Origin of the sequence: Gilliamella sp. ESL0232 (genome assembly GCF_013346885.1) — a bacterium.
Taxonomy (GTDB): Bacteria; Pseudomonadota; Gammaproteobacteria; order Enterobacterales; family Orbaceae; genus Gilliamella; species Gilliamella bombi.
The window spans coordinates 230,686-288,356 of sequence record NZ_JAAEDW010000001.1 but is presented as its reverse complement, the minus strand read 5'-3'; the positions used below and the strand labels follow the sequence as shown (position 1 = coordinate 288,356).

Here is a 57,671-nt window from a genome sequence, read left to right as displayed (position 1 = left end):
GCCTCCTTCGTTGCGTTTGCGCCTGTGCCAGCAATAATGGCAATGCGCCCATCAGCATAGTCAATTGTTCTTTTAATTACATCAATATGCTCATGGTGATCAAGTGTTGCTGATTCGCCTGTTGTACCAACCGAAACAATACCCGATGTTCCATTTGCAATATGATATTCGACCAATTTTTTTAAGCTTACGTGGTCAACGTTTCCTTTTGTATCCATGGGAGTAACAAGTGCGACCAGACTTCCTGTAAACATAAAATGACCTCTCATATAATTGGTTTATAACACAACGTAAAGAATAAAAATCTGCGGATAAGTATGCGATATTTCTAGACTAAATTCAACTTTTGTTATACAGGATTATCAATATCGACAAAAATAACCTCAACACCGTAACAGCTCGCTAACCATTCACCCAATTTTTTAATACCGTAACGTTCGGTAGCATGGTGTCCAGCGGCATAAAAATTAATACCATATTCACGTGCAATATGGATAGTGCGTTCAGACACTTCGCCAGTAAAAAAAGCATCCACTCCCATTAATGCTGCTTGTTCAATATAATCTTGCCCTCCACCACTACACCATGCAATACGATTAATAACTTGTGGAGCATTATCTCCACAAAATAGTACACGTTGTTGGTTATTGTGTAATACTTGCTCAAGTTGTTGTTTAAATTGTAAAGCAGTAAGTGACTTGTTTAATGTACCAGTAAAAAGCAGATCGGTAATGTCATTGCGTTTATCGACTGAAATACCCAATAAGTTAGCCAGTTCAATATTGTTGCCCAAAACAGCATGACCATCTAATGGCAAGTGATAACCATATAAATTAATATCGTTAGTTAACAGTGTTTTAATCCTTTGATATTTAATACCTGTAATGGTTTGTGGTTCACTCTTCCAAAAATAACCATGATGAACCAGAACTGCGTCAGCTTTTAATTCAACCGCCTTATCTAACAATAACTGGCAAGCGGTCACGCCTGTGACAATTTTATTCACTTGCTTGCGCCCCTGCACTTGCAATCCATTTGGCGCATAGTCACGATAACGACTAATTTGTAGTTCGTTATTAATAATCTGTTCTAATTCAAAGTTGTGCATTATTCGCTCAATTTTAATATTATTTAATAATAATTGATGATTATAATCACTTTAACCAATAATCGCACCTACTCATTGGTTTAATGTAATTTGAATAAAACTACTGTATTGGCTTTTTACAAAGATTAACAAATTGAATACAAACTCTTGTAGCCAATGCTAGGCGAACTGGTTAAAAGATGGCATAATAACACCTTTTTTGATAGATAAGAAAAATTAACGTGCCAAACGCCAAATTATGTGAACGCTTTCGTGGGTTTTATCCTGTTGTAATTGATATTGAAACGTCTGGATTCGATCCAAAACTCAACGCTATTTTAGAAATCGCCGCTATCACCTTAAAAATGACCCCAGATGGTTGGCTAGGGCCAGATCAATCCTTACAATTTAATGTCAATCCATTTAGTGGTGCAATTTTAGAACCAGCAGCCCTTGCTTTTAATGGCATTGATCCTGATAATCCACTTCGTGGCGGTGTTGACGAAAAGCTCGCCTTAGACGAAATTTTTAAAATGGTTAGATCTGGCATAAAAGCTAGTGAATGTACTCGAGCAGTGATTGTTGCTCATAACGCACACTTTGATCATAGTTTTTTAATGGCGGCTGCTGAACGCACAGGCATAAAACGCAACCCATTCCACCCATTTGCTACCTTTGACACTGCGTCGCTCAGTGGTTTGGTTTTTGGCCAAACAGTGCTCGCCAAAGCCTGTCAAGCAGCGCAAATCACATTCGATCATAAGCAAGCTCACAGTGCGCTATATGATACACAAAAAACGGCAATACTTTTTTGTAAAATTGTTAATCGACTTAAATCACTTGGAGGATGGCCTTTGGCTGTTACAGATTCCGATGTAGATACAAAAATCGAAAAAGATTTAGATAATAAACAACAATATGAACAGTAACAATTTCAAGAGTAAACAGTATTAATTTACAAAAATAAAAAAGCACGCCTATTTTGCGCGCTTAATTTACCATACTGCATTAAATTAGGATTTATACTTTTCCGCAGTTTGCTTAATAAGCGTTTGCAGTTCGCCTGTTTGAAACATCTCTAGCATAATATCACAACCACCTACTAATTCGCCTTCAACCCATAATTGTGGAAACGTTGGCCAATTAGCGAATTTAGGTAATTCGGCACGAATATCAGGGTTTTGTAAAATATCAACGTAAGCAAACGCTTCACCACATTGCGACAAAACCTGCACCGCCTGAGCCGAAAAGCCACAGCTTGGCAATTTTGGCGAACCTTTCATATATAAAATAATCGGGTTATCGGCAATTTGTTTTTTGATTTTGTCGAGTGTTGTCATTTCAGTCGTCATGCGATTTCCTTGGTAATTTATTGTAATAATGCGAGCTATTTTAACGTACAATTTTGCTTGTTCCTACTGGTATCTTATAACCAAGCTACTTAATGGGGATTTTTAGAGCAAATTATGGAGGCGTTATTTTTTAAAACAATTAAAATAGAAAATAATAAAACCAACCTAATCCCTGACGTTTTTTAGCTGGGATAAGTGGGTTTTACTGGATTTACCTTTGCACAAGGAGCCTCTTTGTCGACTCGTGGCCTTCTGCTTAAGCAGAAGGCGCTTTCTTTAATTAGCCTATCACTCAAGGATTAAGAATTAAATGCTAAGGAGTTGTACAAATCACATACGAGGAGAAACTTGGAAAAAGACCCATCACGCTACCATTTCCATTTACAACGAATGAATCATCACCTGTCCAGTACTCTCCGAAGCGGTTGAAGTTTGTACCAGAGTAACCGGCCAACAGCCCCCATTCCGTAAGAAATCCTGCCCCTATTCGGCGCTGATAATGATTACCTGTTGATGATGGCGTAGCACCGACAGCTCCATTACATCGCCTATCTGTATTCAAACCAAAACACACAGCATTAGTCAGATCCTTTACCTGTGGTATACGATATCCTAACCCCCTACACCAATCAGCTTGCTGAAAAGAATACGCTCCTTGATCTCCTCTGTGAACAAACCACTTTTGTAATACAAATGCATATCTTACTATCTCATTACCGCTTCTATCTCTCCCCACTAATACGAATTCCCACGGTAACCTTGGTACAGTAATTCGACTTGGATAAGGATTATACCATTGAAATCTAGCCTCTGGCCCCTTTAGAGTAACACGTGTTACCATTTCTTTAGTCCATCTATCGTTTGTCATTGTCCTTTTTACGGTGACGGTTATTCCATCATGCGTGACTGGTGTCCATGTCAATTGATCTGGATCAACGCCCTTTATCGCTAAGTCAAAAAATAATCCATCAGCCCCTGTGGTTGGAAAATTAGATTTTGGATCTGATTGAATGGGAAATCCCTCTTTTACATTCCATGCGTCAATAGGGCCTGCATATTGATCTGTACCCCAATCCTTATTTGGCCTTACATAACTAATAGCTGGTATAAAAGGTTCATCTGGTAATGGTTCTGATGGTAATATTATGGCATCACTACGATAATTATTCGCTCGACCACTTGTGCTAGCCAATGCCTCTAAACTCCATAAATAGGGCAATAATAACAGCCCCAACACCAACAAAATTTTTCGGAACAACTTCGATGATGAGTTGAGAGATAATTTGGAAAATATAAATGAGTTTCGTGCAAAAACTCGCCGGATAAAATTATTTGATAAATTTAAGGCATAGGTTTGCCAGTGCTTGTGCCTTGTGCCTTGTGCCTAAAATAATAATGCATTTTATTTCGCCTGTCAAGTAATTATTTGTTTTATTTAGATTTTTATAATTATTCGCTTATTTAATAAGCATGTTTTCCTATAGTGATAAAAGTATAACCATTAAAAAAATAGTTGGCTAGTTTTTTAGCGAATTTTTTGTAAAGAAATGTAAAGATGAAAACAATTCAGCCTTAGATAGGAATAAATTTTCAATAAAAATATAAAGTTATATTTATGGCCATTTAGCTTTTTGTGGAATTATTAATATTGGTGATAACGTTTGAGTTAGTAAATTTTTATGCTTTCTTCCTCTTTAATCATTTATCCATAATATTCTCCTCGTCCCAAATTGGACAGAAGTTGCCTCCAAAATATAAATAAAAATCATAAGAGAAAATACTAAAGTCAAAAATTTGAGTGTCAAATTCAAACAACAAACAGCAAATTATTCGTTATCTGATGCTCGTCTCTCTATCAGCAAACTTACTAACACCTAGGCAGGATAAATTAACAAAAAACTTAAAGACATTGAGTCTGCATCATAATGCAAAGGACATAAAATACTCAATAGTACATGGGTAACTGATACAACTTATATTAAAACAGATAAAGATGGTTATATTTGCCCATAATTATCGATTTATATAGACAAACAGTAATGACTAGTCAAACTAGTTATCACATATGTTATGTTTTTAGCAAAATTATATTATACAAAATTTTATGCCTTTCAATTGAAAGAAGCACCTACTTTATTTTCTTTAACTTAATGTAATAATGCGATTATTCCTACAATTAGCTAAATAAAGTGAATAATCGCAACCAATTACCACTAGTGATTTATGGACTTATTATTAATTTTTTGTGTTATGAATGTAGTAAAAAATTTCATCACTTTTAAAATAAGAAGAATAAAAAAATAAATGACGAAAGGGAATACAAATATATAACTCCACATAATAACAAAAACAAAGAAATCAGTTAGAAAATAATCTGTATCAATAAATAAATAGACAGCATTATCAAAATCTTCCATAGTTAAATAATTGATACGGAATAAAAATGTACCCAGTCCTAGAATCGATATAATGGCAAATACAAATAATAAAAATTTAATAATTAACGATTTAAATGAAGTTGATTTATTATCTTTAGGACCAAATAGGATCATTTTCGCTGATTTAATAAACATGGTAATAAAAAAAAATAAATAGCAAATTGATGCCAATATCATCACCATACCAGCACTACCAGCTTGTTCACAATTATCAGCTCGCATACAAAATATGTAAAATAACAAAAATACCCCATAACTAATTAATAACTCTTTAATCAATTTCCTATCTTTTACATAATCTTTAATTGTTTCAATCATTCCCTACACCATCTTCTAATTAAATAAACCTATATCAACCTAAGCAGAACTAATGCTAATAATAATTTTATTTTAAATTTAATAAGCTGAAGAATAATGCATTATGATCTGTTTAATTTCAATTATTATTTAATATAAATTTTTTATTGTTATTTTGACAAATTTACTAATTTGGAAACAAATTTTAGATGTTAATTGATATATTGATTCAGAATTGTGATCCTTGCTGAACTTAGACCAACGACCAATTGATTAAGAGTGACACGTATTATTTTAATTTATTATAAATTAATAAAAGAAGATGTTAGCTAATTCGATTACTGTATACTTATTCACTATTTTTTAGTTTACTTTACATTATTTACGGCACAAATATGTCACAACAACATAAGTTTCCTGTTTTTTGGAAACACCCTAAAACCAAAATCTAAGTCGCTGAAGCTCACCTAAATGAAAAATCATTTAATAACCTATTTCATAACCAAGGTGTGTCAATTACTTGGCGTCAGTACATCAGGTTATTATGTCTGGCTAAAATACCGCATTAAATCAGTAAAATTCGAGTATATCAAAAAGCAGTATTGGCACCATAAGGCAAGTTTGAGTAAGCAGAGTCGCCTCATGATGCCAGAGATATAGACTATCAAGTTTCATATTAGCCATGTTTTGCAACAATTTAGATTACGAAGTCAACCATGACATAAATACCAGCATCCATAATAATATCGTTCCCAATACGTTAGATTGACAATTTAACCTTATAAGCCTAATGCAATATAAATAACTGATATCGCTTATATTAAAATAAGTGAAGGTTGGTTATATTTGTTGGTGATTATCGATTTATACGGACAAAAATTGATTACTAGGCAAGCTAAGTTTAATTGTTAACAAGTGTAAACCACTATCATGCCAATAATCACTTAAGCTTAAGGGATTGATGGTATATTCGCTATATAAACCCTTAATTTACTAAAAATAGCCAAACAAAGAAATCAACAAAATCAATAAGTTTTCTGTCTGATTTTTATCACTATTAGTTTAAAAAACGAGCCACCTATAAATCTACCATAACATACTAAATATCTTTAAAAAACTGAGTAATATCTTCTTTTTTACACTTGACGTAATTGATAACATTGGCATAATTGCACAATCAACGCTTTATCTGGATCTATCCATGAAATATAAAATAATCAACCTTAGTATTTTCTTTTTAGCTTCGATTAGTGCTTTACCCTCTGCTCAAGCCAACGAAATAATTTGCCCAAGCTCAATAACAATTAAATCTGCTCATTTAGATATTGATAATCTACCTGACGATTGGATGGTTTCTGAAAAGAAAGATGCGTTATTATTGCTTGATGGCTTTGGCGTCTATTCTGACAACCCCGCTAAAAAAATCCAGCAAAAACCAGATGCTGGTATCATTGATGGCAAAGAACATCAAACAACCTGGAGCGTAAACACCACTTACGACCAAGGAGGTAGTTGGGTCAGTTGTGATTACAATTATGGTGAAGTAAATCTAATAAAAAAAATCGCTAAAACCATGAAAAGTTGCTGGGAAATTGATTCGATGGATCAATTCGATCGATTACACATCACGCTTAAGTATAGTACTAGTGAATTGCAAGAAGTTAAATAGGTTTTGAATTTTATTGAACGGTATAATTTCGACCCCAGCAGGAATCTAAATAAACAACCAATTACCTGAATAATAAATACATTTAAAAAAATATAGTTTAACCGTATAACATAACGTATAACATCAATCTATGTTAGTCGATTCCTACCTAAGGAATCATTTCAACATTACCAATTGAAGAGTTAAAAGAAAAACTTCTTTTTTGTGATTTTATGACACTAACAACACCAACAAAATTAATTAATAATAATCAATAAATTAACCTTGTGTTATTATAGTGTTGTATGTTGTTAATTAGTTGAATAGGGATCTATTTTTCTTTCTAATTGTTTTTCAGTATTAATTGATTTTATTTTATTTATCCTATTTTCGCGGTCATGTCTCACCATGTACCAATCTTCAATTAATGTTTCAATTAACCACACTAATTCTTCTGCTTCACCGGGTTCAACATCGACAATTATATTAATATCTTTCTCTGGATGAGCACCTATATTACCAATAGATTTAAGTGCCATAATAGCGTCATACATATTGGTATCTATTTTATCTTTAATTGCCTCAATTTCATGATGTAAAGATTTTTCACCTTTTATAGCCCAAAAATCTCTTATCATAGTTTGCAAACAACGTCTAGATATTGTTGCTGAAGCTTTTGGAGAAATATTGACAATTAATTTTGCCTCTTTATAATCCTGTAATATTGATTCAGGCACATAATTAGGAAAAACCTTAATATTCGCTTCTGGTTCAAGCTCCCATCTACGAATTAAACATTCAAAATTAATACGAGTATAATGAATATTTTCTGAATTGTTGGTGTCCCATTTTTGGACAAAAACTTCAGCTTTATTACATTCCGGTGATGGGCATGTTATAACATGAGTTTGTAGGCCATAAATAGTACCATCTGCAAAATCTCTATAGAAAAAATCCGAAGCACTTTGAATATCACTATCTGTTATTGTGGATAAAACATTACAAAAAGGACAAACTCTAGAAAAAGGCATAATTATTATCTCCTGCAAATATTAGGTTATTAATTATAGCTCAATCCCTTTAAATTCGTCTAACGCTTGTTTTTGTTCATCTGATAGGTTGATATCTATCTCACCATACTCAAGCAAGTAAGTACCGAATGACATTAGGAAAGCAACCGCAGGGTCAATCTTGTTGGCTGCTTTCTTTTTATTGGGTTTAATATTTGCATTCGCATCGGTTTCCATCACTACATTACTTACCGCCCAAGAAAGGACAGGATCGCCATTGTGATTAATGCGTTTACGGCTGATAAATACCTCAGCCGTTTTTGACGTTGGGCTATAACGTGCATAGGTTTGAGGAAATGGCTCAACGTCTAAGCCAATATTTTGTAATTGAGTGCGTAATTGTGTGGCGTTCCATACATCAAAGCCAATTAGCTTGATATTAAATTGCTCGCTATCTTTTAAAATATCATCCCGTATCTGGTCATAATCGATACAATCACCTTTAGTAACTCGTATCCATCCTTGATTAACCCATTTACGGTACATCTCACGGTTTTTATTGGCCACATTATTAAGCTGATATTCAGGAATGTAATGCCGTGTTAATAATCTTACCTCGGTTTCAAACGGAAACGAATAACAGACACTAGTAATATCACTAGTAGATGATAAATCTAATCCAGCATAGCAATCTAACCCTTTTAAATCATCTTCTGAGTAATCAGCCTTACACGCAATCCAGCTACCAGTATTTACCCAAGGCGTGGCACCATTACACCAAATATTAAAGCGTTTAGTTAGCATTTCGACCCATTGCGAGGGTATGCCTCTGGCTTTCTTAATTGTGTCCTCTAAGGCAACCCTATCGACGGAGATGTCAAGATTGGGATTGGCTTTTATCCATAAATCAGGGTTATCTATTTCTCTCTCATCGTCCAGTTCGTAAATAAGCACAAATTGTGATTCGTTAACCTCGTCACCTGCTAAAATCTGGCAACAATAATCATAATGCTGTTTACAGGCTGATATTGTGTTACTGCCTGCGGTAGTGATAGCAAATAAAATACCCTCAGGTCTTGCACCCATACCTAGCTCAAGGGCTGAATATACGCCATTATCAGGGTGTAGATGATATTCATCCACAATGGATAAGCTAGGGTTAGTCCCCTCAATCGTTGCTGCTTTTGACGCTAAAGGACGTAATAGACTATTTTGCTTAGGATTGATGATTTTATGCTGTTGAATGGTAACCCTTTTCTTTATTGGCTTGCTTAATATGGACATCTGTCTTGCATCATCAAACACGATTCGGGCTTGGTCACGGCTAACGGCTGCGGTATAGATATCTTGTTGTCCTTTTTCCATCACTAAGAACCAGTTAGCCAATATTGCCGCTGTTGTTGATTTGGCGTTTTTTCTCGGTACTTGTACATAGGCACTGCGATACTTGCGTAGCCCTGTGTTGATGTGCTTAAAACCCAGCAGATTAGCAAATAAAAATTGTTGCCACGGCTCTAAGTTAATAGGCTGACTTCTAAGGTGTCCTTTGACGTGAGGACAAACCTTTGAGAATGAGATAAATTTAGTGACTATCTCACTATCAAAGTAATAATTTGGATTATCTAAATCAATAAAATAGCGATTTACTGCTTGTTTTAAGCGTTTACAAGCAGAAATATCCCCATTTTTAACAGATAATGCGTAATTATGCCAAGCGGTCAAGCTCGTCTTCCTCTTCAACTTCTACAGGATTTTTGCGACGACTAACAGGGTCGAAGCCCAGTAATGAAGCCATTTTAATCATAATTTTTTCAGCTTCTGACTTTGCACTTAATGCAGGGTTACGGCTTTCTGTACCTTGTGAGTTAACGATTGAAAACCCACGTTTTGCAATATCTTCCATTGCTTTGCGATACATTGAATAATTAACGCAATATAGCTCTAAGTTAGTCCAGTCGGCTGGCTGAATATCATCACGCTGTGCTAAGTGGTCGGCTCTGAGTTTCCATTGCTCTTTAGCCAATTTATCTAAATATTTGGGTGCTTTCATCTTATTATTTTTCCTCTACTTTCTAAAAAATCACCGTGCGTAAAAATTTGAGGAGGGGGGCGGTCTTTTAGCGCTTTGAATTTCTTTAAATAACTCCCCCCACCCCTTATATTGTTCATTAATTAATCGATATGCAAAAATGCACATCCCTAGCGGTTAGCGCCATAACCTCGTTTATCTATTACTCTTGTCTTATAGCTATGACAATCACGGCATAATGGTTGATGATTACTTGCTTGCCAAAAGAGAGGATCACTTTGTCCATCCTCAACTGGTTTGATATGGTCTATCACAGTAGCAGGAGTAAGTAATCCTTTATCATTACACATCTTGCATAGTGGGTTATGCCTAAGGTACTCAGCTCGATATATTTGCCATCGATGATTATAGCCTCGTTGTGCTGCTGTTCCTCGTGCTTTATCTTGCTGTTTATCTCTTCTATGCTCATCACATCGCCCTGATTTAACACGGTTACGACAATTAGGATATGAACATCTTTTTAATGGTTGTATTGGCATCATTCACCTAATAGATAGCTGGGTCACGGTAAACGCTCCAAAGCATATCAACAGTATGGGGCACTTCCTTAATTGTTAAGTCGGCAATCGTTTCTCTATTGGCATATAACGATCCAATATAAAGTAAACATCCTACTTTAATCGCTGGTGTAAATTCCAAGCCATTATCAAATCTTTTCCCTATATGCTTTTGACAAGCTTCTATTGCAGCATCAATATATAATTGTAATAGTGTATCTTCATCTACATCATCATAATCAATACGACAATGTGCTTTAACTTCATGTAAAGTAATCAAGTTATTCATTATCGATCTCCTTTTTCACTTCAACAGTTTGCTTCCATGCCTGACTAAATTCTTCGCCTCCCTCATAAGGAGGTAATCCCTCTTTTAGTCGTGCTTCATTAGGATTCATTACTCCTGATTTAATCGCAATATTATAACTGTTAAAGCGATCTATCGGACTGGTACGCATCAGATCGGATGTATCAAACTCAATTAGATAACGGCTTTTATCTTCGCTAACATCTATCATCAAGGCATCTTTTAATTGTTGTTCAAAGTTAGTTAGCCATGGTCTTAGCGTTAATGTTAAAAATGAGCGTGTAGCTTCTGAAAAGTTACTGTATGAGCTATGGGAATATTCTTGTATAAACATCGGGCTAATGTTAAAAATACGTGCAATATCTTCAATAGTAAACCGCCTGCTTTGCAACCACTCGGCATCTTGATTACTCATACCTAATTGCTCGTATTTCATACCGCCCTCAAGAATAGGCGTTTTACCTGCATTTTTTGCCCCTTTATAACGCTCTAATGCGTTTAGGGCTTTTTTGCCTTTTGCATCGTCCATCCATTCAGCCATAGAAACATAACCACTAGCCATTAAGCCATTTTTCATGACAGATGAGCCATGGCGTTGCTGTGCTAGCCCCAATCCTATTGCTTCACGGCAAATAGTAACAGGTGAACGCCCAATAAAGCCGTCATCACTCGCATAACGTAAATGTAATACCTCATCTTGTAAGTAATTTGTGACATTACCATCCTCATCGACAATGGAGTAAGCATAACGCCCATTACCCAATCGTTTTGGGGTAACGGCATAAGGTGGGAAGCTTTCAAGCCCACTAGGTCGCCCGTCATTACCCCAGTGAATGACCGCATAAGCATTACCACCTAATAAACAGTGGCGCATCATCGTGCGTTTAAACTGGTAAGGTGTCTGTTTGGTGTTTGGCATCTCATTTAGCAAATATTCAACAGGATGGCTTGATATGCGTTCACGTTCGCCTTTTTTGTTGAGCTTGTAAAGATAACACGGCATTGAGGCAACGGCTTCACTAATTACCGTGACCGCATTCATCACGGCAGGCAATGCCTCGGCTGAGCTAGGCGATACATATTCGCCCGAATTTGTATTAGGCAAGCCAAGGTAAGCGATTAACTCGTCAACCGTCATGCTTCGTTGCTCTTTCTTCTTACGGCTAAATAATCCCATGTTTATAACTCCATAAGGTCAAGCCATGCTTTACTTAAATCAGGCTGTAATTTTGTTTTAGCTTCAAGCATCGAGCGTTTAGCAATTTGGATATCACTTTCTTGGTAGGCGGGTATACTGGTGACCGTCACCTCAAATAATTCGGCTGCGCTGACAGTTCTTAAACAAGGCTCTTGATTAAAATCCCATGATTCTTGAGTAGCCATAAACCCAAACGACATACCTCGAATATCACCACGGCCAACACTGACAAGCAAATCACGCCCTAATTGAGTATCAGGCGGTGTAAGCTCAAACCTTAATCCGATATCATCCTCATTAAGAATTAATGTATTTGAAGTAGTGCGACCTAATAAAGACTTCGGATCATGCTCAAATAAAGCACGAATATCAGGATTATTATTTAATGATTGGCTAAAAGCCCTAGGAGCGAATTGCTCATAAAAATCACCCCATATTAATTGCGATCGGCTGTTCCACTTAACCACATAACCCACTAGTTTAGTATCGTCTCGTGTTATTTCGGTGCTTCTAATTTCATATTGTTTCTTATCCATATCAACCTCAAAGGGGCATATAGCCCCTGTTATTATTTACCTGCTGATAGTTCTAAGATTTTGATAGCGTTAGAATCAACCAAACCACCGCCTAAATATTTATCGGTATGGACTTTATAGAATCCTGGCTCTGTGATATTGTCGGGTCTGGTTCTTACCCCTGTTTCATGATCAACAATGTAGTAACCCCGTTTAAAGTCACCCACCGCAACAACGGCACCCGTATCATTCATATTTTCTAAATAATGAACAGGTTTACCTAACAGCATATCAGGATCGCCTGCTTTCAAACCATCACGCCAAATATAATCACCATTACCATTTTTAAGTTTTTGTAATGTTGCTGCAGTATTTGAGTTCATTACCCATACAGCATTTTTACGGTATTTCTTCTTAAGTTTGAAAAGTAAATCAATTAAACTATCCGCCGTGATTGCGGTAGTTGTCATCTTTTCTAGTGTGCCAAATGGACGCACTTTATCGGCTTGTGCTGCTTGCGGATAAGCAAGGAATCCTTTAGCTTTTTTAGTGCCATTACCATTAATTAAGTCTAATTCTTCGGTTTCGACAAAAGTATCTTTGATTTCATCGGTTAACCAACTTAAGACATCCAAATCACTAAAGTCTAAGATTTCTTGCGTTGTTTTAGGATAAGCATAAATCGGGTATAACTTGATTGATACTTCTTCAAGTTTTGGGGTAGCGGTTTCCGTTCTAGCTATTCCTTCTTCGCCGTGATTAACCGCTGCGCCACCTACAGATACCAGTTTTTTATATTCGTTTGAACCGATTTTTTAACCGTACAAATCGCACGCATTTCCGATTCATCCGATAACTGGCGCATGATTTCTTTATCTAACTCAGGAATAACCGTATAACCGCCGTCAGCAGGTACGCCAGTCGATAATGAACGGCTTTCCCCCGTGCGGATATAGTTACGTAACTCTTCATTAGTAAGTTTTTTATCGACGGGCTTACCTTTATCCGCAAGGCTACGCTCTTCATTGGCTAAGGTTTCATAGTTAGCAATATCTGTATTGAGTTGCTCAACATCAGCCTTAATGGTATCAAATTGTGTTTTTTCCTCGGGGGTCATACTGCGGTTTTCTTGCTCTGCTTTGTCAAGCATTGAACGCATTTCGGTTACTTTGGTTGCTTTTAATTGACGTAATTCAATCAGTTTTTTCATATCTATATTTACCTGTATTAATAAATTATTTACAGCGAGATATGAAAGGCTTTGAAAGGTGATAGTGGTTAAACTATAGAAGGTGCTGCGCTTTGGTTTTAGACTGCCATATCTGCGCTAATTCGTGGTTATTCTATTAACCCAAATAGCAGTCTAACAAAACAAAATAATATTGTTAATTCAATGAATTAGGTAAAATTAATCAGAAAGCATCAGAACAGAATTATCTAATCTTTATTTAATATTGGAGTATCGTCCAACTTGTCTCGGTATTTTTCTAAATGTTTAATCAATAAATTAAGTTGATCTTTATTTGTCGCTATGGGCTCATCTGATAAAACATGCCGAATAAAACCATGGGCATCACTATAAAAAAAAGCATTTTTGTTTAAGAGTTTTTCATATTCAGAATTTTTCATATCAGCAATAAAGTTAGTGATATCGTAATAGTCGTTATGGTCTTTAATGTCTTGTACTGTAATTGGCATGATTGCCTCCTATTTAATGTTTATTGTATTTATGGGTAAATCGGTTATGAAGTTCGTTATCAACCTCTAACGCAGCATCAGGGAACCAGTCATTACACTTATCATAATCAAGGTGTAAGTTAGTCCTGCGTCCCTCGCTATGCCTTGCTCTTATAATGACTTCTACATCATATTCTTTCATGGCTGATGGTAAAGCATTAACAAAGTTTCGAAGCGATAACGGATTTTTCAAGTTATTATTTTCGATAAAAGTAATATAGGCATGATACAAAAACCGCTTAAACTGTATCGGTGTCGAGTATTTACCTATCATCATTCCATCGGGTTTATCTGTAGCAAAAAGATAACTACAAAAATCAATCAGTGGGTTAGTTAATCGTTTCACTTCGATAGCCTCCGATGATTTTTGCTGTTTAATTAGTAATGATTTAGCCTTGCTATCATCCTTAAAATAGTTAAAGAGATGCCGAATAATAACGGATAACTCTGCGCTAATTTTATCTTTAAGATTAGGATCTCTTTCGTTAGCAGGGACAGGCTCGCCAAAGTGAAAAATAACCCTACGCCGTGAGATACCGCCATCATCATTACTAAATGTCATAGGGTTATTGTTAATCGCTAATATAACCCCCTGTATCTTAGTTGAATAAGGCTTCTTATATTTTTCATCTATCGCCACCTCATCACCCCCAGTAATCGCCTTGATACCGTTACCCTCACCGATATATTTGGCTTGGTCAGGTAAGATGATTAATGATTGCCCAACAATAAGCGACCTTTCTCTTGGTTTTTCTAAGGCTTCCATATTTGCCGATACCGTATTATTCTTGCCTGCTAGCATGGTAGCAATCTCAGCAAAAACACTTTTACCGCTACCGCCTGCGCCTGTAACCTCTAAGAATAATTGCCAGTCATAACGATTGGCTAAAATCATGTATAGCGCAGCTTTTATCGCATCCATTTTGATTTTATCTTTTTTAGCTGAGCGTGATAACCACTGATAAAAATGTGGTGCATGACGTTCCAAGTTTTCATTAGATACACTATCAACGTAATCAACATTATTAATTGATTGTAACCAATGGCTTTTAGAATGAGGCTTAAAAGCACGAGCTTGTAAATCAAAAACGCCATTTTTAAACCCGATTAAATTTCTAGCTTGTTCACCTTTTAACGGTATCTGTAGCTTCATGGTATCAATGGTTGATTTAACCCCTTTTTCTGAATAATGCGCTTTTGCTTGCCTGAATAGCTGAACTAATTCACGCTTTAGATCCATTTCAGCAATCATCTGCCAAACATTATCCTTATACTGATAGACTTCATTCGTAAGCATATCTAAAGCAAGATTATTGTCATAGTGCTCTATAAGTACATCTGCTTTCTGGCTAGCTTGCATTTGCGATAAGTCAGGAACGGGATTATGGGCATTTTTCGTAATGCCAACGTCTTGGCTTTTACCTTGTAAGTTACATTCAGCTTTTTTGATATTGCTGTCAAATACCGCTGTAGTTTTATTCATGCCATGTTGTTGCCTATAATCATCCCAATCACATTTATAATCTGTATCAGGAACGGAGTAATAACCATTTACCGCTTGAGCTGCTTCTATTGCTTTAGCTAAGCCCGTATTCGGGCTTTGGCCAATATCGTTATCACCTGCGATAATGATTTTAACGGTAGGATTTAGCTCACGAATAGCCTTGGCCACATGAATAAGATTGCCTGCGTCAATGGCGGATATAACAGTAGACTGTTGGCGTAATTCCGCTATCGATATCCCTGTAGCTAAACCCTCACAGATAATAATTTCATTATGTGCGAGCAAATTTGCGCACACCTCGGTAGGTCTACTCAAAATTGAGCTGACTAAAATAAAAGCCCCTTTTTTGCTCGAGCTTTTCATTAAGTGCTTGCTGCCGTCTAGCTCAATAAATTGACCACCTGCGTATTCATTATGAAGATTCAGCATGGGCGCAAAAATGCGCCCGTTATCTAACAAGGGTAAGTCAAAGGTTAACCCTTTCTTGGTCAGGTAATCTGATTGCCCTAATGTTGCTTTAGATAGCAAATACTCGACCTTTTTACATACGGGATTATCTGGTATGTTATTGTGATTTTGGTTCGCATTTAGATTTAAATACTCCGCTACTTTGTTTGATGCTTCTTTAGCGTCACAGTGATAATAGTTTTTGATAAGCTCTAAGCCGTCACCACTACCACACTGGTTACAGATGTACGTACCTCTACCATTTTGGTTATCAAATCTAAATCTATCCTTACCTCCACAGACAGGGCAGGGGCAATGCTTGCCATTACCCACCTCAATACCTAATAATTGAAAGATATAATCCCATTTACCTACAGCTTGGGTTGTAATTTCATTGATTTTCATCTTGTAACCCCTTGCGCTCGGTTTCGCTTCTAAATAGCTTTTTAGAATCGTTAATCAAGTCTGATACAGCATCAAGGGCATAAGCGCGTAACTCATCATTAATTGGTATATCAGAATCACAATCAAGCATTAAAAGCGTGGTGATAGCATCAGCTTGCCCTAGTTTTTTATTGATAGTATTCATTGCGTCCAGTGAGATATTAGCCATTATTCTTATCCTCCGTTAACCCGTACTCTTGTAACTCATCAAAAGCTTGCTCTACTAAATCAACGATAACCCACAGTAAATTACTCATGTCGGCTTGTTCGATAAAAGGCTCGTCATATCCTGCATACTTGTGATTAGTGTTGTCTAAGGCAATTTTAGCCATACTCCGAACTTGAATAAGTTTTGTTTCGATGTTATTTAATATCTGAAAGTTATTATTGCTCATAGTGATAACCTCCAAAGCTTCTGGCTCTTTCAATAACTGGATATAAGCGAATTCTGGCAATAAAGATAAGGGATGATTTGCCTAGGCTCTTGCGTGCTTGGCGTTCGGTTGTTGCCGTTGTTTGGACTACTTGAGCCGTTGATAGGTCATAGAATTTGTATAGTTTGGATTGTCTTGCACATAGGTGTGCGTTATCATAGCGGTTAGCCATAATCATTACTCCGTATAATGGTTGGGTTAGATCCCTCGATAGTGTTCCCGCACTTCTAGGGATTGCTTTTATAAGATAATTACTTATATAATGGTAACTACCTTTAAAATATAATCTAACATAATGGTAACTACCAATGCAAGATAAAAAAGAAAAAAAAGATTTCGACCGCTCAAACAGTACAATGAAGCATATTCGTTTTGAAGATGATTTACTTGAACAAATTAACCGACAAGCCAAGAAAAATGGTGAATCTTTTTCAGGCTGGGTCAAAACTGCTTGTAACTTGAGATTAGGGAAATAATTTATGAAAAAAGTAATATTTATTATTATAGTAATCGCCATTGCGGGATATTTAGCATATGATAAATTTAATGCACCTTGTGAACAAAATGACTTACTATGTAAAAATAAAGAATAGCTAAAATTCCCTCGAACGCTTCCGAAATCTACCCACTTTATTAACTCTGCGCTATTATAAAAACGTGCTTTAAATGCGTGACGCTTTGGCACAAATTCAATGCATCTGGTTAGTTTTACTGTCATTGAAAATTCCTTATTAATTGATTTTAATGTTTGAATAAAGGCAACTGTAACAGGTTGCCTTTTTTATTACCGAACATGAGTAATCCCACCGTTAGGGCTAATTAAATTAGCAAGAGCATTAAACCGTCTACTCACTTCTCTAATTGCTTCTGTCGGTGAATCGATTTCTTTAAATACGGATGTTTCAATCTGTTGTAAACAAATCAACATACCTAATTGAACTTCATCAGCATTTTGTCGCTCACCAGTAGATAAACCAATCATTTTATTTTCAGCTCTAGCAAGGTTTATATAGTGATGTTTTTCTACTCCTTGCATGGTTGATAATGAATCTCGGCTTTCATGGTAATAGGCTAATGATTCACGTTTTACGGCTTCACGCTTACGACTAGCAGCAAAGGCTTTGGTTACATCTAATTTAAATCTAACAATATCTTTATGATTCTTACCTCTGATTAACCGAGATATAAAATCAAATTGAATTTCATTTAGTAATACATATTTACTTTTACTTGCACCCGTTCGGTGTTTGCACGTTTCGATTTGAAATGGAAGCGTGCCTAATCCCCGAAGCTCACTTTTATTTTTATTAACTAAAGACATCAAACTCAAATGTTTAATTCCCATTTTTTCAGCTACCAAACGGCTATCAATACGAACCTCTTTAGATTGAACTAATTCAATATCACCTTGCTTAATAATCATCTTAGTAGCTCCCATTAGCAAACCCTCGGCGTTTAGTCGGTTGATTTATCTTTGCTACTGCTGGAGGGTTGTCTATCCAGTGAAGTAATTCCACTAATGACCAACCGCAAGAATTAGCTCCTAACGATTTTCTTAATGGATATTTACCTTCTTTCTCAAGTTGCCAAGCAGTAGAACGGGCGATACTTGTAATTTTGTATCGTTCATTTTCACGAACAAGGCGATCATATTGGATACCGTATTTATCCCTAATGGCTTTGTGTTGTTCTGGAGTGATTGAATATGACATTGAAAGCCCCTTACTGTACTCGGTTGCTTTCTAAATAGGTTTTAACTTCGGCCATATCGTAAACTACTCGACGTTTGCCAACTTTAATACCTTTGGGGAAGTTTGGATCATAGCGTAATGTATTCTTAGCACAACCTAAGATTAACGCCAGTTCATCAAGGGAATAGTATTTAGGAGTATTTAGGAGTATTTAACTGCATTTCTTACCTCATTAAGTTCATTTGTGTTTAACTAATGAGGTAATTATAGGAACTATATTTTATTACAGTAGTAGTGGTAATTATTAAACTACTAGTTGAATTAATTAACACTAGTAGCTAGTTTTTTAATACTAGCTCAAAGTCATAGCGTTTAGTTTTTTTAGATGAGCCTATACCATCAGCAACAAACCATTTAGCCATTTGTTCCGGAGATGGTAATCCTTTATTTGAAAAATCATTATGTTTTTTAATTTTTGTTGCAATTGCTTTTAACCCCAAATCTATATCTTTTTCTAGGTAGTAATTTTTAGTGTCCCGTGCAATCGTAATTACTTTATCTTTTAATGGATGTGATTTTTGTCCCGGTCTTGTTTGATTAAGTATAATATTTTTGGATTTAGATACTACTTTAAATAAAGGATTACATTTTTTCGTTTTTTCAATAAATTCTATTATCTCATTGGCTGTTATTGATAAATTATCTATAGTAATTTCTATTGTAGGTGTAATCGATAAGGTATTTAAAAACTTTACTCCATCTATACTTGTTAATTTTGTTTTTATAAAATCACTTTTACAAATAGCAAATTGATTAACACTTACAGGATGATTCAAATCATTAATAAGCTGCCTTATTCGACTAACTGGAACTTTTAGAGGCATACTGCAGCTAAGTAAATTTACGGAAAAAAAATGATCTGGTACAGTAAAATCAATATCCGCCCAAAACATAAATGCCCCACAATAGTTTGAAAATACCATATGATATATCATATTTTCAGGGACAATTAACGAATCCATACCATTAATATTATTAAGATCATTTTTAGCTTCGATACTTTCATAATAAAAATTCAATAAAATTTTGTCATTTGAATTTTCATCAATAGCTTTAGTTAAATAATAACAAATCTCTATTTCTTCGTTATATGCTAAATCAAGTAAGTTGTCCAAAGTAAATTCTGAGTTAAATTCTTTTTTTATTATTTCTACTGCATTATGTAATGAATATATATTTCTATTTAATTCCATACAGCAATCCTAGAAGTCATTAATTTAATATATCAAATATATTTAAATATAATTATACCTCCACTGGATAAAATTACATGTATTTTTAATATTGCTTTTTAGAGAAATCCGGCTAACCAAAGGAAAGGCTCTCATTTAGAAATCAGTACAGATTTAGAATCAAACCTAATGACATAATTTAATGTTATATATGTTATTATTATCTTTTAATAACACTTAAAAAAATATATATAAATCAATTATATTATGTTATTAGTGTTGTTAGTGTTATTAAAAATAATATATAAAGTATATTCCTATATAAGAGGCAATAAAAAACCAGTCTAGTTAACTGGCTTAATATATGACTATGGCAAAACTAATCATTAACGGTTTTCAAAGCATTACTCCCTGATAAAGACACATTCCCTTGGCTTGCTTGCTCTACAAAATCACCCCACCATTGCATCATATCTCTTCTTTTATCTAGGTAGTTAGCTCGGTTATAAATAGCTCTGATTGCGTTTCTGTCCACATGAGCTAATGAAACTTCAATAAGGTCATAATCAAAGCCATGCTCATTTAAAGCTGTAGATGCTAATGACCTAAACCCATGAGCAACTAACTCACCTTTAAAGCCCATTCTTTTAAGAGACATGTTTATTGTTTCTTTGTTCATTGGTTTGTTATAGGGTGATTTTAGTGTCGGGAAAACAAATTTAGTATAACCACTAATAGGCTTCATTATTTCCAGTAGGTTTATGGCTTGTTTGCACAATGGTATGAGATGATCACGTCTCATCTTCATCTTTTCAGCGGGTATTATCCATAGTTTATTATCTAGATCTATTTCTTCCCACAAAGCACTTACTGCCTCACTTGGTCTTGTGATAGTCAATAATTGCCATTCTATTAAGCATCTGGTTTGTAATTCTATATTAGCCAAAGAAAGGGCTTTCATTACTCTTGGTAATTCTGACGGCGGTAATGATGGTTGGTTTTTAGTTATAGGCGTTTTAAAAACTGTACTCATTCTGACCACAGGGTTAATATCAATAATATCTTGTGTAACAGCGTAATCCATAATTCGATTTATTCGCTGAATAATACGCCTAACTGTATCTAATTTTCCTGCGCTTTCTAATGGTCTCAAAACAGGAATAAAATCTTTTGCTTTAAGTTGATTTATAGGAATATCACCTAGCGCAGGATAAATATAGTTTTCTAATGAGCTTTTAATAATGCTTATAGTGTTATTGGTGAAACCTTTTGATTTCTGCAATTCGATCCATTTATCTGATATTTTTTTAAAAGTATTATTATTTTCTATTACTGATTGTTCTATTAATGATTTTCTTCGTTCTTGTGGATCTATACCTTGGCTTACTAATGTTCTATATTCTTCTCGTCTTTGCCTAGCCTGCTGTAATGTAACTTCAGGATAACTACCAAAACTAACCAAAGCCCTATTATTGGACACTGGATTAATATAATTAAATCGCCATATCTTTGAGCCAGTCACTTTGATGAGTATATATAATCCATTACCATCGGACAAAGTGTAATCCTTATCTTTTGGTTTGGCTGTTTTAATTTGAGTATCATTTAAAGGTTTTATTATCTTTGCCATGTTATACGTTTTTAAGTTATATCCGAGCGTATAACATAACATATAACATAAAAATTTGAATTTTGCTAAATCTTATTGAATTTAGATGAACCATGAAATCATTATAAAGCTTGTTTCTATTGGGCTTTTTGAACGTTTTTGAATTTTATTGAACTGTATAATTTCGACCCCAGCAGGAATCGAACCTGCAACTAGCCCTTAGGAGGGGCTTGTTATATCCATTTAACTATGAGGTCATAGGGTTGTACATTTTAATAAATTTTATTAGATAATGCCATTTAAATAACGAAAAATTTTCTATTTTAAGTAATCATGATACAATCGCATCATAATTAACCTCATTACTTTTAATCGAAGATACTATGAAAAAACGAATTGTTGGTATGATGTTTTCTGTAATGGCACTCACAAGTTGTGCTACTTATCAAGCCGAAACTAATTCCTATAGTGATCCGTTATCAGGTTTTAACAAAACCATGTTTGATGTTAACTACTATGCGCTTGATCCCTATGTTTTGCGTCCTGCCGCAGTAGCTTGGAAAGATTATGTTCCGTCTCCTGTTCGTACAGGTGTAGTTAACTTTTCATCTAACCTTTCTGAACCCGCTTCAATGGTGAACAACTTATTACAAGGTGACGTTCATAAAGCTGGAACACATTTAGCACGATTCTTTTTAAATACCGTTTTCGGTTTTGCTGGTTTGATGGATGTTGCTAGCATGTCTGATCCACAATTACAAAAAGGCGGCAAACGAACTTTTGGTGATGTTCTTGGTCATTACGATGTACCTTATGGTCCTTATGTTGTACTGCCATTTTATGGTTCAGCAACATTGAGAGAAGAAGGTGGTGGTATTGTTGACACCCTTTATCCTCCACTTGTTTGGATAGATTGGCAATGGATGTTGGCACGTGGTGTAATTGATGGCGTTGAAGCACGTGCAATGGCAATCGAGTATGAAGATCTGATTAAAAATAGCGATGATCCTTATAACTTTATGCGTAATGCTTACTTCCAACGTAATGACTTTATCGCATCGGGTGGTAAAGTAGATGAAAACAAACAGAAACAACGTGAAGAATCGATTAATGATGTTATTAATGATATTGATTCGCAATAACTTTTGTTAAATTATGTACTTTTATTAAATCATGTTAAAAACCGCCGTTATTTGGCGGTTTTTTATGTTCTTTTATTTATGATGATACTAATTTAGTCATTTTTTATTTACATATTTATTTTGATATTGATTTCATTTCTGGTAAATATTGCCAAAATCGGCTTGGCATTTGCTGGCGTTGTAATTTAGGATTGATTCGTTCTTTTATAGTTAATGCATTACAATAACGTAACCACATATTCTGAAATAGTACTTCGTCCTTAGATAGATAATTTTGATTCACCTGACTATTAATAATCAGATCATCTTTATCAACGAGCGAGATCGGTTCAATACTGTGTAAATTATAGATATAACCGTATTCGCGCTTTTCATCATATATAGCCCACTTTTGATCGGCAAAACGATCTTTAAAAAATTTAAGAACCAAAGGCAATACGTTATAAATAGGAGCAATATTCGAAAAATAGATCTTATCTTCCCTTTCATTAGGCATTGTCGTATCTTTAAGAGGATTGTCAATTGCACTAAAACGAACAAATTGCATTATACGATGTCGCTCCCGACTAACTTTTTTGGCAATATCATGTACAAATAACACATCTTTATCGGCAAAATCCGTTTCGATTGATTTAGATGATTTAAATACCTTGCAAATATAACGAAAAACAATTAAATCACTTTCAGGCAATTCTGATAACCAAACATACATTAAATGACGAAGCGCCGCTTTACTAATCTTATTAATTAACGCCAAACGTACACGCTCATATTTAAGATCACAAAATTCAACATTATGCCTATTAGACACTAATAGCGGTTCAACCTGCCCAATAGCCAACAGGCATTCAGGCATCTTTTTGAGTTTAAAAGCATCAAATACCGCACATAGCAATCCTTCAAAGCTTTTATCATAATAAAACGCCAACATGTCTACCACTCCATGACTAATTGCTGTGAAATATTATCTTGTTTATCTTCTAACAAAGGCGGATCTTGTAACGATAGTCGGATATATTCGGCCGAAGAATCAAGCAATTTAAATTTTCTCATTTCATGACAAACAACAAAAAATTTTGCTCGCTTTAAAACAACACCAATACGTTTAAGCGCATCAAAAGTAAGCTTACGATGACGTCTTGCCATCACAATTAACTTGGCCGATTTAACACCAATGCCTGGTACTCGCAAAATTTTTTGATAGCTATCACGGTTAACATCAACGGGAAAAAACTGCGGATTACGGATAGCCCAAGCCAGTTTAGGATCAACGCTTAAATCAAGATCAGGATATTGATCGTTAACAATTTCATCAACATTAAAATCATAAAAACGCAATAACCAATCGGCTTGATATAAACGATTTTCTCGCACTCTTGGTACGTCTTGTACAACAGGCAACCGCTTGTCGTAACCATTAACAGGAATAAATCCCGAGTAATAAACTCGTTTCATACTTGGGCGTTTGTAAAGCTTAGCGGTTAATTGCAAAATCTGTTTATCTGATTCATCGGTTGCACCAATAATAACTTGAGTACTTTGCCCAGCAGGTACAAATTTGGGTGTAGTGCGAAATTTTTTACGATCTTCGATATTTTCTAACACATTTTGATGTATTTGACGCATAGGCTGATAGATACTTTGATGATCTTTATCAGGTGCTAATAATTTAAGATTTTCTTCAGTTGGAATTTCTAAATTAACACTCATTCTATCAACCAATAAACCTGCTTGATTAATTAACTCATTACTAGCACCAGGAATCGCTTTCATATGAATATAGCCATTAAAACCATATTCATTTCGCAAAATCTTTACCACTTTAATCATTCTTTCCATGGTATGATCTGGACTTCTTACAATGCCTGAACTAATAAATAAACCTTCAATATAATTACGGCGATAAAATTCAATGGTCACATCAGCCAACTCACGTGGTGTGAAACCCGCTCTTGGAATATCATTACTTTGACGATTAATACAATAAGCACAATCAAACATACAATAATTAGTGAGCATAATTTTAAGTAACGAAACGCATCGCCCATCGGCAGTAAATGTATGACAAATACCAGACTTATGTGCACTACCAATGCCTTTACCTTTATTACCTCTTGAAGTGCCACTTGATGAGCAAGAAATATCATACTTTGCCGATTCAGCTAATATCTCAAGTTTAGTTATCATTTTTTCGTTCATATTGTGCCATTAAAATAACTGTTTATTTATACAGTATACAGTAATTATATTAAGCTTAGCAAGTAAATATTGTCGACAAAATCACTGTTACCTACGCTACTTAGGCAATTCTATTGATTTGATTACTTTTATATAAATAATTAAGACAATATCAAAAGATATAAATAAAAACATGGCAAGGTATTGTTCAGCTTACAACTGTACGCTATAATCAACAAACTTTTTTATATGAAGCCAGATAACTTAGGAGCTAAATAGTAAATGAAACGAGTTGTAATTACAGGGTTAGGAATTCTTTCAAGTATTGGGAATAATACTAAAGAAGTCTTAGAATCACTAAAAGTAGGTCGTAGTGGTATTACCTTTTCTCAAGAAATGAAAGATAGCGGGATGCGTAGCCATGTATGCGGAAATGTAAAACTTGACACTACTGGACTCATTGATCGCAAAGTTGTTCGTTTTATGAATGATGCTTCTATTTACGGTTATCTTGCTTTACAACAGGCTATTGAAGATGCAAAATTAACCCCTGAACAAGTCTCTAACCCTCGTACTGGCTTAATTGCTGGTTATGGTGGCTCAACTAAAACACAATACAATGTAGTAGCCGGAATGAAAGAAAAGGGATTACGAGGTGTAGGTCCTTATGCTGTAACCAAATCAATGTCATCGGCGATTTCGGCTTGCTTAGCAACTCCATTTAAAATTAAAGGAATTAGCTACTCAATGACATCTGCTTGTGCGACATCAGTTCACTGTATTGGTCATGCTGCTGAACTTATTCAACTTGGCAAACAAGACATCGTCTTTGCGGGTGGTGGTGAAGAACTTTGCTGGGAAATGTCTTGCGAATTTGATGCCATGGGCGCTTTATCAACCAAATATAACGACAACCCAGAAAAAGCATCACGTGCTTATGATAAAAACCGTGATGGTTTTGTTATTGCTGGCGGTGCAGGTATGGTTGTAGTTGAAGAATTAGAACATGCGCTTGCTCGTGGTGCTCATATTTATGGCGAACTGGTTGGATATGGCGCAACGTCGGACGGTCATGACATGGTTGCCCCATCAGGTGAAGGCGCAATGCGCTGTATGCAACTTGCTATTCAAGATTTAGATGTTCCAGTTGATTACATCAACACCCACGGCACATCAACCCCAGTTGGTGATGTCAAAGAATTATGGGCAATCAAACAAGTATTTGGCGATAACATCCCTGCTATTTCATCAACCAAATCAATGACTGGTCATTCATTAAGTGCAACAGGTGCGCAAGAGCTTATCTATTCATTATTAATGTTAGAACATGGCTTTATTACACCAAGTATCAATATTGATGAACTTGATGAAGCAGCAATCGGCATGAACATTATTACTGAACCAACCGAGCGTGAACTAACAACAGTCATGTCAAATAGCTTTGGTTTTGGTGGTACTAATGCCTCAATTGTAATGAAAAAATATAAAGCTTGATAAGTAAATTTAATTAATATCAATCAAAAAAACCGTTCTAGATTGAACGGTTTTTTGTAAGGTTGATAATAAAAATTAAATATTTATAAAACGTTACTTAAAAATAGCCGTGTTTGTTCAGCAGCAATCTTAATCAACAACGGCAATAGCAACAAGCAAAGCTTCGGCTTTAGCAATAGCATCGATTTTAATCATCTTTTTGACATCCATATAATTATCTGCATTCGGCTTTGATGCCATGATGAGGCAAACTTATCAAAATTATGGTGCTATAAACGTCTTTCTTACTTTAAAATTGTTCAGTTAGACTATTGATTTTATTGATTTTTTATTTTTAAATAAAGTCATATACTTATAGGCTAGTTGTTTATTACATTGAATTTGGCTTTTTAAGAAAGGCGCTTTTGTTATTTGATAATAGCTATTTAATAACAACTTGTTAATAACAAAAGCGCAAACTTTAAAATTGTCTCGGTCTGGCGTTATTTTGGCTTTTAGTCATTAAAGCACTAGGCTCGCAGGCTTTGCCTGCTCAAAGCCCCAACATGCGCTGGGGTTTTATTTTTCTTATATTTTCCTCTCAGGCACCATAAGCCCCCCCCTTTTCGCCCTAGGGATTAAGGACTAAACACCTAATAACTAAGGTGTGGTGCAAACAGCCCAAAGGCCTTTGTTAGGATTGTCGCTGTAGAGGTCGCCTGAGTGAGAGACGACAGCAAACCAGTAGTTACCTGCTGCGTCACTTGTCCAGTAATCGTAGAAGACGAAGCCCGCATCAGCGTAGTAGAGCATGACGCCCCATTCCGTGAAAAAGCCTGCTCCTATGTGACGCATGTGATAATTACCATCAGACGACGGAATGGCGCCATCTATGCCATTTATACAAGGAAAGTAACTATGTACACCACACTTCGCATTGGTTAAATCGCTTACCCTTGGCATTCGATAACCCAAACTATTACACCATGTAGTTTGATTAGAATGGCTAGTTCTTTGACCTCCTCGATTAACAAACCACTGCCTCAATTCAAATCCATACCGAACCTCATTACCACTTCTATCCCTTCCAACCAATTCAAAGGTTTGTGGCAAAGATGGACGTCTAAGTGAACTTGGATTATCTGAATTTATCTGAGTACTATTAGCTTTAGGACCATTCAGCGTTACCCTCGTTACGTTCTTGGACTTATCTCTAATCCAAATATCAGCTGATATAGTGCTCCCTTGTGGGTCTGTGAATGTTCCTGTATGCGGCCTAACCCAACTCACCGTTGCCGTTATATCACCACGTGTGGTAACTGTCCAACTCAACTGACTTGCATCTACCCCAGCAATAAGCAAATCAAAATACAATCCATCTGACCCCGTAGTTGGAAAATTCAATCCGTAAGATGACGGGTTTGTTGACTGAACTAAAAAGCCCTTAGCTGGATTCCATATGTTAGCTGGGCCTGCATAACGTGGGCCGTCGTAAGAAACAATACCACTTGTTCCACCCACCAACAAATTCGGCCTGACCGAACAAATAACGGGTTGTGACGGTGGAGTGATATAATACTCCGCTGTTCCTCCACTAAAAGTACTACTATCTGGCAAACCATATTGTGTAGTTAAACTACCTCCAGTACTACTTAAAGTTACCTTATAAGATGCATTACATATATCTAATGCATCACTACGATTAATGGTATTGCCATCTTTATCCGTTATTGCTAACGATATACTTCCTGATGCAGTAATTTCACTTGCTCCCTGTCCATCTCCATCATCGTCTCTCCATTTACCTTGTGTCACTAAATCATTTATATTTATTGAGTCGCTTGATGGCGGGACTATCATTTCAATATCAGCCAAGGTATCCCCTACATTAGATAACTCGATTGGCGAGGTTGGTGATGAAGGATTATCTTGCGGTGCGAATGTTCGACCATCCGATAACTTAATACCTAATAAATCCTCTGTTTTAGTCACTTTAGTAACACCACCATCAAAGGTTAAATAAGGCGCAGTACCGTGAATGCGCTCAGAAGTCGTGGCCGATAATGCCTGCGATTCAAAAGAGTACGACAATAACAACAACGGCACTAATGCCAATGGGATTTTTGAAAATAATTTTGTGGATAATTTCGATGATATAAATAAGTTTCGGGTAAAAACTCGTCGAATAGGATTATTTGATAAATTTAAGACATAGGTTTGCCAGTGCTTGTGCCTTGTGCCTTGTGCCTAAAATGGTACTGCATTTTGTTCCACCTGTCAAGTAATATTTTGTTTTATTTCGATTTTTATAATTATTCGCTTATTTAATAAGCTTACCTTACTAAAGCGATGAAAGTATAACCATTTATAAAATAGTTGGCTAGTTTTTTTGCGGACTTTTTTGTAAAGAAATGTAAATAAATTTAAAGAAACATAAAGATAAAAACAATTCAGTTATAAAAATAGGTGAATTTTTTAATTAAAATGTGGTGTTAGCTTTAGGACTTTTTGACTTTTACGGAATGATTAATATTGATGATAACATCTAACACGCAAACACACCAAACAGCCCTGTTTGGCGTGCTAGCTTTACTTCGTTATCGGCATATTTTGGCGCTCTGATAAGGCAAACTTATTAGCATTGTGGTGCTATAAGTGTGTTTTTACTCAAAATTATTCAGGTAAGGTATTAATTTTATTTGCTTTTATTCAAATAAGTTAATTACAGGAGGGATGAGTAAAATTATAGTTTTTAGAGAAATCTAAAAATCTTCTTCTTTTTTCCAATAAATTTTACGCCCAAATCCCAGCAAATTATTCGTCATTTTCACATAATGTAACTGTAATGCCCAAATTGGTGCTTTAATAACTCTTGCAAAGGGAAATGCCCGATAATATAGCGCATAGGCATGCTCAGCTTGTTGTTTTTGTAATCGTGTTGCTTGAGCTTGAAATTGGATCCCTTGGATCTGTGCAACCGTCTTAGGAGTAATACTGATGGTGCCCGCTATTAGTGGGTTTGTTAACATGGCTTTAGCGTGTTCGGTTTTTAATTCGGAAAGAAGATACAGACACATTACCGATTCATCAAAAACATAAAAGGTGTTACATGCCCATGGTTTGTTGTCAGGTAAGATTACGTTTAGCGATAATACATGGTTATTTTTAATAAATTTTATGATTTTAGAGTCGGCTTGCATATTTTTTATTTATTGGTGTTATTCGGTTTTAGTGTTTAGGTGCAGATCTTCGCCCCATCGTGGTAGCGATGGGATGTTAATATCAAATAGGTCAAGTGCTCTTGCTACGCTATGGGTGATGATATCATCCAAACATTCAATATGCTGATATAAAGCTGGTACTGGCGGGCATATTACACCACCCATAAGTGTCACGGTTTCCATGTTTTTTAGGTGCGTTAAATTTAAGGGTGATTCACGAACCATTAATACCAAGCGACGACGCTCTTTTAATGCAACATCAGCAGCACGAGTAAGTAAGTTATCTGATAAGCCATGTGCTATGGCAGCTAGAGTCCTCATTGAGCAAGGTGCAATTAGCATACCCATAGTTTTAAACGATCCGCTTGCAATGGCCGCACCAATATTATTGACAGAATATACTTTATCAGCTAGTGATTCTATTTGTGCTATGCTGGTGTTAGGGAATTCGTAAGCGCGCGTTATTTGTGCTGCTTTTGATATTACTAAATGAGTCTGAATATCAAGTGATTTTAAAAGCTCTAACGCTTTTATTCCATAAGCAAACCCTGTTGCTCCACTAATGCCAATCACTATCCGCTGGAGAGTCATGTTTATCCTATATTAATAAAATTGTTAATCATTATTTTATTTAGTCTACAAATTATATTGTACATTTAAAAATAAGCGATATTAAAGCTAGTTATTAATTTAGTGACTATACCTATCTATTGATAGCGAATCAAGTAGCTAAGGCTACTATCATGAATATTAAAATAAGGGAAAAGTGTTGAGATTATTAGGTTGTTTTATGGCTACCATATAAGGTTGGTAGCCATTTTTAATAATTTATTCTTTAGCTATTGGTTCATTTACAATTTTTGTTTCTTGCTTTCCTTGAATAGCTTTAATTTTTTGTTCATATTTTGTTACAGCATCTTTGCTAGATAATAAACTATAAGTTAAAGTAAATTCAGTGCTTTGTCCTGGTTTAAGCTGACGTACACGTTTTTGCTCACGTTCGATAGTCACTGGATAAGCAAAACTGGTACCTGGCTCTAAGCCTGTAACATAACCTTGCTTGAGGGTATCGGTATTTTTCCATAATGATAGTACGGGTAGCTGTTTAGTATTAAAACTAATACCAGCTGCTTTATCACCTGCTTTATTGGTCACCATAACTTGTGTTTCGCCATTCTCCTCAGAAAAAGGATAAACATTAAATACCATTTCATCAAAATCTTTAGTTGGACCTAGATAAGTTTGCCATGTATCAAGGCCACCTTTTGCATAATCGTTAAATGGAGATATTTCTTTAACTGGTGCAACAAATTTAGCACCATCTTCAAGAATAGGTGTACCAAAATTACTATGGTAGATAATTTGATAATCACGGATATAATCACTCTTATTGGTGAGAACGTCGTGGACCGTAAATTCTCTACTTCCTGGCACATAGATCAGCGATGCCCAAGTTTCTAAATTGCTTTTTTTGAAAGTATTTTCTTTAATTAACCCTTTAACTGTAATGGTGTACGGTGCTTTGTCCGATACATCAACAATTAATTTAGAAACAGGTGTATTTTGCGCACGACCATGAAGCGTATACATGATGCCACTATCTTGCACAGCATGACCTGTCCATTCAAAACCACAACGAACCATCATTTCGTTAAAGCCATCTAGCCAACCAAGCCCTGCCCGACTTTCTAAGTTAATATATTTAGGATGAACGACTTCATCTACTGGTGAATCCCATCCCATGCGAACACCATCACCAACAACAGACAAAATACCTAATCCACGAGTTGGAATTAATTTAATAGTGAAATTATCACTAGAAATTGTTAGTAGTTCAGTTCCGTCTTGTTTACCACCTTTAAGGATCGTATTTTGAATAGCGAATTTTGAACCTTTTATTCCTAAATCTTGACTCGAAACTGACCAATTACCTTTGGCAATACCTTTTTCGTTATCAGTTAATACAAATTCTTTAGCATTGGCATTATAACTAACTAAACTAATCACAACAGCTAGTGAAATAATTTTGATTTTCATGGTGATTCCTCATAGTTAACAAAATAATACTGAATCGTGTCAGTTAATATGACATAAAATAAAAAGAATCAACAAAAAGAAAATCGCAAAAATGAGAGTTTATTCACACTTTTCCAAAAGCATATTGCATATGTACAAGCAATTTGTTGAAAGAAATAAGTGTGAAATTTTAAGAGGATCAGTTTTTAGGCCTTATTTGCCCTGCTTTCCAGTGTTTTCGGCATACTGAGTGGTATTCGCTATCACCTAGATGAATAGAATTTCCGAATTTAACAATTTTACCGTCTTGTCCTTCCAATAAAATCATAGTTGCTTTTTTGCCACACCAGCATACAGTTTTGAGCTCTCTAAAATTGTCGGCTATTTCAAGTAGTGTTTTAGAACCTTCAAACAGGTGTCCCATATAATCGGTTTTGATACCAAAAAACATGATTGGTACGCCATATTCGTCACATACATCAGATAACTTCCAAATAGTATTACGCGATAAAAACTGGCTTTCATCGATTAGTATACAGGCATAATTGCTTTGTTTGATATGCTCAATAATTTCATCAACCGTTGTGTCATCAAGCTGTAACGCTTTTTTGCGTAATCCTAAGCGAGAAACAATTTCAACTGCCGAGTCACGAGTATCGACTGATGATTTAAGTAATAAAGTCTGCATATTATTACTTAAATAATTATGGTCAATTTGTAAAAGCTCTGTGGATTTTCCGGCATTCATTACGCCATATATATAATAGATTTTAGACAAAATTAAATTCTCAAAATTAGATTAAATCAATAAAAGTGGTTAAATAAAATGATAATTTGGATAATAAAAAAGGTAAGTTAAATAACCTACCTCTTTAATAGTTTATTGAATAATTATTTTGCTTTACCTTGGTTGGCAACAGCAGCTTGTTTTGCAGCGATTTCGTCAGCATTGCCTAGGTAGTAGTGTTTGATAACTTTCATATTGTCATCAAATTCATACACTAATGGCACACCAGTTGGGATGTTTAGTTCGATAATATCATCATCGCTGATGTTGTCTAAATGTTTTACCAATGCACGAAGTGAATTACCATGAGCAGCAATGATAACACGTTCACCTTTAGCTACACGTGGAGCAATTGTTGATTCCCAGTAAGGTAGTACACGTTTAATAGTTAATGCTAGGCTTTCGGTTAATGGTAATTCTGATTCAGGTAGTTTGCTATAACGTGAATCGTGACCAGGAAAACGTTCATCTGATTTTTCAAGTGCAGGAGGTGTAATTGCAAAGCCACGACGCCATAATTTTACTTGTTCATCACCATATTTTGCTGCTGTTTCAGCTTTATTCAAACCTTGTAATGCACCATAATGACGTTCGTTTAGCTTCCAGCTTTTTTCAACAGGTAACCATGCTTGATCTACTTCGTCTAAAACGTGCCATAATGTGTGAATTGCACGTTTTAATACTGAAGTGTAAGCATAATCAAATGCGAAACCTTCTTGTTTTAGTAATTTACCTGCTTCAGCCGCTTCTTTGTTACCTTTATCAGATAAATCAACATCAGTCCAACCACAAAAACGGTTTTCTTGGTTCCAAACACTTTCTCCATGTCGAATTAGCACTAATTTTTTAACTGCCATGAATATAACTCCTTTGTTACGTAGATTAAATTTTTGGTATATTCTGTCATAGACATGCTAGGTTATTACCGTGCATGCCCATTTATTTTGAGCCAACCAGACTGACTCAAAACGTTTATTATTTGGGTAAGTATTTTAACGGGTCAACTGATTGCGCTTTGTAACGAATTTCAAAGTGTAATCTAACTGACGAAGTGCCAGTTGCACCCATTGTGGCTATTTGCTCACCTGCGCGAACGGCTTGTTGTTCTTTTACTAATATAGATTGGTTATGCGCATATGCTGTTAAATAGTCATCATTATGTTTAATAATGATTAAATTACCATAACCTGGTAACGCATTACCAGAATAAACAACGCGTCCATCAGCCGCAGCCAAAACCTTATCGCCAATTGAACCCGAAATATCAATACCTTTACTTGCCTTTGAGAATTTCTCAATAATCTTGCCTCGTGCAGGCCATCGCCATGAAATATTGACTGCTTTTGAATTTATAGTTGGACTTCTAGTAGAATCATCTAGCGGTTCAGTGATTGTTTCAGTTGTTTCAGTTGTTGTTGGACGTTTATTTTTATCTATTGTGGTAATTGAAGTCGTTGTTGTTTTGGTTATTGTTGGTTTAGTTTTAGCTTGTCCAATCACTACAGATGAATTATTGTTGTTTGATTTATTTGTTGTTGTATTATTGGTTGTGGTTTTTTGTGTTACCACAACAGTTCCGCCACTAACGTCTAATACTTGCCCAACATTAACGGCAAATGGTTCTTTGATATTATTTTTAGCTGCTAGTGAACGGTAATCATTACCAGTTACCCATGCAATATAGAATAAAGTATCGCCTCGTTTAACAGTGTAAGTATCGCCTTGATATCCGCCTTTTGGAATGTCGTCGTAATTACGATTATAGACAATACGCTCATTACTAATCACCGTGCTAGTATTGTTAGCGGTGTTGGAATTTGAAACCGTCGCCTGCCTTGATGATGGAAGGTTATGATTAGTAGGAGTAGAAACTGTTCTACCGCCTGTTGATATATTGGCAGGTGGTTTGGTATAGACAGAAGAAGTTGATGATCCACCTGCGCCAGAAATATCTTCAATTTCGGCCTGCTCAGTTTGCGTACAAGCAACAATCAACAAACTTAAGCAACTTAATGTAAGTATTTTTTTCAAAGCAACACCTTTCATTCGTAAATTTTGTTTTTGACTATTTTGTGTTCAATAGCATTTATACATCTTATTTTATCAGCACATTTTAGCGTTTTTATAGTAAAAACGCTATTATATTGATTAGTTATTAGTTAAATCAATAAATTCATCTAGAATTTCACGATGAAAACCTTAAATTTGTTATTTGATTATTCTTGCGATCTATAACCACTAAAATTCAAACTGAGCTAATATAATTTCTTTATTATCCAAAGGTATAATCCCAATCAGCTTATGCTTAATTTTGTTATAAGCAAGCTATTTTTCTACTTTTGATTAACTAATTATTCAGGCTTTGTCGGATTTATTTTGAATGTAACGAGTATATACAATAAAATAGGTTTTCGTACAGTACCTTTGCCGTATTTCTAAAAAAATTTAATGTGATTTAAAATAATGACTTTATATATTGTTGCCACCCCCATCGGAAACTTAGATGATATTACACTCAGAGCCATCAATACACTGAAAAGTGTCGATCTTATTGCGGCTGAAGATACTCGCCATAGTGGTTTACTTTTACAACATCTTGGAATAAAAGCAAAATTGTTTGCTTTACATGATCATAATGAACAAGAAAAGTCCAGTATTTTGATTGAAAAACTTAAATCTGGCTTATCAATTGCTTTGATTTCTGATGCTGGCACTCCGTTAATTAATGATCCCGGGTATCATTTAGTTAAGGCTTGTCGCGAAAATAACATAAAAGTAGTTCCCGTTCCTGGTGCTTGTGCTGCGATTGCTGCTTTATGTGCATCAGGGTTGCCGTCAGATAAGTTTATTTATGAAGGTTTTTTACCAGCTAAAACTAAAGCTCGCCAAGATTGTCTTGTAAAATTGTTAGACGAACCACGAACAATGATTTTTTATGAATCAACACATCGTTTATTAGACACGCTTAACGATATGCAAACTATTTGGGGACCAAATAAGCAGATCATTTTAGCTAAGGAACTAACCAAAACATGGGAGACCATTGTCAGTTTTAAGGTTAATGAGCTGATTAATTGGCTAAACGAGGATACTTCTCGTCAAAAAGGTGAATTTGTATTGATTGTTCAAGGTCATATCAAATGCGATGATGATATCGATCCTCAGGTAATTAGTACCCTTAAACTATTGCAAAAAGAATTACCGCTAAAAAAGGCAGCAGCCATTACTGCTGAAATATATGGACTTAGAAAAAATCAACTTTATCAAATTGGTTTAGATTCCGAACAATAATTGGGTCGTTAAGTTACATTACTTGGCATGGCTTATAAAACGGTTTTTAGAAAGCGTTGACTGGATAATAAACTAAATGATTATTAGTAATTTGCTTAATTATCGGATGATTTATTGATAAGAAGATTAGCACAAATAGCGCAATTTAGTATATAATCGCCCCTTATTTTTAAGATATTTTAAAACAAAAAAGGTAACAAACAGTATGGGATTTAAATGTGGGATTGTCGGATTACCGAATGTAGGTAAGTCAACACTTTTTAACGCACTAACTAAAGCTGGCATTGAAGCGGCTAATTTTCCGTTTTGTACTATCGAGCCAAATACTGGGGTTGTACCAATGCCCGATCCCCGTTTAGATGAGTTAGCTAAAATTGTTAAACCACAACGCACATTACCTACTACCATGGAATTTGTTGATATTGCTGGGCTTGTTAAAGGCGCATCAAAAGGCGAAGGTTTAGGAAATCAATTTTTAGCTAATATTCGTGAAACAGAAGCTATCGGTCATGTAGTGCGTTGCTTTGAAAACGAGAACATTGTCCACGTTGCGGGTAAAATCGATCCTGCTGAAGATATCGAAATTATCAATACCGAGCTAGCATTAGCCGATCTTGAAGCGTGTGAACGAGCAATAACTCGCCAACAAAAACGCGCTAAAGGTGGTGATAAAGACGCCAAATTTGAAGTGGAAATCCTTGAAAAGTGTTTACCTCATCTTGAGCAAGGCAAAAAGCTACTCTTATTAGATCTTAGCAAAGAAGAACTTGAAGCCATCAAATACCTTAGTTTTTTAACATTAAAACCAACAATGTATATCGCTAATGTGAATGAAGATGGTTTTGAAAATAACCCTTATTTAGATAAAGTAAAAGCAATAGCAGAACAAGAAAAAGCTGTTGTCGTACCTGTTTGTGCTGCAATTGAAGCAGAACTTGCTGAACTTGATGATGCCGATCGTGATGAGTTTATGCAAGATTTAGGTTTAACCGAACCAGGCTTAAATCGTGTAATTCGTGCTGGCTATAGCTTACTTAATCTGCAAACTTATTTTACCGCAGGTGTAAAAGAAGTTCGTGCTTGGACAATTTCAGTTGGTGATACCGCACCTCAAGCAGCAGGAAAAATTCATACTGATTTTGAAAAAGGCTTTATTCGTGCGCAAACCATTGCTTTTGATGATTTTATTAAATACGGTGGTGAACAAGGAGCTAAAGAGGCAGGCAAAATGCGTGCTGAAGGTAAAGATTATATCGTGCAAGATGGCGATATTATGAACTTCTTATTTAATGTATAGTTGATTATTTTACGTCGCCTTTTGGCGACGTTGTTATATTGATATCCATAATAACTAATTAATATTGATATAAAATTTGTTTTTTACTTAAACGTAGTGTTACCTGAAACTTTTTGTCAACTGAACCAATAATAGATTGGTAAATATAAGGACAGCCCACTTTTATGTTACTCACTTTTCAACAAGCCAAGCAACAACTACTTCAAAGCGCATCAACCATAAAATCGCTGCATAGTGAAAAAGTTACGTTATTTGATGCATTAGAAAGGATTACCGCTGAACCTGTAATTTCCCCTATTAATGTACCTAGTTTTGATAATTCAGCTATGGATGGTTATGCGGTTCGGTTAGCAGATTTTAAACAATCAAAATTGTTGCCACTGGCTGGTGCTATTTTTGCAGGTGATGATATAAACAATCTTCATTGGCCACAAGGCACTTGTTTACGCATTATGACAGGAGCTCCAGTGCCAAATGATGCCGATGCGGTTGTTATGCAGGAGCAGACCGAAAAATCTGATCTAGGGATTACCTTTTTAAGTAACGTAAAAGCTGGCGATAATATTCGTCGTATAGGTGAAGATGTTAAAAAAGGTGCGATCACAGTCAAAAAAGGGACTAAATTAACGATACCAACACTATCGACACTTGCAACATTAGGCATTAGTGATCTTGTTGTCTTTAAAAAATTAAAGGTAGCCATCTTATCAACGGGTGATGAATTAACCCCCATTGGTCAGCCATTATCTGGCAATGGCGCTATTTATGACAGCAACCGCTTCACACTAAAATTATTATTAACCAAACTTAACTGTGAGGTTATTGATCTCGGTATTATTGCTGATGATCTTACCGAAATCAAAAAAGCGTTAATAACTGCATCAAGTCAAGCTGACTTGGTGATAACAAGTGGAGGCGTATCCGTCGGTGACGCTGATTATACCAAAACTGCACTTGAAACATTAGGACTAATCAATTTTTGGAAGATTGCAATGAAACCAGGCAAGCCTTTTGCCTTTGGCAAAATTGGCAATGCACTATTTTGTGGTTTACCTGGTAATCCCGTTTCGACCTTGGTGACATTTTACCAATTAGTGCAACCTTTGATTTTGACGCTTTCAGGGCTTGAATATTCATCCATGGATTTTAGCTTTAAAGTTAAAACAGCAACAAATCTTAAAAAGACTGTCGGTAGGTTAGACTTTCAACGTGGTATGCTGCAAATCAATGCACAGGGCGAATTAGAAGTAAGTATAACTGGAGCGCAAGGTTCGCATATTACTCAGTCATTTAATCAAGCAAACTGTTTTATTGTGCTTGAACAAGAACGAGGCAATGTAGCTAAAGGTGAACTTGTTACTGTTGAGCTATTCAATGCGCTATTAAAGTAGCCTAGGTTCAGGTTAATGCACTATTTAATATCAAAATAGTGCAACCAATATAGCCCCTGCCGCAATCATAGCGACACCAACGCCAGCTAACAACGAGATCTTTTCACCAAATAAAACAGCAGCAAACACAACAGCAAAAACTACGCTTAATTTGTCAATTGGCGCAACTTGCGACACCTTGCCTTCTTTGATCGCCATAAAGTAAAATAGCCAAGATAGCGCACCTGCAATACCGCTTAGCGCAATAATAAGTAATGCCTTTTTATCATTAAAAAAGGTGTTGATAAGATTTAATTTACCCTGAACAACCACCACACCAACTAAAAAAATAGCCATTACAATGGCACGAATTGCAGTAGCGGTGTTAGCATCAAGATGTTGTAAACCAATTTTCCCTAAAATAGCAACACTGGCCGCAGTAATGGCAGAAAGTAATGCGTAAATCAGCCATGCACTCATATTAATATTTATCTACTTTGAATAAATATTGTTGATTATTCGAATTATTGCTACATTGTTGAGATTTATTCATTACACCACGACAATCTTCTAAAACACCGTGCGCTTTTGACCAATGATAAGTTTTGCCTTCGTCGTTTTTTCCTCCACATCCAACTAATGCTAGGCTAAACATTAAACAAGATAGCCCAATAACTGCTACTTTCATTTCTTTCTCCTTTTGGCAAATACATTAAATAATTATAGGTATTACATTTGTTTCTATTGAAGTTATTTTAATTCATAATTAATACGTTTAATAGCTAAATTACCACCTATTTTTAATAGATGAAAAGCGCGCTCGGCTTTGTGTTCAATTAATAATTGAGGTGGTTCATCTAATGGTTCATCAGCTAATTCAAATGCCCCCCAATGAATGGCTATTGCACAATAACAATTGAGTTCGTCATATAACTGCACAGCTTGTTTAGGATCGATATGCTGTGATTGCATATACCAACGTGGTGCATAAGCACCAATTGGAATTAATGCCAAGTCTATTGAAGGAAAACGCTTAGCGATCTCTTTTAATTCAGCAGAGTAGCATGTATCACCCATAAAATAGACCATCTTTGATTGATCTTGATTATCAATATTAGATTGAATCACCCAACCACACCATAATGCTTTGTTTACATCAAATAACCCACGATTGCTCCAGTGTATAGCCGATGTTGCGGAAAAAGTAAGCCCATCAACAGTTACACTATCCCACCAATCTAATTCAGTAATCTGTTTTGCTCCCAATTTTAATAATGCTTTTTTTAAACCAAGAGGAGCCATTATTGCAATATTAGGAAAACGCGCAATTAATTTCCGAATGCTATGATAATCAAGATGATCATAATGGTTATGTGAAATTACAATAAAATCAATCTGCGGTAGTTGTTCTATTTCTAAAGCTGGAGGTGTGCGACGTTTCGGTCCGATCAATTGTAATGGCGAAGCTCGTTTAGAAAAGATAGGATCTGTCAAAATCATTTTACCGCCCAAACGAATCAATGTTGTTGAGTGACCAATCCACCAAACTCTATCATCGGGCAAGTCAAGATTTATTTTCTCAAACCACGTCTGATTAAAGTTGTGATAACCCTCTTTAGGAGGTAAAACTTTACGTTCAAAACGCCAACGCAAAAACTCACTTATTTTTATTTTAAAAGATTCGTCGTGCCTAAACCCTTTAGCTGTATGATGTTTTTTGTTAGTAATTAAATCTTGCTTTTTATTATCTATCATTGTTACAGTATCTTTACCACTAGTTAGTTTATTTATTTGCCGTACGTTCAATTATTACAGCAACATTTCGAGCATTAGCTATTGCATTCGGTTTGGATACTTTAACTTTAAGCCAATTAACCGAAAATTGTTGAATAATACGCTCAGCAATACGCTCAGCAACACATTCAATCAATTCAAAATTCGAACATTCAACCAATTGTGTTATAGTTTGACTAACCACAAAATAATCTAAGCAAAGTGATACGTTATCACTTTCTCCAGCAGGTTTATTATCCCACGCCATTTCAAGATCAATAATTAATTTTTGTTTGATGGTCTTTTCCCACTCATATACGCCGATGGTGGTTAAAACAGTTAATCCTTCGATTAATACCCTATCTTTGCTATATGTATTCATACCTGATTCCAAAACATAAGTTACATTAAATAGAGATTACCGAATCTTGTTAAATTACGCTATAATTTATTGCAAATAATATAAGATATACAAAATTATGACTCGAATTTTTCAACCATTTACCATTGAGCCAAATAGTCTTGTTACCCTAGATGATAATGCATTTAACCATCTTATTCGCGTGTTACGCATGAAAGTAGGTGAAAATATTATTTTATTTGATGGTTCAAACCATATTACTCCTGCAGTTATACATGAAATCAATAAAAAAACAGTTACAGTAAAAACCTCTTTGCCCATTTTAGATAATCGTGAATCACCATTAGATATTCACTTAGGGCAAGTGATTTCACGCGGTGAAAAAATGGAGTTTACAATTCAAAAATCAGTCGAATTAGGCGTAGCGAGTATCACCCCACTCCTTTCTGAACGTTGTGGCGTCAAACTTCATGAAGAAAGGCTCGAAAAGAAAATTCAGCAATGGCAAAAAATTGTTATTTCTGCTTGTGAACAATGCGGTCGAAACGTGATTCCAGTTATTCATCCAGTAATGAAGTTAGAAAGTTGGTGTGCTAGTTTGACCGAAGGCTTAAAACTCAATCTACATCCCAAAGCTGAATATGGTATTAAACAGTTAACTAATACGCATAAACAAATTTACTTACTAATTGGACCTGAAGGTGGTTTATCTGATAATGAAATTAGCATGACACATAACTATCATTTTTCTGACATTTTACTCGGTCCTAGAGTGTTGCGAACAGAAACTGCAGCATTAACGGCTCTCACCGCCTTACAAGTACATTTAGGCGATCTAGGATAAATATATCTTATACAAATGATAAGTAATGATTGCTTTGCAACTGAACTTGTAACGAGTATGATAACAACAAATATTAAATTTTAATTTGGGTATTATGATTAAAAACCTGTTAAAAAGTTTCAGGAATACCCATGTTTCAGTATAAAACAATTTTATAAAGACAAAATAGGTAAGGAGTCATCATGATAAAGCTGGGCATTGTAATGGATCCAATTAGTCACATCAAAATAAAAAAAGATACCAGTTTTGCCATGTTACTTGAGGCGCAAAAAAGGGGTTATGAACTTTTTTATATTGAAATGAATGACCTTTTTCTAGATAATGGCGAAGCTTATGCCACAACTCGCGCTTTAACAGTTTATAACGATAAAGATCATTGGTTTGAGTTTGGGCAAGAACAGACCATTGCACTTAGTGACCTTGATACGATTTTAATGCGTAAAGATCCACCTTTTGATACTGAATATATCTATGCTACATACATTCTAGAGCGTGCCGAAGCTAACGGTGTGTTAGTCGTAAATAAACCACAAAGTCTACGCGATTGTAACGAAAAGCTTTTTACCGCTTGGTTTGCCAAGTTTACACCAAAAACCTTGGTTACACGTCAAACACAGCATATCAAAGCTTTTCACGAACAACACCATGATATCATTTTAAAACCACTTGATGGCATGGGGGGATCATCCATTTTTCGAATCAAACAAGACGATCCCAATGTTTCAGTGATTATTGAAACGTTAACCGAACATAACACACGTTATTGTATGGCTCAAAACTTTATTCCTGCGATTAAAGACGGTGATAAACGTGTATTAGTGGTTGATGGTGAACCTGTACCTTATTGTTTAGCACGAATCCCTCAAAAAGGTGAAACTCGTGGCAACCTTGCTGCTGGAGGACATGGCGAGGTTAGAGCCTTAAGCGAAAGCGATTGGCACATAGCTAAAAGCATCGCCCCAGTTTTAAAAGAAAAAGGCCTACTATTTGTAGGACTTGACATCATTGGTGATAAGTTAACCGAAATTAACGTTACCAGCCCAACCTGTGTTCGTGAAATTGAAGCAGCTAACCCAGGCCTTTCAATTACCGGTATGTTAATGGACGCAATAGAACATCGATTAAATAAAAAGAGTTAAACAATGATTAGACAATATAAATCTGAAGATTTAAATAGCGTAATGACAATATGGTTGCAAGGTAATTTGCAAGCTCATAACTTTATCAATCCTGAGTTTTTTAAACAAAATTGTGATTTAGTAAAAATGTTAATTCCAATGTCTACTTTATACGTTCAAGACCTTGATGGAGTTAAAGGGTTTATCGGTATAACTGAAAATTATATTTCAGGTCTATTTGTAGATGAAGCTTTTCGCCGACAAGGAACAGGTAAAGCTCTTGTTGAAAAAGCAAAACAACGCCATAACGAACTGTTGGTACATGTTTATAAAAAAAATACTAATGCGATTAACTTTTATCTTTCTCAAAATTTTGAAATTGTTTCAGAATCGATCAATGAAGAAACAAATGAACCAGAATTATTAATGCACTGTAATGTTGAACACAACGTTAAAATTGGCAAATGTGCATTATAAAATTAACTTGAATGTGAAACTATGAATTTAAAAAACCATTTTATTATCGCAATGCCAACACTTGATGATTCTATGTTTAGTCATTCAGTTATTTATATTTGTGAACATAATCGTGATGGCGCTATGGGGATTATGATTAATAAACCAATTATTGAACTTAATGTGGCAACCGTTCTTGCACGTTTAGAAATTACATCACCAATAAGTTGCGCAGAACTAGAACAACCTGTATTTTGTGGTGGTCCCATTGCTGATGAACAGGGTTTTATTTTACACACACCTTTAGATGGGTTTGCTTCTAGTATTCAGATTTCAGATGATGTGATGATTAGCACTTCGCTTGATGCGCTTAAATCAATCGGCTCTCCTGAACAGCCCCAAAATATCTTTTTGGCCTTAGGTTATTCAAGCTGGCAGTCTCTACAACTCGAAGATGAAATTGCTCGTAATGATTGGTTAGTAGTTGATGCCGATCCTCAAATTATTTATGAAGTTGCCATTGATGAACGTTGGCAAAAAGCCGCTCAATCACTTGGAATCAATATGAATACTATTTCACACCAAATGGGAAATGCATGACCCATGGCAACCATTATTGCATTTGATTTTGGCACAACCAGTATTGGAGCGGCTATTGGCCAAGATATAACTAAAACAGCCAATCCTTTATGCTCGTTTAAAGCACGCGATGGTATTCCTAACTGGCAAGCTATCGAAAAGGTATTAAATGAGTGGAAACCTGATTTTTTAGTCGTTGGGCTTCCCCTAAATATGGATGGCACCGAACAACCATTAACAGCCCGAGCTCGTAAATTTGCTAATCGGTTGCATGGCAGATTTGGTTATCAAGTACATTTGCAAGATGAGCGGTTATCGACCGTTGAAGCAAAATCACATATTTTTGCTTCACGAGGTTATCGAGCACTTGAAAAAGGTCATGTTGATGCAACTTCTGCCATTATTATTTTGGAAAGTTGGTTTGAAAATAATTAGTAATTTTATTTAATTGGTTATTTTGTAAATAATTAATCGCCATTAAATTTCATCCTTGCTAAAATAACAACAACTTTTTATTGTAAGGACTACTTACCGTGTCAAACAACAATTCTCTTAGCTATAAAGATGCTGGTGTCGATATTGATGCTGGCAATGAACTTGTTAATCGTATTAAATCTGTTGTTAAAGAAACCAAACGACCTGAGGTTATGGGTGGACTGGGTGGCTTTGGCGCACTGTGTGCTATTCCACAAAAATATAAAGAACCTATTTTAGTATCTGGTACCGATGGTGTCGGAACTAAATTACGTCTAGCAATGGATTTAAATCGCCACGAATCAATCGGCATCGATTTAGTAGCAATGTGTGTTAACGATCTGATTGTACAAGGTGCTGAACCTTTATTCTTCCTTGATTATTATGCTACCGGCAAACTTAATGTTGATGTTGCAGCCACTGTGGTAACTGGTATTGCTGAGGGTTGTAAACAATCAGGTTGTGCCTTAGTTGGAGGCGAAACAGCTGAAATGCCTGGTATGTATCATGGTAATGACTATGATTTAGCAGGATTTTGCGTTGGTGTTGTTGAAAAATCAGCCATGATCGACGGTAGCAAAGTACAAGATGGTGATGCATTAATTGCATTAGCATCAAGCGGTGCTCATTCTAATGGCTATTCATTAGTGCGTAAAATAATTGAAGTCAGCGGTGTAAATCCTGCCACTGAACAGTTAGGTGGCAAAACTCTTGCCGATCATCTACTTGCACCAACTAAGATCTACGTTAAGTCCGTTCTTGACCTTATTACTCAAGTTGATGTGCATGCCATTGCCCATATTACAGGCGGCGGATTTTGGGAAAACATCCCTCGCGTATTACCTGATAATACACAAGCCATAATTAATGAAGCAAGCTGGCAATGGCCTGAAATATTTAATTGGTTACAAAAAGCAGGTAATGTCAGCCGTCACGAAATGTATCGAACTTTTAACTGTGGTGTTGGCTTAATTATTGCTTTACCAAAACAGTTAGCCGATCAAGCAATTACTTTACTAAATAATCATGGTGAAAAGGCATGGTTATTAGGTGAAATTAAACACGCTACATCAGGCGAGCACGTTGTAATAAAATAAATTGTATTTTCATATTATCCATCCATTAATATAATGAATTAGATGGATAATATGCTACTTTTTCAGGTCATTATTGCCAGCTGGTAACAATTTGCAAACATCTAACTGTACCATTTAATAAATCTTTTTTAGCTATTATTTTGTGACAAACGATCGAGTTACTTTATCACATTAAGGACTTACACATGCTACTCTATTTGTATTATATAAATGACTAGAAATAGCCATAGTATTAATGTTACCACCACCCGAACCAACGCTATACCATTCATTCCTACTTCGCATTTGATAAGCCCAATAGTCGTAGACATTCCAGTCAGTACCAGGATAACCACTATTTGCGTCGCTCATAACGCCCCACTCATTAAAGAATCCTCCAACCCAGTGGTTACCGTCTCGGTAACTTAAAGCTCTCCGGTACATATCGATATTTCTGCCAGGTATACCACTATTCCAACCAATATCTGGACGATTCGCATTAGTATAATCTTCAACACCAGGAATCCGATAACCATATCCTAAACTGTTACAAAAATTATGTGCATTCCAATACCCGTTTGCTTCTCCAGAGAGAGGGATAAACCAACGCGCTATTTTAAAATTATAAATTAAGTGACCACCAATATTATCAGAATATAATTTAAATTCTGTTGGTAAGAATTTTTTATTTTCCCAGCTTCGAGTCGGTCCAATTAGTTCAACTTTTAGAGCCCGCACCCTCTCTGGATAGCTAATACTTCCCCAACCATGCGTAGTTGCCACACTTAATTGCAATGTTACGTTCCCTTCAGTTCCCTGTACTGTTGAGCCATTGACTGCAATAACTTGCTCTGGTGTAATACCTGCCAACAGCAGGTAGAAAAACATTTTGTTTGAGCCTGTCGTTGGAAAATTATTAGTTGGGTTGTTAAATGGTTGCACTTTAAAACCTTTTTTTCTAACCCAATATTCCCTTTGTTCATCACCTTGTTGTGCGTGTAAACTTGGCTGTGCAAAACAGACTTTTGCATTTATTCGATTCGGATTAATATAGTAACTATGGTTAGCATTATTAAAGTAAGTAGTTTTAGGTATACCGTATTCAGTTGATAAGTAGCCCTCCGTTGCACTTAATGTGAGCTGATAAGGTGCATTACAAAAATCTAATTCCCTATTTGAGTTAGCTTTAACATCCTCCGTAATATCTTTTCCACTGCTATCTTGCCATTTAATCGTTAATTTGCCAGTTGCATTAATGCCATCATCCCCGTCATCATCTCGACCATAATTATACGGTGTATTAACCAAATTAGTTAACGAAACTTCAGGATAATTTGAAACAGGCACTATGGTTTGAATATCAGCAAAAGTGTTGGTTATATTTGGCATCTCTATTGGGTTGTCTACACTTGAGGTATCTACCGTCGCATTTGGGTAAAGTGGGCTATTTATGCCTGAAGGTATATAGAGACCATTCGGTAACTTTATACCCAATAATCCTTCAACGCTCATTATCTTAGTTGCGCCATCATCAAACGTTAAATACGGTGCTGTTCCTTGAATAACGCCTGAAGTTTGCGCTGATAATGCCTGTAAACTTATCGAATACGGTAATAATAACAATGGAGCAAAAAACAACAACGATTTTGATAAAAATTTGCGCTTTAGCGAAAATTTGAGATATTTTGCCAGCTTCAATGACAAAAATAAGAATAGCGTCTGTTTTTGACTACTGTGATAATTAGAAAGATTTAGGGAATAAGATTGCCAATGCTTGTGCCTTGTGCCTTGTGCCTAATATGATAGCGCATAACATTCCACCTGTCAAGTAAGTTTTTATTTTATTTGAATTTTTAATAATCAATAGCTCGTTTAATGAGCGATTAATACTACAAAAGTGTCTGAATTATAGAATACTTAAAATGACTTCGCTAGTTTTTTTGTTACTGTTTGTAATACTTTGTTAGCCTTAGGGTTTAAGATGGTTATCTTTATGATATTTTTGAAGACAGTTTTTTGGGTGTTATGTTATGTTTGGTTAAAATAACAAATGAAAAATTAAATAAAATCAATTTTCCTCCTGATCATTTTTGAAATTAATCATTTAAAAACAATTAATTAAACTTCTTTAAAATAGTTTTGGGTAAACCATTATAAAAAATATCTGGATGCCTTTAGCTATAATAATTAAATAACAAAGCATGTCAATTTTGGCTCTGTCTGATTATGGCTATTCCTTTCAGTATTCATTTGTTTTTTTAAGCTTTTGAGTAAAGTTTTTGCAAATTAAAATTTAATTAATCTTTGATAAAAAATTTTTCATCACTCTCAAACGAATAGTTATTTTTTATCTCTAACAATTTGAATTTTATATTAATATTTTTACGATGCCTATCCTAAAACTAGGCAGAATTTTATATAATACTCCACCTAGTAATTTTAGAAATACTTGGTATTCTACTAAATTCGTATTTACATAGTAGATATGTATATTACCTGTTATCGTTTTTTACATCTTCAATATTTTTTAATATTGCATTATTTTAAGGTACAACACAAGCAACTCTAACTTCGCTTTGGGTCAAGTAAGTAATGTTTATATAGCCATCACCGGAATTAACAATATACTGATCATAAATACCAGATGGTTGAGCAGTCCAATAACCATCTCCAGAATCCCAGTCGCTGCCAAAATAGCTACTAGTCCCGTTATAAGTTCTTCCCCATTCATTAAATAATCCACCAATCCAACGATTGCCTTCTTGGTAACTTAAACGTCTTTGATACCAAGCCGAACTTCTTCTTGGTATACCGCCAGTCCAACCAAAGTTATTGGCATTAGAATAATCATTTATATCGGGAATACGATAACCATTGCCTAAATTTTGACAAAAACGTTGTGCATTAGCATAGCCTGCTGACTTGCCTGGCTGGACAATATACCAACGCTCTATTTTAAAACTATACAACAATTTTGTATGGCTACTATCAGCATAGAGTTTAAATAATGATGGAGTAAACACCTTATTTGTTGAATTAATAGAAGGACCTTTTAGTAGTACTTTTAATCCTTTATCACCACCAAAATAGGCTGAAACAGGGTTTCCAAGCCAATCTTCCCATTTAGGCGTCTCATCTTTACTTAATGACAAACTTATTCCAGTACCACTTTCTGCACTTACCGTTGTTCCGTTTGCCACGATTACTTGCTCTGGAGTAATTCCCCCTAGTAATAAATAAAAATACAACCTATCAGCCCCTGTTGTTGGAAAATTCTCAGCAGGATTACTAACATCCAAAACTTTAAATCCTTTATTTGCAACCCAATTAGGACCATCTAAATCATACTCAGATCCCCAAGCTAAGTTATCCACATATAAATTCGGCTGTGCATAACAAACAATGGGCATGTCCATTTTTGGATTAATGTAATAGCTATGCTTATTTCCAGTAAAATCGCTACTATTAGGAATACCATACTGCGTTGATAAATTACCATTAGTTACCGTTAAGGTAAGTTGATAAGGTGCGTCGCAAAGATTTAATTGTTTATTAGGGTTATTTTTGACTTGTTCCGTGATATCCCGACCACTGCTATCTTGCCATTTAATCGTTAATTTGCCAGTTGCATTAATGCCATCATCCCCGTCATCATCTCGACCATAATTATACGGAGCATTAACCAAATTAGTTAACGAAACTTCAGGATAATTTGAAACAGGCACTATGGTTTGAATATCAGCAAAAGTGTTGGTTATATTTGGCATCTCTATTGGGTTGTCTACACTTGAGGTATCTACCGTCGCATTTGGGTAAAGTGGGCTATTTATGCCTGAAGGTATATAGAGACCATTCGGTAACTTTATACCCAATAATCCTTCAACGCTCATTATCTTAGTTGCGCCATCATCAAACGTTAAATACGGTGCTGTTCCTTGAATAACGCCTGAAGTTTGCGCTGATAATGCCTGTAAACTTATCGAATACGGTAATAATAACAATGGAGCAAAAAACAACAACGATTTTGATAAAAATTTGCGCTTTAGCGAAAATTTGAGATATTTTGCCAGCTTCAATGACAAAAATAAGAATAGCGTCTGTTTTTGACTACTGTGATAATTAGAAAGATTTAGGGAATAAGATTGCCAATGCTTGTGCCTTGTGCCTTGTGCCTAATATAATAGCGCATAACATTCCACCTGTCAAGTAAGTTTTTATTTTATTTGAATTTTTAACAATCAATAGCTCGTTTAATGAGCGATTAATACTGCAAAAGTGTCTGAATTATAGACCACTTAAAATGACTTCGCTAGTTTTTTGTTACTATTTGTAATACTTTATTAGGCTTGAAATTAAAGTATCTATCTTTGAGATATTTTTTGATAATTATTAGTTTCTTAGCTTTAAGCGGTATATACTCCTAAATACTTTTTATAGAAGCATAATCTAAAAAGCAAATCATAGTTGTATAAATTCCCCCATAATCAATACACGACTTATGTAGAAAATTATGGTATTTGTTTTAATATCTTATATTCTTGAAATATCATATATTTAATACATTACAAGATCTTTATTTTTTATAAGTAATAACTCAAATCATAATAAACAACATGAATAATTTCTAAAGTTTAAGTTAATTAACTTTAGTTTTTATCGATATTTTTATCTAGAGTTGTAATGATAAAAAATTTAACATAAAAATAACGAAAAGCTAGGTTAGTTTCTGATACAATAATACAAATTTATAATAAGTTAGTAATGTCATAACACTATAAAATAAAAGGTTTTTTAATGATCATATCAGACGCTAATAGTGCGGTGTCATCCGTCGCTTATCGGGCAAACGAAGTCATTGCTATTTACCCAATCACACCAAGCTCAACCATGGCCGAGCAAGCTAGCACTTGGGCTGAGTTTAATAAACCAAATGTCTTTGGTGATACACCAAGAGTGATTGAAATGCAATCCGAAGCAGGTGCAATTGCAACCGTTCATGGTTCATTAATGACAGGTGCACTTGCAACTTCGTTTACTTCATCACAAGGTTTGCTTTTAATGATCCCATCGCTGTACAAAATAGCCGGCGAACTGACTCCTTTTGTTTTGCATGTTGCAGCACGTACTGTTGCAACGCATGCTCTTTCAATTTTTGGCGATCATTCTGATGTGATGGCAATTAGGCAAACTGGTTTTGCGATGCTTTGTTCTAGTTCAGTGCAAGAAGCGCAAGATTTTGCCTTAATTTCGCAAATGGCCAGTTTTAATAGCCTTGTTCCTTTTGTTCATTTTTTTGATGGATTTAGAACCTCACATGAAGTTAATAAAATCTATCCAATAAGTGATGACCAAATCCGTAATTTATTACCACACGAAGCCATTAAAGCCTATCGCTCACGAGCATTAACGCCTGATAAACCGGTAACTCGAGGTACATCAGCTAATCCTGATACATACTTCCAGTGCCGAGAAGCGATAAATACTTATTATGATAATGTCTATCAACATGTTGTTGATGCTATGGATGCTTTTGCAGCAGAAACAGGCCGAAAGTATCAACCATTTGAATATTATGGTGCTAGTGATGCTGAGCATATTATTGTTATTATGGGATCTGGTGCTAGCACCGCAAAAGAAGTAGTTGATGTTTTACTTAAACAAAACGAAAAAGTCGGGGTTGTGATCGTTCGGCTATTCCGCCCATTTTCAGCCAATCATCTGCTCGAAGTTATGCCAAGTACTGTTAATAAAATTGCTGTGCTTGATAGAACTAAAGAGCCGGGAGCACAAGCCGAACCGCTTTATTTAGATATTATGACCGCATTTGCTGAAAGCCTGTCGCGCAAAGAACGCGCAACTATGCCACTTATTATAGGTGGACGTTATGGGTTATCATCTAAAGAATTTGATCCTCGTTGTGTACTTGCTATTTTTACTGAACTTGGATTAGATAAACCCAAACCACGTTTTACCGTTGGTATTTATGATGATATAACTGGGCTTTCTTTACCTTTACCTGACCAATCGATACCACAAAAATCTGCTCTTGAAGCGCTATTTTATGGGCTTGGCAGTGATGGCACGGTATCTGCAACCAAAAATAATATTAAAATTATTGGTGATAATTCTCCTTTTTATGTACAAGGATATTTTGTATATGACTCTAAAAAGGCAGGTGGTTTGACGACTTCACACTTACGAGTCAGCTTAGATCCAATTGATTCACCCTATTTAATTACCAGCGCACACTTTATTGGCTGCCACCAAGATCAGTTTATCGATAAATATCAAATTGTTAATAAGTTAAAAGACGATGGCATCTTTTTACTTAACACGCCGTATAGCAAAGACGAAATTTGGCATAGACTTCCAAAAGAAGTGCAAGCTCAATTAATACAAAAACGAGCACACTTTTACATTGTCAATGCGGCAAAAATAGCTCGTGAATGTAATTTAGGCGCAAGAATTAATACCGTTATGCAGGCGGCATTTTTTCATCTAGCTGGAATTTTTAAAAACGATTTTAATATCGCCCAATTAAAAGAAGTCATTGCCAAAAGTTACAGCAGTAAAGGACAAGATTTAGTTGAAAATAACTGGAAAGCGCTCGACTTAGCTATAGCTTCGCTTGAACAAATACCGCTTAGCTGTGTTGACCAAAGCAGTTCAACAATGCCATCTATTGTACCTGCTAATGCGCCTGATTTTGTTAAAACAGTCACTGCTGCAATGTTAGCTGGTTTAGGCGATAACTTGCCTGTATCAGCATTTCCACCCGATGGAACTTGGCCTATAGGTACAACTAAGTGGGAAAAACGTAACATTGCTGAAGAGATCCCTATTTGGCAACCTGAACTCTGTACCCAATGTAATCATTGTGCGGTTGCTTGTCCTCATGCAGCTATTCGAGCTAAGGTTGTTGATCCTGATGAAATGATCAATGCGCCTGATTCATTAAGCTCACTTGAAGTAAAAGCTCGTGATATGAAGGGACAACGATATGTTTTACAAGTTGCACCAGAAGATTGTACTGGCTGTAATTTATGTGTCGAAGTGTGCCCAGCTCGTGATCGTAATAATTTTGAAATTAAAGCCATTAACATGCAATCACGGATCGATAATCTTGAGACTCAACGCACTAACTTTGAGTACTTTACTGCATTGCCTGATCGTGATATCAGCACGCTTGAACGCATTGATGTGCGTACATCGCAATTACTTACACCGTTATTTGAATATTCGGGTGCTTGCGCAGGTTGTGGGGAAACACCATACATCAAATTGTTGACCCAACTTTATGGTGACCATTTAGCGATTGCCAATGCCACTGGCTGTTCATCAATTTATGGTGGCAACCTTCCATCATCGCCTTATACTACTGATCGAAATGGTCGTGGACCTGCTTGGGCAAACTCATTATTTGAAGATAATGCAGAGTTTGCATTAGGATATCGTATTACTTATAACCAACATAAAAAACGGGCGTTACGTTTGCTTGATTATGTTGCTGGTGATATTTCGCCCGAAATAGTCATCGCCTTAAAATCACCAGAAACCTCTATAGCGGAAAAACGTCAACAAGTCGAGTTATTACGTGAACAGCTTGCACACTTAGATTCTTCGCAAGCACAAGAGTTGATGATAGATGCAAATTATTTGGTAGATAAATCAGTTTGGGCTATTGGTGGCGATGGTTGGGCTTACGATATTGGATTCGGCGGGCTTGATCATGTTATGAGCTTAACTGATAACGTAAATATATTGGTATTAGACACTCAGTGTTATTCCAACACTGGAGGCCAACAATCAAAAGCCACTCCAATGGGCGCTGTATCAAAATTTGCTGATTTAGGTAAGCATAAAGCACGTAAAGATCTTGGTGTTAGTGTAATGATGTATGGCCATGTCTATGTTGCACAAGTTGCATTAGGTTCACAACTTAACCAAACTCTTAAAGCCTTACAAGAAGCCGAAGCTTATGATGGACCATCTTTAGTTATTGCTTATAGTCCTTGTGAGGAACATGGCTATGATCTGGCTAAATCGCATGAACAAATGAAAGATCTAGTTAAATCAGGATTCTGGCCTTTGTATCGTTACGACCCACGCCGTATGGCAGAAGGCAAACCAGGATTGGTGCTAGACTCAAAAGCACCAAATAGTGAGTCACTAACTGGTATCTTACTAAAAGAACAACGTTTCCGTCGTTTAGAAACACTTGAACCTGTAATTGCAAATACCTTGCATGAACGTTCAACAAAAATGGCAGATTCTAAATATAAATTCTTACAGATGCTAGCAACCTATTCGGATATTGAGACACCAGCAGATAGCTGACAATAGCTATACATGGTAATTATAAGCCATTATAAAGGGCTGTTATTAATAATAGTCCTTTTTTATTACCGCATTTGAGCAATAAAGCACCAGGATTGTGCATATTCAAATCACAATAGCTCACATAACAACCCAATATCACTAACTTTATGTTATTGAGTAATATACGAATCAATTATCCAATGATCGTTAAAAACTTGGTATTATTTTTGCATGATTAATAATTGACCACATAAAAATTAATTAAATGGGAGGTGAATCATGATATCCAATTTAAACGTTAGTAGAAGAAAATTAATCACATTTTCCAGTGCGGCAATTGCAGGGATATCTATTAATCAATTATTATCTAAAGCTCATGCAATAGAAGCGCAGAACTCTGTTTCATTCTCTCTACCTATGCTTGAAAATGCAGCAACACCTGATATTAACAATCCTGTAAGGCTCAACTTTAATGAAAATGCGCTTGGTATGTCACCACGAGCAAAACAAGCTGCAATTGAGGCTGTACCAAAAGCTAATCGCTATGCCAAAGCCGAAATGCCATTACTTAACAAACGATTAGCTAAATATCATAAAGTCGATGATACTCAAATTTTATTAACTGCAGGATCTTCAGAAGGTATTCGTAGTGCTATTGCTGCATTTGTTAAGCCAAATACTCAATTAGTCATTCCAGAGCTTACTTATGGAGATGGAGAACATTTTGCAAAGATCTTTAATTTAAAAATTACCAAAGTACCAAGTTTGCCAGATTGGCAGATCGATATAAAAGGCATACAAAAAGCTGCCGAAGATTATAATGGATTTTCAATTGTCTATTTAGTTAATCCAAACAATCCAACTTCGACAGTTTTTGCAACAAGTGAAATTGAATCTTGGATAAAAAGTAAGCCTAAAAATACTATTTTTATTGTTGACGAAGCCTATGCTGAATTTGTTAATGATCCTGCATTTGAATCAGTTGATAAATTAATTACACAAGGTTGTGACAATGTTATATTGCTTAAAACATTCTCAAAAATCCATGCTATGGCAGGGTTACGAGTGGGTTATGTAGTCAGTTCAGTTGAAAACGTTAAGAATATAGCTCAATATGTTGCTGGTGAAAAACTGAATTACTGTGGTGTTTGCGCAGCTCTCGCATCAATAGATGATCAACCCTTTTTAACATACTCTAAAAAAGCGGTTGATGTATCAAGGCAAATTATGGAAAAAGCTTTATCAGAACTAGGTTTGCATTATTTAAGATCTCAAACTAATTTTATGTTTCACAAAAGTCCAATTGATTTGAAAGATTATCGAGAACTAATGAAAAATAATTTTGTATTAATTGGTAGAGATTTCGCACCAGCAACAAATTGGTGTCGAATATCGCTAGGTTCGCCGAGTGAGATGCTTTACGTTGCAAATGTAATGCGTGAATTAAAAGAAAAAGGAAAAATTTAAATTAACAGCTTATTCTAAAGCTCTTTAAATATTAGCTAATTTAAAGAGCTTTATTTTTATTATAAGCCGTCAAAATTGAATTATTCATTGAAGATAATGACGAAAAAAATTTAGCTACCCATAATACGACGCGTCATCCAATAATGTTTTTTCCAATAACTATCATTTAAGTTTGAATAAACTACACCTTTTGATGTTGAAGCGTGTAAAAATTTGCCATCTGCATAATAAATACCAACATGTAGACCACTACGGCTACGGCCTGTTTTAAAGAATACTAAGTCACCTGCTTTAGGGGTGTTTACCTTAACACCCAGCCGAGCTTGCTCAGCAGCACTTCTTGGTAAATTTTTTGAAAGTTTATTTTTAAAAAAATTCATTACAAAACCAGAACAATCACTACCCGCTAAAGTCGTACCACCATAACGGTATGGCGTGTTTTGCCATTTTTTATAGTGAGATTCTATTTTAGTTAACATGGTTAGATTAGGACTAGGTTTAGTTTTCTTAATAGAAACTTGACGTTGGGTAGTACTACAACCAAACAACATGAAAATAGAAAAAAACAATATAGTTATTAAAAAACGTTTTTTCACGTTAGTACAGTTGTCGAGCAACGTCCCTAATAGTTGATTGTCTTTTTTTATCATTTCTTTTTGTTCCTTTATTTAACGTTGACCAATACGAATAACGCCTAGCCAATTTTAAGCTTTTAGGCAACACGCCTTTTTCCCATTCGGTTTTATCTATTTTAGATAATCTAACTGGGCTAGTGTCCGCATGGCTACGATGATTCAAACTTTCTTTAAGGCGAATTAAGCGCAAAGAAAGAAAACAGATAATAACATCATCAACACTTAACTTTCTATATCCAGAAAGCTGATACCGAACTCTAGAACCATAATGTTTTGCAGTCTGCATTAAACTACCAACTGCGGCACCAATTAACGCAGCTGATCCAAGTGAGATACCTCCGGTCGCTAAATCAATACTAGCACCAATTGTCGCCCCCTGAACAAAGCCTTTAGTCAAATGAGTACCCATCATTTTTAGAGCATCAATATTAAATAGATCAGCATTATAGCGACCTTTTATTAAAGGTAAATTCTCTTCACTTTCTTGATTTGAATCAAATTGATACAATTTTAATAATTCATTGATCGCCATTTGTTCTCGCTTTCTAACTTTATTTTGCATATCAGCAATTGCCTGCACATCTTCTGATTTAGCCATTTCATAAAAGGCTGTAACATCAACGAGTGTTTCGGCAATAATCAGATTAGCGGTTTGATTTCGAGAATTACGAGTTTGTGCGATTTTATCTAGCCAGTTATCTAATATAACCTTAGCAGGCTCAACTAGTAAAGCAAGGCTATGATATAAACGTTCTTCACCATCCAAAGGAGGAAATATAGCGTCGAATCTTATAATAGCATGAATCCCAATGCGTGACAGTAATCTTTTCCATTCCTTTTCATTTTGGTTACTGTCTGCAGTAAAATTTAAAACAGCTAATATGGGCTTATCACTATTGGCTAAAATAGCTAATTCATCGTGATACTTTGCCAATACTGGCTCTCGTACATCTATCACATAGATAGCCGCATCACTATTTAGCAGTTGCTTGATGACTTTAGCTTCTTGATTAAATACGTTTTCAGACTCTGGGCTTTGTAAAAAAAATGTTAATTTATCGACACCATCAAGTTTTGCATTAGTAGGAAGTAATTGGTTAATATAATCATAAAGTGCTAAACTGTCTTCTAATCCTGGAGTATCATAAAAAATTATTGATTTATTATGCTCAAGTGGCAATGTTATTGATTCAACGTGTCTTGTGGTGCCAGGGCTATCAGATACATTTCCAAAATGACTATTACGAATTAAGGTGCGTAGTAAAGATGTTTTGCCAACATTGGCATGACCAACCACTGCTAATTTTAATGTTGATAGCATTTTACAGAGCCTCGCTTAGCCAGTCAGGTTGAGCCAACTGTAAAGATAATGATTGCCAATTATGGTACTGTTTACCTTGATTAATAAACCAAATACGAGTTTGCTGAGATTTATTAATCAGTTGATTAATAAAATTTAATACTCCCCTATCTGGCGCTCTATCGGTATCAACCGCAATTAATAATTTTTGAGCTGGCGTTAATTGTAAATAATCTAGAATATTACTGCGCTGTTCACGCGTATTTAAAAAACCTAAAAATGAGACAGACTCAGGGTAGTGCCAACTTTCTTGCACATCGATGGCAACCAAAAAATTACCTTCAGCAGCTTCTATTGAATGTGTTGAAAAATGCCACTGGTGACTATTTTGACCTAATTTATCAGCATCTTCAATATTCACAAATAATGACTGCAACCGATTTGCTAATATTTGATAATCAGGATGAGAGATATTAAGCTCAATTCGACGACTACTAATAAGCCAATTAACACCACAAAACACCATACACAAAAGCCGCAACATTAATCCATAAACAATAAATACACCTAACAGCCAAACAGCCCACGATGTTCGAATTTCACCAGCACTTAACGCATGTTCGCTTAGCTTTATAACTTCGTCTTTTGGAATTTCAAAGCCAAGTAATGACGGTAAATAGCCTAAATAATGAGTTAAACCAATAATCGTATCAGAACTAAGCAAAGTGGTTTGCCATTCAAAACTATAATGCTTAGTTGAAAATAGCACAACTAAAACTAATAATGCACAACTTAAAATCACAGTCCAAAACAGGTTAAGCACAAACCCAATAAGCCAACGAATACGAGAGCCAAATAGTTCAACAAATGCAGGGATCAGTTGTTGCACTGTCTTTTTTTGAGAAAGCTTTTTAGCCAACCACAACCAACAATGAATCAACAAACTACCACCAAAATT

General features: G+C 35.5%; 55 protein-coding genes, 1 tRNA gene and 1 pseudogene (2 of these 57 only partly in view). 16 read left to right on the top strand and 41 right to left on the bottom strand.

Annotated elements, in window-relative coordinates; all coding sequences use genetic code 11:
- Nucleotides 1–254 carry the start of a 4-hydroxy-tetrahydrodipicolinate synthase gene (gene dapA / locus GYW75_RS01225; RefSeq protein ID WP_065589991.1) on the bottom strand. 625 nt of this gene lie to the left of the window's left edge, so 254 of the gene's 879 nt are visible here — the first part of the coding sequence; it begins with the start codon at nucleotides 252–254; its stop codon lies off the left edge, out of view.
- A gap of 95 nt (nucleotides 255–349) precedes the next feature.
- Nucleotides 350–1,108 carry a Nif3-like dinuclear metal center hexameric protein gene (locus tag GYW75_RS01220; RefSeq protein ID WP_174798141.1) on the bottom strand — a complete coding sequence of 253 codons (759 nt, stop codon included), beginning with the start codon at nucleotides 1,106–1,108 and terminating at the stop codon, nucleotides 350–352.
- 221 nt (nucleotides 1,109–1,329) lie between these two features.
- On the opposite strand from GYW75_RS01220, the gene rnt reads away from it, so the two are divergent.
- Nucleotides 1,330–2,016 carry a ribonuclease T gene (gene rnt, locus GYW75_RS01215; RefSeq protein ID WP_342366949.1) on the top strand — a complete coding sequence of 229 codons (687 nt, stop codon included), beginning with the start codon at nucleotides 1,330–1,332 and terminating at the stop codon, nucleotides 2,014–2,016.
- Between the two features lie 84 nt (nucleotides 2,017–2,100).
- Here rnt and GYW75_RS01210 read toward each other — a convergent pair whose 3' ends face one another.
- The 3 genes from GYW75_RS01210 to GYW75_RS01200 all read right to left on the bottom strand — a co-directional run bounded on the left by GYW75_RS01210 (nucleotide 2,101) and on the right by GYW75_RS01200 (nucleotide 5,195).
- Nucleotides 2,101–2,427, bottom strand: coding sequence for a Grx4 family monothiol glutaredoxin (locus tag GYW75_RS01210; protein ID WP_034914241.1), 327 nt, complete (start codon nucleotides 2,425–2,427; stop codon nucleotides 2,101–2,103).
- A 325-nt stretch (nucleotides 2,428–2,752) separates the two neighbouring features.
- Entirely contained in the window at nucleotides 2,753–3,676 is a 924-nt protein-coding gene (locus GYW75_RS01205) for a hypothetical protein (RefSeq protein WP_174798140.1), read from the bottom strand.
- Between the two features lie 976 nt (nucleotides 3,677–4,652).
- Complete coding sequence (locus tag GYW75_RS01200; protein ID WP_085164810.1) at nucleotides 4,653–5,195, bottom strand: hypothetical protein; 543 nt, start codon at nucleotides 5,193–5,195, stop codon at nucleotides 4,653–4,655.
- Nucleotides 5,196–6,375: 1,180 nt separating this feature from the next.
- On the opposite strand from GYW75_RS01200, the gene GYW75_RS01195 reads away from it, so the two are divergent.
- A complete protein-coding gene (locus GYW75_RS01195) occupies nucleotides 6,376–6,843 on the top strand; it encodes an STY0301 family protein (protein WP_174798139.1) in 468 nt (155 codons plus the stop codon).
- A gap of 290 nt (nucleotides 6,844–7,133) precedes the next feature.
- Here GYW75_RS01195 and GYW75_RS01190 read toward each other — a convergent pair whose 3' ends face one another.
- The 13 genes and pseudogenes from GYW75_RS01190 to GYW75_RS01130 all read right to left on the bottom strand — a co-directional run bounded on the left by GYW75_RS01190 (nucleotide 7,134) and on the right by GYW75_RS01130 (nucleotide 17,176).
- The gene (locus tag GYW75_RS01190) at nucleotides 7,134–7,853 is read right to left on the bottom strand and encodes a DUF4145 domain-containing protein (protein ID WP_194240413.1); all 720 of its coding nucleotides are present in this window, start codon (nucleotides 7,851–7,853) and stop codon (nucleotides 7,134–7,136) included.
- 33 nt (nucleotides 7,854–7,886) lie between these two features.
- Nucleotides 7,887–9,554, bottom strand: a complete 1,668-nt coding sequence (locus tag GYW75_RS01185) for a terminase large subunit (RefSeq protein ID WP_174798138.1) — start codon at nucleotides 9,552–9,554, stop codon at nucleotides 7,887–7,889.
- A complete protein-coding gene (locus tag GYW75_RS01180; RefSeq protein ID WP_065639115.1) occupies nucleotides 9,538–9,882 on the bottom strand; it encodes a phage terminase small subunit P27 family in 345 nt (114 codons plus the stop codon). Before GYW75_RS01180 ends, GYW75_RS01185 begins: the two co-directional genes overlap by 17 nt.
- A gap of 149 nt (nucleotides 9,883–10,031) precedes the next feature.
- Entirely contained in the window at nucleotides 10,032–10,400 is a 369-nt protein-coding gene (locus GYW75_RS01175) for an HNH endonuclease signature motif containing protein (protein ID WP_065639114.1), read from the bottom strand.
- A 7-nt stretch (nucleotides 10,401–10,407) separates the two neighbouring features.
- Nucleotides 10,408–10,707 (bottom strand): head-tail connector protein, encoded by a 300-nt coding sequence (locus GYW75_RS01170; RefSeq protein ID WP_174798137.1) that lies wholly within the window; start codon nucleotides 10,705–10,707, stop codon nucleotides 10,408–10,410.
- Nucleotides 10,700–11,902, bottom strand: a complete 1,203-nt coding sequence (locus tag GYW75_RS01165) for a phage portal protein (protein WP_174798136.1) — start codon at nucleotides 11,900–11,902, stop codon at nucleotides 10,700–10,702. Before GYW75_RS01165 ends, GYW75_RS01170 begins: the two co-directional genes overlap by 8 nt.
- 2 nt (nucleotides 11,903–11,904) lie before the next feature.
- Nucleotides 11,905–12,459, bottom strand: coding sequence for an HK97 family phage prohead protease (locus tag GYW75_RS01160; protein WP_039128010.1), 555 nt, complete (start codon nucleotides 12,457–12,459; stop codon nucleotides 11,905–11,907).
- Between the two features lie 32 nt (nucleotides 12,460–12,491).
- A pseudogene (locus tag GYW75_RS12290) lies at nucleotides 12,492–13,648 on the bottom strand (phage major capsid protein).
- Nucleotides 13,649–13,875: 227 nt separating this feature from the next.
- Complete coding sequence (locus tag GYW75_RS01150; RefSeq protein WP_065639110.1) at nucleotides 13,876–14,136, bottom strand: hypothetical protein; 261 nt, start codon at nucleotides 14,134–14,136, stop codon at nucleotides 13,876–13,878.
- Between the two features lie 13 nt (nucleotides 14,137–14,149).
- On the bottom strand, nucleotides 14,150–16,531 hold the full coding sequence (locus GYW75_RS01145; protein WP_174798135.1) for a phage/plasmid primase, P4 family: 2,382 nt from the start codon (nucleotides 16,529–16,531) through the stop codon (nucleotides 14,150–14,152).
- Complete coding sequence (locus GYW75_RS01140; RefSeq protein ID WP_174798134.1) at nucleotides 16,518–16,739, bottom strand: hypothetical protein; 222 nt, start codon at nucleotides 16,737–16,739, stop codon at nucleotides 16,518–16,520. Before GYW75_RS01140 ends, GYW75_RS01145 begins: the two co-directional genes overlap by 14 nt.
- Nucleotides 16,732–16,965, bottom strand: coding sequence for a hypothetical protein (locus tag GYW75_RS01135; RefSeq protein WP_174798133.1), 234 nt, complete (start codon nucleotides 16,963–16,965; stop codon nucleotides 16,732–16,734). The genes GYW75_RS01140 and GYW75_RS01135 overlap by 8 nt, the downstream gene beginning before the upstream one ends.
- A complete protein-coding gene (locus GYW75_RS01130) occupies nucleotides 16,955–17,176 on the bottom strand; it encodes a host cell division inhibitor Icd-like protein (RefSeq protein WP_174798132.1) in 222 nt (73 codons plus the stop codon). Before GYW75_RS01130 ends, GYW75_RS01135 begins: the two co-directional genes overlap by 11 nt.
- Before the next feature lie 136 nt (nucleotides 17,177–17,312).
- On the opposite strand from GYW75_RS01130, the gene GYW75_RS01125 reads away from it, so the two are divergent.
- A complete protein-coding gene (locus tag GYW75_RS01125) occupies nucleotides 17,313–17,480 on the top strand; it encodes a YlcI/YnfO family protein (protein ID WP_174798131.1) in 168 nt (55 codons plus the stop codon).
- A 308-nt stretch (nucleotides 17,481–17,788) separates the two neighbouring features.
- Here the strand turns inward: GYW75_RS01125 and GYW75_RS01120 are convergent, their stop codons facing one another.
- The 5 genes from GYW75_RS01120 to GYW75_RS01095 form a co-directional block, all read right to left on the bottom strand.
- Nucleotides 17,789–18,427 carry a Rha family transcriptional regulator gene (locus tag GYW75_RS01120; RefSeq protein ID WP_174798130.1) on the bottom strand — a complete coding sequence of 213 codons (639 nt, stop codon included), beginning with the start codon at nucleotides 18,425–18,427 and terminating at the stop codon, nucleotides 17,789–17,791.
- A 1-nt stretch (nucleotide 18,428) separates the two neighbouring features.
- Nucleotides 18,429–18,716, bottom strand: coding sequence for a helix-turn-helix transcriptional regulator (locus GYW75_RS01115; protein WP_065560022.1), 288 nt, complete (start codon nucleotides 18,714–18,716; stop codon nucleotides 18,429–18,431).
- A 317-nt stretch (nucleotides 18,717–19,033) separates the two neighbouring features.
- The gene (locus GYW75_RS01105; protein ID WP_174798129.1) at nucleotides 19,034–19,948 is read right to left on the bottom strand and encodes a hypothetical protein; all 915 of its coding nucleotides are present in this window, start codon (nucleotides 19,946–19,948) and stop codon (nucleotides 19,034–19,036) included.
- Between the two features lie 358 nt (nucleotides 19,949–20,306).
- Nucleotides 20,307–21,557 carry an integrase domain-containing protein gene (locus tag GYW75_RS01100; RefSeq protein WP_174798128.1) on the bottom strand — a complete coding sequence of 417 codons (1,251 nt, stop codon included), beginning with the start codon at nucleotides 21,555–21,557 and terminating at the stop codon, nucleotides 20,307–20,309.
- Nucleotides 21,558–21,721: 164 nt separating this feature from the next.
- Nucleotides 21,722–21,793: transfer RNA gene (locus GYW75_RS01095), tRNA-Arg, on the bottom strand.
- A gap of 126 nt (nucleotides 21,794–21,919) precedes the next feature.
- Here GYW75_RS01095 and GYW75_RS01090 point away from each other — a divergent pair.
- Nucleotides 21,920–22,678, top strand: coding sequence for an MlaA family lipoprotein (locus GYW75_RS01090; RefSeq protein ID WP_065589588.1), 759 nt, complete (start codon nucleotides 21,920–21,922; stop codon nucleotides 22,676–22,678).
- 115 nt (nucleotides 22,679–22,793) lie between these two features.
- Here the strand turns inward: GYW75_RS01090 and GYW75_RS01085 are convergent, their stop codons facing one another.
- Nucleotides 22,794–23,609, bottom strand: coding sequence for a TIGR03915 family putative DNA repair protein (locus GYW75_RS01085; protein WP_174798127.1), 816 nt, complete (start codon nucleotides 23,607–23,609; stop codon nucleotides 22,794–22,796).
- A 2-nt stretch (nucleotides 23,610–23,611) separates the two neighbouring features.
- Entirely contained in the window at nucleotides 23,612–24,877 is a 1,266-nt protein-coding gene (locus GYW75_RS01080; RefSeq protein ID WP_174798126.1) for a putative DNA modification/repair radical SAM protein, read from the bottom strand.
- Between the two features lie 261 nt (nucleotides 24,878–25,138).
- On the opposite strand from GYW75_RS01080, the gene fabB reads away from it, so the two are divergent.
- Nucleotides 25,139–26,350 (top strand): beta-ketoacyl-ACP synthase I, encoded by a 1,212-nt coding sequence (gene fabB, locus GYW75_RS01075; protein WP_034910913.1) that lies wholly within the window; start codon nucleotides 25,139–25,141, stop codon nucleotides 26,348–26,350.
- 639 nt (nucleotides 26,351–26,989) lie between these two features.
- Here fabB and GYW75_RS01070 read toward each other — a convergent pair.
- The 7 genes from GYW75_RS01070 to nlpD form a co-directional block, all read right to left on the bottom strand.
- Nucleotides 26,990–28,444: a hypothetical protein gene (locus GYW75_RS01070; protein ID WP_238786369.1), complete on the bottom strand. Its 1,455-nt coding sequence runs from the start codon at nucleotides 28,442–28,444 to the stop codon at nucleotides 26,990–26,992.
- 647 nt (nucleotides 28,445–29,091) lie between these two features.
- Nucleotides 29,092–29,529: a hypothetical protein gene (locus tag GYW75_RS01065; protein ID WP_085163852.1), complete on the bottom strand. Its 438-nt coding sequence runs from the start codon at nucleotides 29,527–29,529 to the stop codon at nucleotides 29,092–29,094.
- Between the two features lie 18 nt (nucleotides 29,530–29,547).
- Nucleotides 29,548–30,141: a UbiX family flavin prenyltransferase gene (locus GYW75_RS01060; RefSeq protein ID WP_034910921.1), complete on the bottom strand. Its 594-nt coding sequence runs from the start codon at nucleotides 30,139–30,141 to the stop codon at nucleotides 29,548–29,550.
- Between the two features lie 237 nt (nucleotides 30,142–30,378).
- Entirely contained in the window at nucleotides 30,379–31,587 is a 1,209-nt protein-coding gene (locus GYW75_RS01055) for an aldose 1-epimerase family protein (RefSeq protein ID WP_065590496.1), read from the bottom strand.
- Between the two features lie 178 nt (nucleotides 31,588–31,765).
- Nucleotides 31,766–32,344 carry a thymidine kinase gene (locus tag GYW75_RS01050; RefSeq protein WP_034910926.1) on the bottom strand — a complete coding sequence of 193 codons (579 nt, stop codon included), beginning with the start codon at nucleotides 32,342–32,344 and terminating at the stop codon, nucleotides 31,766–31,768.
- Between the two features lie 113 nt (nucleotides 32,345–32,457).
- Nucleotides 32,458–33,210 carry a 2,3-diphosphoglycerate-dependent phosphoglycerate mutase gene (gene gpmA / locus GYW75_RS01045; RefSeq protein ID WP_065590495.1) on the bottom strand — a complete coding sequence of 251 codons (753 nt, stop codon included), beginning with the start codon at nucleotides 33,208–33,210 and terminating at the stop codon, nucleotides 32,458–32,460.
- A 118-nt stretch (nucleotides 33,211–33,328) separates the two neighbouring features.
- Entirely contained in the window at nucleotides 33,329–34,399 is a 1,071-nt protein-coding gene (nlpD, locus tag GYW75_RS01040; protein ID WP_065590494.1) for a murein hydrolase activator NlpD, read from the bottom strand.
- Between the two features lie 417 nt (nucleotides 34,400–34,816).
- Between nlpD and rsmI the strand changes: the two genes are divergently transcribed.
- The 3 genes from rsmI to moeA all read left to right on the top strand — a co-directional run bounded on the left by rsmI (nucleotide 34,817) and on the right by moeA (nucleotide 38,332).
- On the top strand, nucleotides 34,817–35,644 hold the full coding sequence (gene rsmI / locus GYW75_RS01035) for a 16S rRNA (cytidine(1402)-2'-O)-methyltransferase (RefSeq protein ID WP_174798124.1): 828 nt from the start codon (nucleotides 34,817–34,819) through the stop codon (nucleotides 35,642–35,644).
- A gap of 205 nt (nucleotides 35,645–35,849) precedes the next feature.
- Nucleotides 35,850–36,941 (top strand): redox-regulated ATPase YchF, encoded by a 1,092-nt coding sequence (gene ychF, locus GYW75_RS01030; protein WP_034910937.1) that lies wholly within the window; start codon nucleotides 35,850–35,852, stop codon nucleotides 36,939–36,941.
- A 164-nt stretch (nucleotides 36,942–37,105) separates the two neighbouring features.
- Nucleotides 37,106–38,332 (top strand): molybdopterin molybdotransferase MoeA, encoded by a 1,227-nt coding sequence (moeA, locus tag GYW75_RS01025; protein ID WP_174798123.1) that lies wholly within the window; start codon nucleotides 37,106–37,108, stop codon nucleotides 38,330–38,332.
- 30 nt (nucleotides 38,333–38,362) lie between these two features.
- Here moeA and GYW75_RS01020 read toward each other — a convergent pair whose 3' ends face one another.
- From GYW75_RS01020 to folB, 4 genes are all read right to left on the bottom strand, one after another.
- Nucleotides 38,363–38,791 (bottom strand): EamA family transporter, encoded by a 429-nt coding sequence (locus GYW75_RS01020; RefSeq protein WP_174798122.1) that lies wholly within the window; start codon nucleotides 38,789–38,791, stop codon nucleotides 38,363–38,365.
- Nucleotide 38,792: 1 nt separating this feature from the next.
- Nucleotides 38,793–38,999: a hypothetical protein gene (locus GYW75_RS01015; RefSeq protein ID WP_065590490.1), complete on the bottom strand. Its 207-nt coding sequence runs from the start codon at nucleotides 38,997–38,999 to the stop codon at nucleotides 38,793–38,795.
- Nucleotides 39,000–39,061: 62 nt separating this feature from the next.
- Nucleotides 39,062–40,117, bottom strand: coding sequence for an MBL fold metallo-hydrolase (locus GYW75_RS01010; protein ID WP_238786368.1), 1,056 nt, complete (start codon nucleotides 40,115–40,117; stop codon nucleotides 39,062–39,064).
- Nucleotides 40,095–40,466: a dihydroneopterin aldolase gene (folB, locus tag GYW75_RS01005; RefSeq protein WP_034910947.1), complete on the bottom strand. Its 372-nt coding sequence runs from the start codon at nucleotides 40,464–40,466 to the stop codon at nucleotides 40,095–40,097. Before folB ends, GYW75_RS01010 begins: the two co-directional genes overlap by 23 nt.
- A 97-nt stretch (nucleotides 40,467–40,563) precedes the next feature.
- Between folB and rsmE the strand changes: the two genes are divergently transcribed.
- The 6 genes from rsmE (at nucleotide 40,564) to purM (ending at nucleotide 45,013) form a co-directional block, all read left to right on the top strand.
- Nucleotides 40,564–41,289 (top strand): 16S rRNA (uracil(1498)-N(3))-methyltransferase, encoded by a 726-nt coding sequence (rsmE, locus tag GYW75_RS01000; protein ID WP_174798120.1) that lies wholly within the window; start codon nucleotides 40,564–40,566, stop codon nucleotides 41,287–41,289.
- 182 nt (nucleotides 41,290–41,471) lie between these two features.
- Nucleotides 41,472–42,428: a glutathione synthase gene (gshB, locus tag GYW75_RS00995; protein WP_174798119.1), complete on the top strand. Its 957-nt coding sequence runs from the start codon at nucleotides 41,472–41,474 to the stop codon at nucleotides 42,426–42,428.
- Nucleotides 42,429–42,431: 3 nt separating this feature from the next.
- Nucleotides 42,432–42,884: a GNAT family N-acetyltransferase gene (locus GYW75_RS00990; RefSeq protein WP_065590487.1), complete on the top strand. Its 453-nt coding sequence runs from the start codon at nucleotides 42,432–42,434 to the stop codon at nucleotides 42,882–42,884.
- 21 nt (nucleotides 42,885–42,905) lie between these two features.
- Nucleotides 42,906–43,463, top strand: coding sequence for a YqgE/AlgH family protein (locus GYW75_RS00985; protein ID WP_174798118.1), 558 nt, complete (start codon nucleotides 42,906–42,908; stop codon nucleotides 43,461–43,463).
- Between the two features lie 3 nt (nucleotides 43,464–43,466).
- A complete protein-coding gene (ruvX, locus tag GYW75_RS00980) occupies nucleotides 43,467–43,877 on the top strand; it encodes a Holliday junction resolvase RuvX (RefSeq protein ID WP_174798117.1) in 411 nt (136 codons plus the stop codon).
- Between the two features lie 98 nt (nucleotides 43,878–43,975).
- A complete protein-coding gene (gene purM, locus GYW75_RS00975; RefSeq protein ID WP_174798116.1) occupies nucleotides 43,976–45,013 on the top strand; it encodes a phosphoribosylformylglycinamidine cyclo-ligase in 1,038 nt (345 codons plus the stop codon).
- A 171-nt stretch (nucleotides 45,014–45,184) separates the two neighbouring features.
- Here the strand turns inward: purM and GYW75_RS00970 are convergent, their stop codons facing one another.
- Entirely contained in the window at nucleotides 45,185–46,615 is a 1,431-nt protein-coding gene (locus GYW75_RS00970; protein WP_174798115.1) for a hypothetical protein, read from the bottom strand.
- Nucleotides 46,616–47,535: 920 nt separating this feature from the next.
- Nucleotides 47,536–48,993, bottom strand: a complete 1,458-nt coding sequence (locus GYW75_RS00965) for a hypothetical protein (RefSeq protein ID WP_174798114.1) — start codon at nucleotides 48,991–48,993, stop codon at nucleotides 47,536–47,538.
- A 793-nt stretch (nucleotides 48,994–49,786) separates the two neighbouring features.
- On the opposite strand from GYW75_RS00965, the gene nifJ reads away from it, so the two are divergent.
- Together nifJ and GYW75_RS00955 are read left to right on the top strand one after the other, a co-directional pair.
- Nucleotides 49,787–53,329, top strand: coding sequence for a pyruvate:ferredoxin (flavodoxin) oxidoreductase (gene nifJ, locus GYW75_RS00960; protein WP_174798113.1), 3,543 nt, complete (start codon nucleotides 49,787–49,789; stop codon nucleotides 53,327–53,329).
- Between the two features lie 261 nt (nucleotides 53,330–53,590).
- Nucleotides 53,591–54,778 (top strand): pyridoxal phosphate-dependent aminotransferase, encoded by a 1,188-nt coding sequence (locus GYW75_RS00955; protein ID WP_174798112.1) that lies wholly within the window; start codon nucleotides 53,591–53,593, stop codon nucleotides 54,776–54,778.
- A 110-nt stretch (nucleotides 54,779–54,888) separates the two neighbouring features.
- On the opposite strand, the gene GYW75_RS00950 is transcribed toward GYW75_RS00955, so the two are convergent.
- The 3 genes in view from GYW75_RS00950 to GYW75_RS00940 are tightly spaced (at most 1 nt apart) and all read right to left on the bottom strand, a layout consistent with a single transcriptional unit that may run on beyond the window.
- The gene (locus GYW75_RS00950; RefSeq protein WP_081296713.1) at nucleotides 54,889–55,428 is read right to left on the bottom strand and encodes a C40 family peptidase; all 540 of its coding nucleotides are present in this window, start codon (nucleotides 55,426–55,428) and stop codon (nucleotides 54,889–54,891) included.
- A complete protein-coding gene (locus GYW75_RS00945) occupies nucleotides 55,376–56,734 on the bottom strand; it encodes a GTPase/DUF3482 domain-containing protein (protein ID WP_065590481.1) in 1,359 nt (452 codons plus the stop codon). Before GYW75_RS00945 ends, GYW75_RS00950 begins: the two co-directional genes overlap by 53 nt.
- A gap of 1 nt (nucleotide 56,735) precedes the next feature.
- On the bottom strand, nucleotides 56,736–57,671 hold the 3' portion of the coding sequence (locus GYW75_RS00940) for a DUF2868 domain-containing protein (protein ID WP_174798111.1). The gene runs 372 nt beyond the window's last position; the window shows 936 of its 1,308 coding nt (coding positions 373–1,308); its start codon lies off the right edge, out of view — the gene reads right to left on this strand; its stop codon occupies nucleotides 56,736–56,738.

What these genes read in the sequence shown, in the direction of transcription:
- moeA (WP_174798123.1), top strand. Translation starts at nt 37,106, where the DNA reads ATGTTACTCACTTTTCAACAAGCCAAGCAACAACTACTTCAAAGCGCA.
- GYW75_RS01085 (WP_174798127.1), bottom strand. Translation starts at nt 23,609, where the DNA reads ATGTTGGCGTTTTATTATGATAAAAGCTTTGAAGGATTGCTATGTGCG.
- GYW75_RS01165 (WP_174798136.1), bottom strand. Translation starts at nt 11,902, where the DNA reads ATGGGATTATTTAGCCGTAAGAAGAAAGAGCAACGAAGCATGACGGTT.
- nifJ (WP_174798113.1), top strand. Translation starts at nt 49,787, where the DNA reads ATGATCATATCAGACGCTAATAGTGCGGTGTCATCCGTCGCTTATCGG.
- folB (WP_034910947.1), bottom strand. Translation starts at nt 40,466, where the DNA reads ATGAATACATATAGCAAAGATAGGGTATTAATCGAAGGATTAACTGTT.
- GYW75_RS01170 (WP_174798137.1), bottom strand. Translation starts at nt 10,707, where the DNA reads ATGAATAACTTGATTACTTTACATGAAGTTAAAGCACATTGTCGTATT.
- gshB (WP_174798119.1), top strand. Translation starts at nt 41,472, where the DNA reads ATGATAAAGCTGGGCATTGTAATGGATCCAATTAGTCACATCAAAATA.
- gpmA (WP_065590495.1), bottom strand. Translation starts at nt 33,210, where the DNA reads ATGGCAGTTAAAAAATTAGTGCTAATTCGACATGGAGAAAGTGTTTGG.
- GYW75_RS01210 (WP_034914241.1), bottom strand. Translation starts at nt 2,427, where the DNA reads ATGACAACACTCGACAAAATCAAAAAACAAATTGCCGATAACCCGATT.
- GYW75_RS01055 (WP_065590496.1), bottom strand. Translation starts at nt 31,587, where the DNA reads ATGAAAATCAAAATTATTTCACTAGCTGTTGTGATTAGTTTAGTTAGT.
- GYW75_RS01020 (WP_174798122.1), bottom strand. Translation starts at nt 38,791, where the DNA reads ATGAGTGCATGGCTGATTTACGCATTACTTTCTGCCATTACTGCGGCC.
- nlpD (WP_065590494.1), bottom strand. Translation starts at nt 34,399, where the DNA reads ATGAAAGGTGTTGCTTTGAAAAAAATACTTACATTAAGTTGCTTAAGT.
- GYW75_RS01130 (WP_174798132.1), bottom strand. Translation starts at nt 17,176, where the DNA reads ATGGCTAACCGCTATGATAACGCACACCTATGTGCAAGACAATCCAAA.
- GYW75_RS01135 (WP_174798133.1), bottom strand. Translation starts at nt 16,965, where the DNA reads ATGAGCAATAATAACTTTCAGATATTAAATAACATCGAAACAAAACTT.
- GYW75_RS01150 (WP_065639110.1), bottom strand. Translation starts at nt 14,136, where the DNA reads ATGCCAATTACAGTACAAGACATTAAAGACCATAACGACTATTACGAT.
- GYW75_RS01100 (WP_174798128.1), bottom strand. Translation starts at nt 21,557, where the DNA reads ATGGCAAAGATAATAAAACCTTTAAATGATACTCAAATTAAAACAGCC.
- GYW75_RS01140 (WP_174798134.1), bottom strand. Translation starts at nt 16,739, where the DNA reads ATGGCTAATATCTCACTGGACGCAATGAATACTATCAATAAAAAACTA.
- GYW75_RS01125 (WP_174798131.1), top strand. Translation starts at nt 17,313, where the DNA reads ATGCAAGATAAAAAAGAAAAAAAAGATTTCGACCGCTCAAACAGTACA.
- GYW75_RS00990 (WP_065590487.1), top strand. Translation starts at nt 42,432, where the DNA reads ATGATTAGACAATATAAATCTGAAGATTTAAATAGCGTAATGACAATA.
- GYW75_RS01080 (WP_174798126.1), bottom strand. Translation starts at nt 24,877, where the DNA reads ATGAACGAAAAAATGATAACTAAACTTGAGATATTAGCTGAATCGGCA.
- GYW75_RS01175 (WP_065639114.1), bottom strand. Translation starts at nt 10,400, where the DNA reads ATGCCAATACAACCATTAAAAAGATGTTCATATCCTAATTGTCGTAAC.
- GYW75_RS01120 (WP_174798130.1), bottom strand. Translation starts at nt 18,427, where the DNA reads ATGATTATTAAGCAAGGTGATATTGAATTAGTTCAATCTAAAGAGGTT.
- GYW75_RS01160 (WP_039128010.1), bottom strand. Translation starts at nt 12,459, where the DNA reads ATGGATAAGAAACAATATGAAATTAGAAGCACCGAAATAACACGAGAC.
- GYW75_RS01195 (WP_174798139.1), top strand. Translation starts at nt 6,376, where the DNA reads ATGAAATATAAAATAATCAACCTTAGTATTTTCTTTTTAGCTTCGATT.
- GYW75_RS01015 (WP_065590490.1), bottom strand. Translation starts at nt 38,999, where the DNA reads ATGAAAGTAGCAGTTATTGGGCTATCTTGTTTAATGTTTAGCCTAGCA.
- GYW75_RS01200 (WP_085164810.1), bottom strand. Translation starts at nt 5,195, where the DNA reads ATGATTGAAACAATTAAAGATTATGTAAAAGATAGGAAATTGATTAAA.
- GYW75_RS01060 (WP_034910921.1), bottom strand. Translation starts at nt 30,141, where the DNA reads ATGACTCTCCAGCGGATAGTGATTGGCATTAGTGGAGCAACAGGGTTT.
- GYW75_RS01190 (WP_194240413.1), bottom strand. Translation starts at nt 7,853, where the DNA reads ATGCCTTTTTCTAGAGTTTGTCCTTTTTGTAATGTTTTATCCACAATA.
- GYW75_RS01145 (WP_174798135.1), bottom strand. Translation starts at nt 16,531, where the DNA reads ATGAAAATCAATGAAATTACAACCCAAGCTGTAGGTAAATGGGATTAT.
- GYW75_RS01180 (WP_065639115.1), bottom strand. Translation starts at nt 9,882, where the DNA reads ATGAAAGCACCCAAATATTTAGATAAATTGGCTAAAGAGCAATGGAAA.
- GYW75_RS01220 (WP_174798141.1), bottom strand. Translation starts at nt 1,108, where the DNA reads ATGCACAACTTTGAATTAGAACAGATTATTAATAACGAACTACAAATT.
- GYW75_RS00950 (WP_081296713.1), bottom strand. Translation starts at nt 55,428, where the DNA reads ATGATAAAAAAAGACAATCAACTATTAGGGACGTTGCTCGACAACTGT.
- rsmI (WP_174798124.1), top strand. Translation starts at nt 34,817, where the DNA reads ATGACTTTATATATTGTTGCCACCCCCATCGGAAACTTAGATGATATT.
- GYW75_RS00955 (WP_174798112.1), top strand. Translation starts at nt 53,591, where the DNA reads ATGATATCCAATTTAAACGTTAGTAGAAGAAAATTAATCACATTTTCC.
- GYW75_RS01105 (WP_174798129.1), bottom strand. Translation starts at nt 19,948, where the DNA reads ATGGAATTAAATAGAAATATATATTCATTACATAATGCAGTAGAAATA.
- GYW75_RS01090 (WP_065589588.1), top strand. Translation starts at nt 21,920, where the DNA reads ATGAAAAAACGAATTGTTGGTATGATGTTTTCTGTAATGGCACTCACA.
- ruvX (WP_174798117.1), top strand. Translation starts at nt 43,467, where the DNA reads ATGGCAACCATTATTGCATTTGATTTTGGCACAACCAGTATTGGAGCG.
- fabB (WP_034910913.1), top strand. Translation starts at nt 25,139, where the DNA reads ATGAAACGAGTTGTAATTACAGGGTTAGGAATTCTTTCAAGTATTGGG.
- rsmE (WP_174798120.1), top strand. Translation starts at nt 40,564, where the DNA reads ATGACTCGAATTTTTCAACCATTTACCATTGAGCCAAATAGTCTTGTT.
- GYW75_RS00945 (WP_065590481.1), bottom strand. Translation starts at nt 56,734, where the DNA reads ATGCTATCAACATTAAAATTAGCAGTGGTTGGTCATGCCAATGTTGGC.
- GYW75_RS01065 (WP_085163852.1), bottom strand. Translation starts at nt 29,529, where the DNA reads ATGCAAGCCGACTCTAAAATCATAAAATTTATTAAAAATAACCATGTA.
- GYW75_RS00985 (WP_174798118.1), top strand. Translation starts at nt 42,906, where the DNA reads ATGAATTTAAAAAACCATTTTATTATCGCAATGCCAACACTTGATGAT.
- ychF (WP_034910937.1), top strand. Translation starts at nt 35,850, where the DNA reads ATGGGATTTAAATGTGGGATTGTCGGATTACCGAATGTAGGTAAGTCA.
- GYW75_RS01115 (WP_065560022.1), bottom strand. Translation starts at nt 18,716, where the DNA reads ATGTCATATTCAATCACTCCAGAACAACACAAAGCCATTAGGGATAAA.